This is a genomic window from Phaeovulum sp. W22_SRMD_FR3 (genome assembly GCF_052113705.1).
GTDB lineage: Bacteria > Pseudomonadota > Alphaproteobacteria > Rhodobacterales > Rhodobacteraceae > JBGQOG01.
The window spans coordinates 1-54573 of the sequence record NZ_JBGQOG010000020.1 but is presented as its reverse complement, the minus strand read 5'-3'; the positions used below and the strand labels follow the sequence as shown (position 1 = coordinate 54573).

The window sequence follows — 54573 nt, the reverse complement described above, 5'->3', positions numbered from 1 at the left end:
TGAACCCGATCCGGTCATCGCCTGGGTTGACCGCCTGGCCGCCGAAGGCATCTCGCTGCCGGTGCATATCGGCATCGCGGGGCCGGCCAAATTGCAGACCATGCTGAAATTCGCGATTGCCTGCGGCGTCGGCCCCTCCTTGCGGGTGTTGCAACGCCGGGCCAAAGATGTGACGAAACTGCTGTTGCCGTTTGAGCCTGATGAGATGATCGCCGCTTTGGCCGCGCATAAAGCCGCCAACCCCGGCTTTGGCATTGAGGCTGTGCATTTCTTCCCGCTCGGCGGGATCAAGACCAACGCCGCCTGGGTGGCGCAGAAGAGCAAAGGTTGAACGATGGCCCGCACCGTACTGGAATCCAAAACAAAAACCGTCGTCATCGGCTTTGACGAACCCTTTTGCGTGATCGGCGAGCGGATCAACCCGACGGGCCGCAAGAAACTCGCGGCCGAGCTGGAGGCAGGCAATTTCTCCACCGTCGAGATGGATGCGCTTGAGCAGGTGGCCTGCGGCGCGATGGTGCTCGATGTGAATGCGGGGGTGGTCTACAACTCCAACCCCAACCCGAACGAGACCGAACCGCCGCTGATGACCTCGATGATTCAGCTGGTGCAGGGGCTGGTGGATGTGCCGCTCTGCATTGACAGCTCGGTCCCCGCCGCGCTTGAGGCAGGCCTTGCCGCCTGCGAGGGGCGTCCGCTCCTGAATTCGGTGACGGGCGAGGAAGACCGGCTGGAACTGGTGCTGCCGCTGGTCAAGAAATACAACGTGCCGGTGGTGGCCATCTCCAACGACGACACCGGGATTTCGATGGACCCAGATGTCCGCTTTGCCGTGGCGAAAAAGATCGTCGAGCGCGCCGCCGATTTCGGCATTCCCGCGCATGACATCGTGGTCGATCCCTTGGTGATGCCGGTGGGCGCCCTCTCGAGCGCGGGACAGCAGGTCTTTGCGCTGGTCCGGCGGCTGCGCGATGAGCTGGGGGTGAACACCACCTGCGGCGCCTCCAACATCTCCTTTGGTCTGCCGAACCGGCATGGGGTGAATGCCGCCTTCCTGCCGATGGCGATTGGCGCGGGCATGACCTCGGCCATCATGAACCCCGTCCGCTCGGTCGAGATGGAGGCGATCCGCGCCGCCAATATGCTGATGGACCATGACGCCAATGGCGGCGCCTGGATCGGCTTTTCCCGCATTCTGGATGCGGTCAAAGAGGGCGCCAGCTTCGCCGAAGCCTCCAAGGCCGCGATGGCCGCCGGGGCGGGCCGCGGCGGGCGCCGGGGCGGGCGCGGCCGCGCCTGACACCGATTCTCTTTTTGACAGAAATGAAGGTGAAACCCGGACGCCCCCGCGCCCGGGTTTTTTGCATCTGCCGCATTCGGGTCGCTAAAATCAAAGCAATTCCGGCAGATATGGGCGCGATTATGGCCAGATCTCCGGCAGCAGGGCCAATTGTGGCGCCGAAAGGGCCCTGATGCGCCCTGCGGCAGGCACCAGATCACTATCGCCCTGAAAATATCTTGATTGAGTCACAACAAACCTCTGGTGGCAGGGCAGGCTACACCTTAACGTGAAGACTTAACCGGGGGTTACGCACTGCCATGCGTTACGAAATTCTGCCGACCCGGGCAGCGGCCACCAATCCGGTGGATGCGCCCACGCATGTGTGCCTGCCAGCACGCCTGCATCAAAAAACCGCGCTGACGGTCTCGGCCCTTGTGGCCGCGCTGTTTCTGGGTGCCTGCACCCCGGGCCCGCAGCAAGAAACCATCACCCGCGCCTCAACCTCGGCGCTGGAATTGCCGGGCATGGTCGCTTCCTCCGGCGGGCTGACCCAGCCGCAGCCGCAGGCCCGCCGTCGCGTGGCCTCGAATGCCGAGATCGCCCGCGATTTCGTCGAGCTGAGCTTCAATCTCGAAAGCGGCCGCCCGATCCCCCGCCTCTCGCGCTTCGAGGGGCCGGTGACCATCCGCACCACCGGGGCCGTACCCGCCTCTGCTCCGGCGGAACTGGCGCGCCTGGTCTCGCGTCTGCGGGCCGAGGCGAACATCGACATCACCGCCAGCCAATCCCCCGATGCCTCGATCACGGTGGAATTTGTGCCGCGCCGCACCATGTCGGCGGCCGTGCCGAATGCCGCCTGTTTCGTGGTGCCGAATGTCACCTCCTGGGAGCAGTACAAACGTGCCCGCGGCACGGCGGTGACCGATTGGGCACAGGTGCCGGTGCGCACCCATGCCACGGTTTTCGTGCCCTCCGACACCGCCCCGCAAGAGGTGCGCGACTGTCTGCATGAGGAAGTGGCCCAAGGCCTCGGGCCGCTGAACGACCTTTACCGGCTGCCGGATTCGATCTTCAACGATGACAACTTCAACACCACACTGACCGCGCATGATATGGCGGTGCTCAAGGTGTATTATGCCCGCGAATTGCATTCGGGCATGACGCCGCCGCAGGTGCAGGCGCTCTTGCCGCAGGTGCTGGCCCGGGTGAACCCGGCAGGCGGCCCGACCTCGGGCGCCGGCAAACCCAGCCCGACGCCGCAGATCTTTGTGGCGACGCTGGAAAAGGCGATGGGGCCGCGCGCCTCGAACCGCGCCCGGCAGGATTTCGCCCGTCAGGCCGTGGCGATGGCCGCCGCGCAGGGCTGGCATGACACCCGCGCCGGGTTCGCCTGGTTCGCTCTGGGCCGTCTGACCATGCAGGACGCGCCGCAGACCGCGCTGACCGCCTTCCTCAACGCCGGTGCCATCTACCGCGCCACGCCGGGGGCAGGCATTCAGGCCGCCCATGTCGACATGCAGCTGGCGAAAGTGGCGCTGGCCAATGGCCGGGCACAGGAGGCGATCCAGCTGGTCAACCGCTCGACCGGCGCCGCGCTGGAAAATGAGAATCCGGCGCTGATGGCGACGCTTCTGCTGATCCGCGCCGAGGCCTATGAGATGCTGGGCAACGACCAGTTGTCGCGGCAGGCAAGGCTCGACTCGGCTTCCTGGGCACGCTATGGCTTCGGCTCTGATGCGGCGGTGCGGCAACGCTCTGCGGAAGTCGCGGCGCTGGCCAATACGGGCTCGCGGCGCAACTGAGGCCCGCCATCCCGACGGGCGCGTTCTGAGCAGGGCGCGTCCCCTGCCCCTAGCGCGCCCCGGAGGCCCCATGATCGTTATCGCTGCTCTCATCTTCGGTGCCCTTCTGGGCTATCGCCGCGCGGCAACGCGCGGCGGCAATGGTTTTGACCGCACGCAATATGCGGTGGTGCATGCCATCGCCCTGGGTCTGGTCGGCCTCATCATCACCCTCGTCATCGACCGTATGGTCTGAGCCAGGGGGGGGCGGCGATGTTCCTGCCCTTTTTCCAGATGCTGCGGCGCGAGGGGGTTCCGGTCTCGCTGCGCGAATATCTCGGCTTTCTCGAAGGGCTGCGCGCCGGTCTCTGCACCTATGACATTGACGCGTTTTACTATTTCGCGCGGCTGTCGATGGTGAAGGATGAGCGCCACCTCGACCGCTTCGACCGCGCCTTTGCCGCCAGCTTTTCCGGCCTCGACGCCATTCCCGCCGAAGCAGTGCTGGAGGCGATTGATCTGCCCGCCTCCTGGCTGGAGAAACTGGCCGAAAAGACCCTCAGCCCGGAGGAGCGCGCCGAGATCGAGGCCCTGGGCGGTTTTGACAAGCTGATGGAGACCCTGAGTCAGCGGCTGGCCGAGCAGGACGGGCGGCATCAGGGTGGCAACAAATGGGTGGGCACGGCGGGCACCTCGCCCTTTGGTGCCTATGGCTACAACCCCGAAGGCGTGCGGATCGGTCAGGACAAATCCCGCCATCAGCGCGCGGTCAAGGTCTGGGACAAGCGCGAATTCCGCGATTTCGACGATACTGTCGAGCTGGGCACCCGCAACATCAAGGTCGCGCTGAAACGGCTGCGGAACTGGGCGCGCAAGGGGGCCGAGGAAGAGCTGGACCTGCCCGCCACCATCCGCGCCAGCGCCGAGGCCGGGCATATTGATGTGGTGATGCGCCCGGAGCGGCACAATGCGGTGAAGCTGGTCCTCTTCCTCGACATCGGCGGCTCGATGGATGCGCATGTCAAGACGGTGGAGGAACTGTTCTCGGCCGCCCGCGCCGAGTTCAAGCATCTGGAGCATTACTACTTCCACAACTGCCTTTATGAGGGGGTCTGGCGCGACAACCGCCGCCGCTGGGATGAAAAGATCGCGACGATGGACCTGATGCACCGCTTCGGGCCTGACTGGAAATGCCTCTTTGTCGGCGATGCCTCGATGAGCCCCTATGAGCTGACCCATGCGGGCGGGGCCAATGAACATTGGAACCCGGAACCCGGCGCGCTCTGGCTGCAGCGCAGTTGCGAGACATGGCGGCACCATGTCTGGCTGAACCCGGTGCCCGAGCGCTATTGGCCCAGCACACCGACGATTGCAGCCATCCGCGATATTTTCGGCGGAAACATGTACCCTCTGACGTTGGAAGGGATCACGGCGGCGATGAAGGCTCTGGGGTGACCGCAAAACTGCGAAGGCGGGCCCGGCCAAAGTCCCGCCCGGAAGAATGCCGAGAACTGAACGCCCGTGGCTCACCATACGCCTGTCTGACCACCCGCCTGTCTGACCAAACCTGACCTTTGCCCGCCTCTCAACCCTGCCCGCCCCTGAACACCCGCCGTCCCTGCCCGCCCAGCGTCCCGAACCGAACCGACCCCACCAAACCCAAACGCCCGAACAAAAACGCCCGACACCGATACGCCCCGCAGCAACCACCCCCTGCCCCGCCCGCTCTGCCCCGCTGCATCTGCCCCGAACACCCCGACGGAAAGCCGAGAATGACCCGCCTGAAGACCATCTGGAAACGCCAGCCCATCGCCACCATCGCCTTTGTCATCGCCGTGGTTCTGGCGGGGTTCTATGGCGTGCGGGTGATTGGCCGCGTGGTCTATTGGGCGAACCCCGCGCATCACGCGCAGGCGCCGGAGGGCTGGATGACCGTCGGCTATATCGCCAAAAGCTGGCGGTTGAAAAAGCCCGATGTCGGGGCCGCCCTTGATCTGCGGCCCGAGGACTACCGCAAACCGCTCGCGGCAATTGCGCGGGCGCGCGGCATCCCGCTGGCCGAGCTGATCTCGGAACTCGATCCGGTGCTGACCACCCATGACTGAGATTCTCCTGCAGCTTTTGCCCGTCTGGGGGCCCTGGCTGGTCGGGCTGACCACGCTCTTGTCCTGCATGATGGTGCCGGTGCCCGCCTCGATGGTGATGCTGGCGGCGGGCGCCTTTATCGGCACCGGCGATCTCGATCTGGTCACCACCGGCGGCGCGGCCCTGGCGGGGGCGCTCGCGGGCGATCAGGTGGGCTTTTGGGGCGGGCGTTTGCTGCGGCGGCTCTTGCCCGCGCCGGGGTCGGCCCGCGGGCGGCTGGTCAGCCGGGCACAGCGCGAGCTGGAAGAGCGCGGAGTGCTGGCGGTGTTCTTGTCGCGCTGGCTGTTTTCACCGCTCGGCCCCTGGGTCAATCTGGTGGCGGGTGCCACCGGCTTTGCGCTGACCCCCTTCCTCGCGGCGGGGATCGCCGGTGAGGTGGTCTGGGTCAGCCTCTACACGGGCCTTGGCATCACCTTTGGCAGCAACCTTGAGGCCGCCACCGAACTCGCCTCCTCCACCCTTGGCCTGCTGGCGGCACTCGCCGCCGCGCTGGCTTTGGGCCGCTGGATCTGGCGCCGTGCCACAACCCATGCCGAGCGTGAGACGGCAAGCCCGGCAGAGGACCCCGCGGCCTTCGACAGCCCCCTGCCCGGCGGCGCACAGGATGGGGCCTGACCCCTGCGACCCCTTGGGCGCTTGACCCCGGCGGCCACAGCATCATACTCGGGGGATGCTGCGCTTTCTCCCCTTCCTTCTGATCATCGGCTATGGCTTTGTGGTCTGGCATTTCTCGGCCCGCCGTCTGGCGCGCGAGCTGGATGAACGCTCGACCCCGCTCAATGATCCCGCCCTCACCCCCATGCTGCTGCAGCTGGCTCTGGCCCTCGGTCACAACCGGCTGCCGGTCTTCGTCTATGAGGTCGCCCCGATCAACGGTCTGGCCGCCCCCGATGGCCGGGTGTTCCTGACCCGCGGATTTCTCAATGCGTTCAAGGCAGGTGAGGTGAGCGCCGATGAGCTGGCCAGCGTGATCGCGCATGAGCTGGGCCATGTCAGCCTCGGCCATTCCCGGCGGCGGATGATTGATTTCAACGGCCAGAACGCGCTGCGGGTGATCCTCAGCGGTATTCTGGGGCGGATCCTGCCGGGCATCGGCGTCTGGCTGGCGCAGGTGCTGACCTCGGCGCTGGCCGCCCGGCTGTCGCGGCGGGACGAGTTCGAGGCAGATGAATTTGCCACGGCGCTGATGATCAAGGCGGGCTTTGGCACTGCGCCGCAGGTCCGGCTGTTTGAAAAGCTGCCCGCGCTGACCGGCGGCACGGGATCGGTGCCCGCCTGGCTGATGTCGCATCCCGAGACCGGGGCGCGCATCGCCGCCATCCGCAAGAATGAGGCCCGCTGGAGCGCTGCGGAGGATTGAGGGCTGCGCCCCGACGCCAGAGGGCCGACATCAGAGGGCCCGGATATGAGGGTTGAGGGCGGAAGGGCAGCCCCCCGACGGCACCCAGTTCTCCCCGCCTGCAAGCCCTTACTTTTGCCTGATTTCGGCGCTAGCCTGCGCAAAACCGATGAGGCGCAATGTCCGATCCCGCATCCATAGCCAGCCCGGCCGCGTTGCAGCCCGCCGGAGCTGAACCGCGCAAGGGCAGCCGCGCTGAGGCCGGTGCGGCCCCGGGCGTTGCGGAACAGACCGTGCGCCGACGGCGGGTGTTCTACATCCCGGGCTATGACCCGATCCCCCCGCGCCGCTACCGCGAGCTCTACCGCAGTGAAAGCGCGGCGCAGGCGAAGATCTCGGGCTATGAGATCACGCTCAGCCCCAAGGCGACGCGGGCGGGCCGCTACGGCTGGCATGTCGCGGCGACGATCGGGGGGGCCAGCTGCTCGGCGGATGTCGAGGTGCTGCTCTGGTCCGATATCGTGCGCGGCTCGATGGGCCAGTCGATCCCGGCGACCTATGCGCAACTTCTGCGCACCGCCTGGGCCTATATCGGCTCGGGCGCGCTCTTCCGGCTGATGCGGCTGCGCAAGGGGCCGATGATTGCAGCGCTCTACCCGATCGTACTATTGATCCTGCAAGCGGTTCTCGGGGCGGGCCTTGGCTGGGGCGTGGCGGCACTGGCGCTTTGGGCTTTGCCCGATTTTCCGGGCGCCGGGCTGCTGGGGCTGGTCCTCGCGCTCGCGGTGCTGGCACTGGTGCTGGAGCGGTTCCGCCGCTGGGACCACCGGCTCTATGCCTATTACCTCATGCATGACTACGCCTATTCGGCGCAGGCAGGCGGGGCCAATCCCCCGGCGCTGGAGGCGCGGATGGCGGAATTTGCCGATGCCATCGCCCATGCCCTGACCGAGGATTGGGACGAGGTGCTGGTGGTGGGCCATTCGTCGGGGGCGCATCTCGGCGTCTCGATTCTGGCCGATCTCTTGCGCGCGGACCGAGTGCCCGCGGGCGCGACCCTGGGATTTCTGAGCCTTGGTCAGGTGGTGCCGATGGTCTCGTTTCTGCCCAAGGCGCAGCGGCTGCGCGCCGATCTGCGCCATCTCGCGGCGCAGGACCGCATCGCCTGGGTCGATGTCACCGCGCCGGGCGATGGCTGCGCCTTTGCGCTCTGCGATCCGGTGGCGGTCACCGGCGTGGCCCCCTCGGACAAACGCTGGCCGCTGGTGATCTCGGCCGCCTTTACGCAATCGCTGAGCCCGGAACGCTGGGCCGAGCTGCGCTGGCGGTTTTTCCGGCTGCATTTTCAATATCTTTGTGCCTTTGACCGCCCGGCGGATTACGATTATTTCCAGATCACCGCCGGGCCAGAGACGCTTGCTGCGCGCTATGCCGGACGCCCCGCCTCCAAAAGCCGGATCGAGCGGGCCGAGAACCGATACACGGATTATGCGCTATGAGCGGCTGCCCGCATCTGCCGGCCCAGAATCCGGCCCAGAACCCGACCCGGAATCCGCGCCAAGATCCGGCCCGACTTCCGCCAAAACCCGCGGCGCGGCCCGACAAGGTCAGCCTCTGGCGCTATCTGCGCCTGTTTCGCCGTGACATCCTCTCGGCGCAACCTGCCCGCCTCTACCGCGCCTGGATGGCCGAGTTCCGCACGCCGTTCTTCCGCAGCTATCTCTGCAATGACCCCGATCTGGTGGATCTGGTGCTGAAGGGCCGCCCGCAGGATTTCCCGAAATCCGACCGCGTGCGCGAAGGGCTGAAGCCGCTTCTCGGCCGCTCGGTCTTTGTGACCAATGGCGCCGAATGGGAGCGGCAGCGGCGCATCATCGACCCTGCCTTTGAAGGCGGCCGCCTGCGCGAGATCTATCCGGCGATCTGGGCGGCGGGACGGGCTGCCGTGGAACGCATGCGCGCGAACATTGGCCCGGAACCGATTGATATTGAGCCGGAAACCAGCCACGCGGCGGCGGATGTGATTTTTCGGACCCTGTTCTCGATCCCCATCGAACATGCCACGGCTTCGGCGGTATTCAGCGCCTTTCGCGCGCATCAGCAGGCGATGCCAATCCTCAACCTCGGGGCGCTTTTGCCGCTGCCGCGCTGGTTTCCGCGTTTCCATTCACGCGCGACCAAGCGCACGGCGCGGCAAATCCGGGCGCTGATCACCCGGCTGACGGCGGCGCGGATGCAGGAAATCACCGCGGGCACCGCGCCCGGGGATCTGGCGACCAAGATCATGACCACCGCCGATCCCTTGACCGGGGCGCGGTTCGACACCGACGAGATGGTCGATCAGGTGGCGATCTTCTTTCTGGCCGGGCATGAGACCTCTGCCTCGGCCCTCGCCTGGGCGCTCTATCTGCTCGCCACCCATCCCGACTGGCAGGACCGGCTGGCGGCGGAGGCGGACAGCGTCCTGAGCCACCATCAGGATTTCGCGGCTCTGGGGCAGTTGAAAACCGCGCGCGCGGTGTTCCGCGAGGCGATGCGGCTCTATCCGCCGGTGCCGATGATGGTGCGCGAGACGCGCTGTCCCGAGACCTTTCGGACCCGCGAGGTTGCCCCCGGCGCGCAGGTGGTGCTTTCGCCCTGGCATCTGCACCGGCATGAGCGGATCTGGGACAATCCGGACGCGTTCGACCCCGCACGGTTTGAGACCGAGAATGGCCGAGAGGGGCTGCGGCGGGCCTATATTCCGTTTTCGGCGGGCAGCCGTGTCTGTCCGGGGGCGGGATTTGCCATGGTGGAGGGGCCGCTCCTGCTGGCCATGCTCGCGCGGGAATTTCGCTTCGCGGCACTGGCGGACAGGGTGCCGGTGCCCGAAGCGCATCTGACGGTGCGCGGGCGCGACGGGATCTGGCTGCGGGTCAGCGCGCGGGAAGGAAGCTCGGGGGCGCCTGTTACGGCGGAGTAAGGGGGGGCGCTGCCCCCGGCCTGCGGCCTCCCCCGAGGTATTTTCGCCAAGAAGAAAGCGATCAGAGGCGGTAGATGCCGCGGAACTTCTCTTCCAGATAGTCGAGCAGCGGGCCTTCATGCGGGGCAAAGCCACAGGCGTTTTCGATCGTGCTGGCGGGCGCGTGCAGGCCGCCGTGCTGTTGCAGGTTTTGCCGCAGCCAGCGGGTGGCGGGGCTGGCGTCGCCCTGGGCCAGATGCGCGTCGAGTTCGGGGACCTGCGTTTGCAGGGTTTGCCAGAGGCAGCCGGCATAGACATTGCCGAGCGTATAGGTGGGGAAATAGCCGAACAGGCCCGCCGCCCAATGCACATCCTGCAGCACGCCATGCGCCGGACGGTCGACCGCAAAGCCGAAATCGGCAAGGAAGCGGGCGTTCCAGGCCTCTTCCAGATCGGCGACTTCGAGGCGGCCGGCGATCAGCTCACGCTCAAGATCAAAGCGCAGCATGACATGCAGGTTATATTGCAGCTCATCGGCTTCGGTGCGGATATAGCCCGCATTCACCCGGTTCACCGTGCCATGGAAAGCCTCGGCATCACGGACGGAGAGCGGGCCGAAGGCATCCGACATCCGCGCATGCAGCCAGCCGGTGAAGGCCTTGCCGCGGCCCATCTGGTTCTCATAGATCCGGCTTTGGCTTTCATGCACCCCCATCGATACGCCGCGCCCCAGCGGGGTCAGCGCATGGATGGGATCGATCCCCTGTTCGTAGCAGGCATGGCCCACCTCGTGGATGGTGGAGTAGAAGCAGTTGAACGGGTCGGTTTCGACCACGCGGGTGGTGATGCGCACATCCGCGCCGGAGCCTGAGGAGAAGGGATGCACCGCCATATCAAGGCGGCCGCGCGTCCAGTCATAGCCGAAAGCCGTGGCGCAGGCTTTGGAGATGCGCAGCTGCGCATTCTCGGGGAAGACCCCTTCGAGTTTCGGGGGTTGGTAGGCGGCGCCGAGCACCGCTTCGCGGAGCGCCACCAGACGCGGGCGCATGCGGCCAAACATCGCCGTCAGGCTGGCGCCCGTCGTGCCGGGCTCATAATCCTCAAGCAGCGCGTCGTAGAGGTCGCCCTCGGAGAGGGCCTCGGCATATTCGCGTTTCAGCGCCACGATCTGGTTCAGCGTCGGCAGGAAGGCCGCCGGATTGTCATTGGCCCGCGCCTCGGCCCAGATGCCATAAGAGAGGCTGGTGAGCCGCGCCAGTTCCGAAGCGAGACGCGCCGGGATGCGGGCGTTGCGGTTGTAGCTGCGCGCGATCAGATCGAGCGCACGGCCCCCGGCGGCATCCGTCGCCTCGGCGCGGGCCAGCCAATCCTCGATCCGGGGATCGGTGCGGCGGGCATGCAACACCCCCTCCAGCGCGGCGGTCTCCTCGGCCCGCTGATCGGCGGCGCCGCGCGGCATCATCGCCTCCTGATCCCAGCCAAGACGTTCGGCCACCAGGCTCAGCGCTTCGGTCTCGCGCTGAAATGCCATCAACTGATTGAACGCGGTCATTTGGTCCTCCGGATGGATTGCACGAGGGGGTAGCGGGCGTTGAACCGCGCGCGGATGATCAGCACCCAAAGGGCGACGGCGCCCAGCTGATGAGTCAGGCCAAGATGCAGGGGCGCGGCATGAAGCACGGTGAAGATGCCCAGTGCGACCTGTGCCACCAGCATCACCGCCATCACCAGAAACGCCTGTTGCGTCAAGGGATGCGCCGAACGGCGGGCCTTGAGGAAGGCGGCGATGCCGAAGGCAAAGACCGCATAGCCCACCATGCGGTGGATGAACTGCACCAGCCCGGGGTTTTCAAAGAACGCGGCCCAGAGCGGGCGGCCCGGCACATAGAAGGCATCCGCCGGGAAGAACTGCCCGTTCATATCGGGCCAGGTCGGGAAAGCGCGGCCCGCATCAATGCCCGCCACCAGCGCGCCGAGCAGGATTTGCAGGAAAGCCAGATGCATCAGCCCGGTGGCCATGCCGAAAAGCCGGGGTTCGCCCGAGCGCCGCGCCTGCAGGAGATCCGCCTCACGCCGGCCCAATTGCAGCACATACCAGGTGATGGTGCCGAGGATGATGAAGGCAAGGCCCAGATGCACCGCCAGCCGGTAAGAGGCGACCGAGGTCATCTGTCCGGTCAGCCCCGAGGAGACCATCCACCAGCCAATCGCGCCTTGCAGCCCGCCAAGCGCGCCCAGAATCCACAACCGGCGGCTCCAGCCAACCGGCAATTTCCGCGCCAGTGCAAAGCCCGCGAAGCCCAAGGCCCAGACAAGTCCGATCACCCGGCCAAGCTGGCGATGCCCCCATTCCCACCAGAAAATCGCTTTGAATTCCGCCAGTTCCATCCCGTGGTTCAGAATCTGAAACTGCGGGCTGGCCTGATATTTGCTGAACTCAACCTCCCAATCGGCAGGGTTCAGCGGCGGGATCGCCCCGGTGACCGGCTTCCATTCGGTGATCGAGAGGCCGGAATCGGTCAGCCGCGTCAGCCCGCCCACGGCGATCATCGCCACCAGCAGCGCAAAGATCAGCCCCAGCCAGATCTGCATGGCGCGGCGCGCGCCTTGCGGGCGGGTGTCGATCATCCCGCCCTTGGGGGCAGGTTTCGCGGTTTCCGTCACATCTTCAAAAATGCTGCGCGCTTTGGCCATCTTGGGTCTCCATCTTCGCGCGGAGACTAGGGCGACGGGGCCCGGCCTTCAAGGGGACATGGGCCGAAGCCGCGCCCCTGCCCCTGCGGCAGATCGCGCAAAGCGCCGCGGTTATCCCCGGTTGCGCAGGAGTTGCCGCAGCATGCCGTGCAGCATCTGCACATCGGCGCGGGTCATCCCCATCCGGCTCCACATGTTGCGCAGGTTCAGCTTCATCCCCGCGGCCTTGGTCTCGGGGAAGAAGAACCCGGCCTCCTCCAGCCGCTCTTCATAATGATCGCCCAGCTTTTCGATCTCGATCCGGCTCGCGGGTTCGCCGCCCGCCAGCCCCGGCTGCACGGGTGTCACGGGTTCCGTCTGCCGGATCCATTCATACCCCGTCAGCAGCACCGCCTGCCCCAGATTGAGCGAGGGGAAATCCGGGTTTACCGGCACGGTGATGATCGCATTGGCGCGGCTGACGTCTTCATTCTCGAGGCCCGCGCGTTCGGGGCCAAACATCACCCCCACCCGCTCGCCCCGGGCAATCCGCAGGCGCGCCTCGGCCATCGCCTCTTCCGGCGAATAGATCGGCTTGGTCAGCTCGCGGCTGCGCGCGGTGGTGGCAAAGACGAAATCGAGATCGCCAATCGCCTCGGGCAGGGTCGGAAACACCGCCGCCCGGTCGAGCACCTGCCCCGCCGCGCCCGAGGCCATCGCCACCGCGCGCGGGTTGGGCCAGCCGTCGCGCGGATCGACCAGCCGCATCGTGTCGAGGCCAAAGTTCAGCATGGCGCGGGCGGCGGCCCCGATATTCTCGCCCATCTGCGGACGGACCAGAATGAAAACGGGTTTGGGCGCTGCGGACATGGGATCTCTCAAATTGGAACCTGTCCCCCTTAGCCCCGCGCGCCCCCTCTTTCAAGCCAGCCCCGCTTGCGCTATGGGGAATGAAACCGCTGAAGGACCAAGATCATGGCACAAGAAGACCGCCCCCAGCTTTATCTGCTGACCCCGCCCGCCTTCGATCTGGAGGTCTTTCCCAGCCAATTGGCAAAAGTGCTGGATGCGGTCGAAGTGGCCTGCATCCGCCTGACCATGGCGACCAAGGATGAGGACCAGATCGGCCGCGCCGCCGATGCCTGCCGCATGGTCTCGCATGAGCGTGACGTGGCGCTGGTGATCGAGACGCATCTGAAACTGGTCGAGCGTCACGGGCTTGACGGGGTGCATCTGACCGATGCCGCCCGCACCATCCGCTATGCGCGCAAGGAGCTTGGCGCCGATGCCATCGTCGGCACCTGGTGCGCCGACAGCCGCCATGACGGGATGAACGCCGCCGAAGCGGGCGCCGATTACGTCTGCTTCGGCCCGGTGGGCCAGACCGCGCTCGGCACCGGCACCCCGGCTGAACTCGATCTCTTCCAGTGGTGGAGCGAGATGATCGAAGTGCCGGTGGTGGCCGAAGGCGCGCTGACGCCCGAGCTGATCCGCACCCTGACGCCGATGACCGATTTCTTTGCCATCGGCGAAGAGATCTGGAACACCGAGGATCCGGCACAGGCGCTGCGCACCCTCGTCGCCGCGATGGGCTGACCCATGCCGCGCGCGCGCCTGCCCGACGGGTTGATTGACCGCATCCGCGCCCTGCCTGGCGCCCGCGTCATCGTCGCTCTCGCGGGCGCGCCCGCCTCGGGCAAATCCGCGCTGGCCGACGCGATCATCGAGGGGCTGCGGCAGGCGGGCGACAGCGCCGAGATCCTGCCGATGGACGGCTATCACCTCGACGATGCTGTCCTGATCCCCGCGGGTCTGCGACCGGTGAAGGGCGCGCCGCAAACCTTTGATGTCGATGGGTTTTACCATACGCTCCGCCGGTTGCGCCGTGCCGATGAAGCCGCCGTCGCGGTGCCGGTCTTTGACCGCGAGCAAGAGCTTTCCCGCGCCGCCGCCCGGCTGATCCCGGCCAGCACACGGGTGATCCTGACCGAAGGCAATTACCTCCTGATGGAGGCGGCCCCCTGGGACCGCCTCGCGCCGCTTTACGATCTGACCCTGCGCCTCGACGTGCCCGAGGAGGTCCTGCGCGAGCGGCTGATCAAACGCTGGCAGCGCTACGGCATTGACCCCGCCGAGATCACCCGCCGGGTCGAGGAAAACGACCTGCCCAATGGCCGCCGCGTCACGCAAGGCAGCCGCCAGCCGGATTTAATCCTCACCGCCGACTGACCGGGCCGCCGCGCAACCGCGGCCGCCCGTCTCCAAACGCTTCGCATTGCTTCGTTTAAAATATCCCTGCCGGAGGCATCCGCCGCGCCGGGCGCGCGACCGCCCTGAGAGATGGCTCAGAGCGGCTCGATATCCCCTTCCGCCCGCAAGGCATGAAACGCCTTCACGAAACCGGCCAACTGACCCGCACCAATTGCCGCGCGCAGTCCTGCCATCAGCTCCTGATAATAATGCAGGTTGTGCCAGGTCAGCAGCATCCCCGCGATCATCTCCTGTGACCGCACCACATGGTGCAGATAGGCGCGCGAGTAATTCCGGCAGCAGGGGCAGGTGCAAGCCTCGTCCAAGGGCCGCGGATCATCCTGATGCCGGGCGTTCTTGAGGTTCACCTGACCGCGCCGCGTCCAGCCCTGCGCCGTCCGCCCCGAACGTGAAGGCAAGACGCAATCCATCATGTCAATGCCGCGCTCCACGGCCCCCACGATGTCATCCGGTTTGCCCACGCCCATCAGATAGCGCGGCTTGTCCTCGGGCAGGAACCCCGGCGCGTAATCCAGCACGCCGAACATCGCCTCCTGCCCCTCGCCCACCGCCAGACCGCCGACGGCATAGCCATCAAAGCCGATCGCGCGCAGCTTTTCGGCGCTTTCCTCGCGCAATTCCCGCGTCACGCCGCCCTGCATGATGCCGAACAGCGCATGCCCCGGCCGGTCGCCAAAGGCATCGCGGCTCCGCTCGGCCCACCGCATCGACAGTTGCATCGAGGCCGCCACTTCCTTCTCGGTGGCGGGCAGCGCCGGGCATTCGTCAAAACACATAACGATATCCGAGCCGAGCAGCTTCTGGATCTCCATCGAGCGTTCCGGCGTCAGCATGTGTTTGGAGCCGTCAATATGGCTCGAGAACCGCACGCCTTCCTCGGTCAGCTTGCGCAGCGAGGCCAGCGACATCACCTGAAAGCCGCCGGAATCGGTCAGGATCGGCTTGTCCCAATTCATGAACCTGTGCAGCCCGCCCAATTTGGCGATCCGTTCGGCCGTGGGGCGCAGCATCAGATGATAGGTATTGCCCAACAGGATATCGGCCCCGGTGGCCGCCACGCTTTCCGGCATCATCGCCTTCACCGTCGCCGCCGTGCCCACCGGCATGAAGGCGGGGGTGCGGATCTCGCCGCGCGGGGTCGAGATCACCCCCAGCCGTGCCTTGCCATCGGTTGCCTTGACGTCAAATCCAACGCTCTGTGCCATCGCCTGTCCCATCCGAAATACCGCCCGCCTTCTAACGGCAATTCGCGCGAAAAGCCAAGCCTTGCGCAGCACTGCCCCAAGGCAATCCCGCCACCCGGCCCCCGGCGGCTTTCGCCTCATACCGCCCGGCTGTCACATCCCTGTTGAACTTTCCCGGCATCTGCTGTCTGAGCCGGCGCCCGGGCGGCCCCGGCGCGGCGCCGATTCCCGGCCCCGAGAAAGACAGGACCCCAGATGCGCGACCCTTTCCCGACTGCCGGGTCCCCCCCGCTCCCCCCTGCGCCCTTCCGGCTCGGCTGGGAGGAATGGCTGGCCCTGCCCGGCCTCGGCCTGCCCGCCCTCAAGGCGAAAGTGGACACCGGCGCGCGCACTTCGGCGCTGCATGCCTTTGACATCGAGCCCTTCGGCCCGGCCAACGCGCCCCGGGTCCGCTTTGCCGTGCATCCGATTCCCGGACGCGAGGATGTGGTCATCCCTTGCTCGGCCCGCATTCTGGACCGCCGCGAAGTGGTCAGCTCGAACGGCGAGATGGAATACCGCTACGTGATCGGCAGCGAACTGGCGATGGGCCCCCGCCGCTGGCCGGTCGAGATCACCCTGACCGACCGCGCGCAGATGGCCTACCGGATGCTGATCGGGCGGCAGGCCTTGGGCGATGACATGATCGTCAGCCCGCAGGAAAGCTTCTGCCAGCCGCTCCTCGACTACTCCGCCTATCACTCGGCGCAGCGGCTGATGGAGGCCGCCCCGCCGCGCAGCCTGCGCGTCGCCGTGCTCTCGCGCGAGGATGGCGCCTATTCGACGAAACGGCTGGTGGCCGAGGGCGAGGCGCGCGGCCATGTGGTCGAGGTGCTCGACACCACGCGGCTCTATATGGCCATCGATGCCCTCTCGCCGCAGGTCTATTATGACGGCGCGAAACTGCCGCGCTTTGATGCGGTGATCCCGCGCATCGGCGTCTCGGTCACCGCATACGGCGCGGCAATCCTGCGGCAGTTCGAGGCGATGGGCACGCTGACCCTGAACCCCGCCGAAGGGATCGTCGCCAGCCGCGACAAGCTGATGGCGCATCAGGTGCTGGCGCGCCACCGGCTGCCGATGCCGGTCACCGCCTTTGCCAATTCGCCGAAAGACACCGACAATCTCATCGAACTGACCGGCGGCGCGCCCCTGGTGGTGAAACTCCTCGAAAGCACGCAAGGCAAAGGTGTGGTGCTGGCCGAAACCCGCAAGGCCGCGCAATCGGTCATCTCCGCCTTCCGCGGCCTGCGCGCCAATTTCCTCGTGCAGGAGTTTGTGAAGGAAGCCGCGGGCGAAGACATCCGCGCTTTGGTCATCGGCGGCAAGGTGGTGGCCGCAATGCGCCGCCGCGCCGCCCCGGGTGAATTCCGCTCCAACCTGCATCTCGGCGGCTCGGCGCATACGGTCAAACTGAAAAAGGCCGAACGCGACCTTGCCCTCCGCGCCGCCCGCGCCTTCCGCCTCGGCCTTGCCGGGGTCGACATGCTGCGCGGCGATGACGGCCCGAAAATCCTGGAGGTCAACTCCTCCCCCGGCCTCGAAGGCATCGAAGAGGCCACCGGCAACAACCTCGCCGCGCTGGTCTTTGAAGAGATCGAGCACCGCGTGCGCCCGCATCCCGCCCGCCGCCGCAAGGAAAGCTGACAGCCCCCCAAACGCCCCTCGCCCCGCCGCATCCTCCACCACGGGTCCGCCACCCCCGTCCCCCTTCTTCTTGGCCAAAATACCTCGGGGGTGAGGCCCGCAGGGCCGAGGGGGCGGCGCCCCCTGCCTCGCCATCCCCGCGCAGCACCCCAACCAATGCCCCACCCGGCCTTGCCGCCGCGGGCCAAGTACCCTATATAATCAGTCGACATTTCATGCGAGACCGACATGACCCTTAATGCTCAGCCCGCTGCGGACAACACCCCGCTGGAAGGCACGCCCCTGATCCGCCCGTCCACCACCGAACACCCGCTCTATGACAGCGTGGTCGAGGCCTGCCGCACGGTGTTTGACCCGGAGATTCCGGTGAACATCTATGATCTTGGTCTGATCTACACGATTGAGATCAGCGATGAGAATGAGGTCGAGATTGTGATGACCCTGACCGCGCCGGGCTGCCCGGTGGCGGGTGAAATGCCGGGCTGGGTCTCGGATGCGGTCGAGCCTCTGGCCGGCGTCAAAATGGTCAATGTCCTCATGACCTTCGAGCCGCAATGGGGCATGGAGATGATGTCTGACGAAGCGCGTCTTGAACTTGGCTTCATGTAACCCCATCTGAACTCCACGGTTCAGAAATGAACCCGGCGTGATCGGGTGCGTTGGCTCCGGCGGACCCGATCCGCCGCTGATCACCGCCCGGTGACACCGCAGCCTTTTCTCCGACCCGAGGATTTTCAGATGACCGAACCCACATTGTTTTCGCCCGTGACCCTCGGCGCTCTGGCGCTGAAAAACCGCGTCGTGATGGCGCCGCTCACCCGCAACCGGGCCAAGCCCGAAGATGACACCCCCTATGCGCTTCATGCCGAATATTACGGCCAGCGCGCGGGCGCCGGGCTGATCATCTCGGAAGGCACGCAGATCTCGGCCGAGGGCAAGGGCTATGCCTGGACCCCGGGGATCTATTCGCCCGAACAGGTGGCGGGCTGGAAACTGACCACCAAGGCCGTGCATGACAAAGGCGGGCTGATCGTCGCGCAGATCTGGCACGTCGGCCGCATCTCGCACACATCCCTGCTGCCGGACGGTGGCGCGCCGGTGGCCCCTTCGGCGATTGGGGCGGAGAGCAAGACCTTTGACGGCACGGGATTTGTTACCACCTCGGTCCCGCGCGCGATGACCGCGGAAGACATCACCCGCACCCTCGCCGATTACCGCCATGCCGCCGAGGCCGCGAAAGACGCGGGCTTTGACGGGGTCGAGATCCACGCCGCCAATGGCTACCTGATCGACCAGTTCCTGCGCGACACCTCGAACAAACGCAGCGATGCCTATGGTGGCAGCGTCGAAAACCGTGTGCGCTTCCTGCGCGAAGTGCTCGAGGCCGTCACCGGCGTCTGGGGCGGCGACCGTGTCGGCATCCGCCTTTCGCCCTTCTCGAACGCCAATAACGTGGGCATCGATTCCGATACGCTCGGCACTTTTGGCGCGGCGATTGACGTCATCAACAGCTTTGATCTGGCCTTTGTGCATATGGTCGAAGGGCAGACCGGCGGCCCGCGCGACTGGCCCGACGGCGCGCTCGACACCCTGCGCGCCCGGATCACCGCCCCCTATATCGCCAACAACGGCTATACCCGCGACAGCGCGATCGAGGCGGTGGCGGCCGAGCAGGCCGATGCGGTGGCCTTTGGCCGCCTGTTCATCGCCAACCCGGATCTGGTAACGCGCCTGAAAGAGGACGCATCGCTGAACCCGCTTGACCCCGACACGCTCTATGGCGGCGGCGCCAAGGGCTATACCGACTACCCGACCCTGGCCGACGCCACGGCCTGACCCTGATGCCAGAGCCGGGTGCCGCAACGGCCCCGGCTTCGGCCCCCCTTGTCACCCCGACCCCGGCGGCCTATTTTAGAAGGGCAGCCACAGGAGTTCTGCCATGTTTTCGATGCCCGGCAAACAGGCCGTCACCCTCACCCCGCGCGCGGTCAGCCAGATCGCGCGGCTGATGGCGCGTGACAAGGCGGCGGGGCTGCGGCTCGGCATCAAGAAGGGCGGCTGCGCGGGCATGGAATATACCATGGAATTCGCCGCCGAGGCGGGCCCGATGGATGAGGTGGTCGAGCAGGACGGCGCCCGGGTGCTGATCGCGCCGATGGCGCAGATGTTCCTCTTCGGCACCGAGATCGATTATGAAACCGGCCTCTTGGAAAGCGGCTTCCGCTTCAACAACCCCAATGTCGCCGAAGCCTGCGGCTGCGGGGAATCGATCAAGTTCAAGGACATGCCCGCCTGAACGGCCCCACTAAGGGCCTGATGACAGGGTTCAGCCGACAGCAAACCGCCCCGCAAATCTGCCGGGCGGTTTTTGCATCTTTGCCCTTTGCGCCGGGCCGCCCCCTGCCGTAAGGTCGCGCGAAACCGGGTTTAGGAGGATCACATGCGGCGGAAACTGGCGGCAGGAAACTGGAAAATGAACGGCACGGCGGCAAGCCTGGCAGAGGTGACTGCGCTGATCGCCGCGCATCCCGCCCCGCGGTCCGAGATGCTGATCTGCCCGCCCGCCACGCTGATCGCCGCCATGGCACAGGCCGCTGCGGGCAGCGCGCTGCAGGTCGGCGGGCAGGATTGCCACGCCAACACCTCGGGCGCGCATACCGGCGACATCGCCGCCGTGCAGCTGAAGGACGCAGGCGCCAGCCATGTGATCCTCGGCCATTCCGAGCGCCGCGCAGACCACAATGAAACCGATGCCGAGGTGCGCGCCAAAACGCTCGCCGCGGTGGCGGCAGGCCTGACCGCCGTGGTCTGCATCGGCGAGACCGAGGCCGAGCGCGACGCGGGCGCCACGTTGAAAGTCATCGGCGATCAGCTGATGGGCTCGCTGCCCGACACCGCCTATGGCAAAGAGGTGGTGATCGCCTATGAGCCGGTCTGGGCCATCGGCACCGGCCGCACGCCGACGCTGGAGCAGATTGCCGAGGTGCATGATTTCCTGCGCGACGAGCTGGCGATCCGCTTTGGCACCGCCGCAGCCGAGGATTTCCGGCTGCTCTACGGCGGTTCGGTGAAACCCTCGAATGCCACCGAAATCTTTGCCATCGCCAATGTCGACGGCGCCCTGGTCGGCGGGGCCAGCCTGAAAGCGGCGGATTTCGGCGCGATTCTCAGCGCCCTCGACGCCAGCTGAAACCGGCGCGGGCCGACACTTTCTGTCAATTCTGTCAGCAGCTTACGCAATCCAAAGGCCTGCACCCTCACGGGTGTGGGCTTTTTCTTTGGCTCCCCGCCCCGGTCCAATGGCGCAATCCCGCGCAAAGGTGTGGGCGGACCGCAAAGGGCCTTGCCAGCCGGGAGGTCCTTTGCAACTTTGCCCGCATGACAGATTTTCTCAATCTCCTTGGCCGCATCCTGATCGCCGGATTGTTTCTGGGCGGTGCGGCGCAAAAAGCCCTCGATCCTGCGGCCGTTGAGGCGATGATCGGCTCCATCGGCCTGCCGCCGCTGCTGGTCTGGCCCGTCGCGCTCTTTGACCTGATCGCCGCCTATGGGCTGATCTTTGGCCCGGGCGTGCGCCGCTGGGCACTGGTGATGGCGGCCTATTGCATGTTCACCAGCTATTTCCACTGGCAGCTGCGCGCCGATCCCTGGCAGGTGACGATCTTCGTCAAGAACTGGGCGATTGCGGGGGGGCTCCTGATCCTCGCGGCACAGGGACCCGGACGTTTCGCCTATGGCGAAAAGGACCGCCGCCGCTGGTAAACCACTCCGGCGATTGAAAAAAGGCGGCCCGAAGGCCGCCTTTCAGGGAGGGGGCGCCACGACAGGGAGTCATGGCCCGTTGTGCCGGCCCCTTGCGCGGGGCCGGTCGCTTATTTGATGATCATCTCCGGGCCCATCATCTTGGTCGGCAACCAGGTCGACAGGATCGGCACATAGGTGATCAGGATCAGGAAGACGAAGAGCACGGCCAGGAACGGCAGCGCCGCGCGCACCACCCGCATGATCGGCATCCCCGCCACGCCCGAGGTGACAAAGAGGTTGAGGCCCACCGGCGGCGTGATCATCCCGATTTCCATGTTGACCACCATGATGATGCCCAGATGGATCGGGTCCACCCCGAGTTCGATCGCGATCGGGAACACCAGCGGTGCCACGATCAGGATCAGCCCCGACGGCTCCATGAACTGCCCGCCGATCAGCAGGATCACGTTGACCACGATCAGGAACATGATCTTGCTCATCCCCGCGCCCAGCATCGCATTGGCGATTTCCTGCGGGATCTGCTCATCGGTCAGCACATGTTTCAGGATCAGCGCATTGGCGATGATGAACATCAGGGTGATGGTCAGCTTGCCCGCCTCGAACAGGGTGGCCTTGGTGTCGGGGTGGAAAAAGGCGGTGATCATCGCCTGCGGGCGTTTCCACAGCGGCAGATGCCCCTCGGGCGCATCCAGCGGCCCCATGTCGCGGTAGACAAAGTTGGCGACAAAGAAGGCATAGATCGCGGCCACCGCAGCGGCTTCGGTCGGGGTGAAGATGCCCGAGGTGATGCCCGGCACGCCGTAAAGCCCGACCATGATGATCACGATCAGCATCAGCCCCCAGAAGGCATCCGCGAAGGAGGCCCAGACCTCGCCCCAGCCCTTCCACTCGCCTTTGGGCAGCTTTTTCCAGATGGCGATGCCGAGGATGGTGGCCATCAGCAAGACACCCGCCAGCAGGCCCGGGATCACGCCCGCCAGGAACATCCGCCCCACCGAGACATCGGTGGCGGAGGAATAGACCACCATCACGATGGACGGCGGGATCAGGATGCCCAAGGTCCCCGCGTTACAAATGACACCGGCGGCGAAATCCTTGGAATAGCCCACCTGCCGCATCGCCGCGATGACGATGGAGCCGATGGCGACCACGGTCGCGGGGCTCGAGCCCGAGAGGGCCGCGAACATCATGCAGGCCAGCACCCCGGCGATGGCCAGACCGCCCGGCAAATGGCCGACGCAGGCGATGGCAAAGCGGATGATGCGTTTGGCCACCCCGCCCGTCGACATGAAGCTGGAGGCGAGGATGAAGAACGGAATGGCGAGCAATGTCGAATGCCCCTCCATCGCCTGATAGAGCGTCTGCGCGATCGAGGCGAGCGAGGTGCCCGAATAGAGCAGCAGGAACAGGATCGACGACAGGCCAAGCGAGATGGCGATGGGCACGCCGATCAGCATAAAGCCGACAACCATCACGAAAAGAAAAGCGATGTCCATGGGTTATTCCCCGTCATTCAGGTGGCGGACATCGTCAATCGCGTCCTCGGCTTCGTGGGAGACGATCAGGCTGTCGCGGTTGCCCCGCACCACCTCAACCGAAGCCTGGATGACGCGGAACAACAAAAGCGCCGCGCCGATCGGCAGGATCGCATAGGGGATGAAGCGCGGCAGCTTGCCATAGGCCTCGCCCTGATTGAACATCGGCTCAAGGAAATGCAGGATCGCGGGCATCGGGATCTGCTCGGTTTCATACCAGGCCTGATCGCGGGTCTTGATGAAACCGGTGGGGAACCAGCGCCCGCCCGTCTGCTCAAACCCGGCGAAGGGCGCGAAATAATCCCAAGCGCCCTTCATCAGCAGCACCGCATACAAAAGGCAGGCCAGAGCCGAGATCAGCGCCATGATCCGGCGGCTGCGCTGCGGCACCATGGCGATCACCGCATCCACGCCCAGATGCGCCGTGACCTTCACCGCATAGGACATGCCAAAGAGCACGAGCCAGGCAAACAGCGCCTGTGTCGCCTCCGGCGCCCAGATGACGCTGGTGTTGAACACATAGCGCAGCACCACATTCATAAAGGTCATCACGGTCATCACGCCCAGGATCACCGCAATCGCGGATTCCTCGAACACATGAACGGCCCGCCCTAGGGCGGTTTTCGGCGCATATTTCGCGCTCATCGTCATCCCCCGGAAAAAAGAAAATGGGCGCGCGCCACGTTCAGCGCACGCCCGGGATCGCTCAGTGCTGGGCGTTGATCGCCTGCGCGGCGTCGATGTTTTCCTGACCCACGCCGTCGACGAATTTGCCCCAGACCGGCATCATCACATCCACCCAGGCCTGACGCTGTTCAGGCGTCAGTTCGCGAATGGTGCCGCCTGCGTCGATGATCGACTGCCGTGCGCCCATCTCGACTTCGCCCACCGCGGCGTTCCGCTCAACGGTGACTTCGTTCAGGATCGTGGCCAGCTCGCCCGAGATTGCCGGATCGAGGCTGTCCCACCAATCGGTCGAGACCACGACCAGATAGTCGAGCACACCGTGGTTGGTTTCGGTGATGCCGTCCTGCACTTCGTAGTATTTCTGGCCATAGCTGTTCGACCAGGTGTTTTCCTGCCCGTCGACAACGCCGGTTTGCAGCGCGCCGTACACCTCGGCAAAGGCCATCGGCTGCGGGCTGGCGCCCAAGGCTTCCATCTGTGCCACCAGCACATCCGAGGGCTGCACGCGGAATTTCAGGCCCTTGGCGTCGGTCGGCAGGATCAGCGGCTTGTTGGCCGAGAATTGCTTCATCCCCGAATGCCAGAATTCCAGCCCCTTGAGGCCGCGCCGTTCCATCGAGGCCTTCATCGCCTGCCCGGTTTCCGAGTTCTGGAACGCGTCGACCGCATCCATGTTCTTGAACATGAAGGGCAGATCGAAAATGTTGAAAACCTTGGTGAAGGCTTCGAATTTCGACAGCGACGGGGCGGCCATCTGCACGTCGCCCTGCAGCATCGCCTCCAGCACCTGATCGTCATCATAGAGGGTCGAGTTCGGGTAAACTTCAACGCAGACCTTGCCGTCCATTTCCGAATTCACACGCTCGGCGAACAGGCGTGCCGCGATGCCCTTGGGGTGTTTGTCCGCATTGGTCACATGCGCGAATTTGATCTTGATCTCGCCATCATCGCAGCCGTCAGAGGCCAGAGCGGCACCAGCCGAGGTCACCAGCGCAATCGCCGTCATGGCGGCGGTAAAGGTCTTCATCGTTAATCCTCCCATGGATTTTGGTCTCCCGCGCTGTTGCCAGCGCCCTCACCCAGAAAGCGCGCTCTGGGCAGGCCGATCAACACTTTCGTGATACTTAATTTTTAATGTTTATTGTCAGATATTTGCGGATATAAATTAAAGTTCCCGCCAGATGGATGTGCGGAAATCCGCACAAGGCAAGCCGCCGCCCGTGCGGATTTTCGCACAACTCCGCCGGTTGCCGGGCGCGGTGAATACCCCGTCCGGGGCCTCAGCGGAAATCTTCGGGGCGGATTCCATGCCGGGTCAGCTTGTCGTAAAACGTCTTGCGCGGCAGTTGCAGCGCGGTGGCGGCTTCGGTCGCATTGCCCTGCGCCCGCGCCAGCGCCTCTTGCAAAAAGCTGCGCTCGACCCGCGCCATGCGCTCGGCCAGCCCGAGGTTCGCCTCTTCCGGTGCCGCCCCCATCCCCATCGCAAAGCGCATCGCCTCCGACATCAGCGCGCGGGCATTCCCCGGCCAGTCGCGCGCCATCAGCGCCGCCGTCACCTCGGGTGTGATCTCGGGGATCGGCAGCGCCGATTGCTCGCAGGCGATCTGGACGTAATGGCGAAAGAGATGCGGGATATCCTCGGGCCGCTCGGCCAGGCTGGGGATGCGCACGCGCACCACGTCAAGCTTCCAGTAGAGGTCGGGGTTAAAGCGCCCGGCCTCCGCCTCGGCCGCCAGATCGCGGTAGGTGCCGGCGATCAGGCGGGTGGCGGGCTGGGTTTCCAACAGATCGAGCAGCGCGAATTGCGCGGCGGGCGGCAGATCGGCCACCTCGTCGAGGTAGAGCGTGCCGCCCTCGGCCCGCAGCACGCCTGCCTCCAGGCTTTCCGGCGTCTGCGCGGCGGCGGGCAGTTTGACAAAAGCGCGCATGGCGGCGGCGGACATCAGATGGATGGTCTCGGCCACTTTGGAATTGCCCGCCCCCGGCGCGCCGGTGATCAGCACCTCGGCGCCTGAGCGCGCGGCGGCCCGCGCCGCCTCCCGCAGGGCCTCGGCCACCGGCGATTGCCCGGCCAGCATCCGCGCCGCCGCATCGCCACGTTTCAGCTCGCGCTTCAGCGCCCGGTTCTCCAGCACCAGCGCGCGGGTCTTCATCGCGCGTTCGACCACGGCCAGAAGATCCTTTGGCGCGCAGGGCTTTTCCAGAAAGTCAAAGGCCCCCGCCGTCATCCCCCGCACCGCCATCGGCACATCGCCCTCGCCGGTCAGCAGGATCACCGGCAGTTCGGCATCAATGCTGCGCACATGGTCGAGCAGCGCAAAGCCATCCTTGCCCGGCATCCGGATGTCCGAAACGATGATGCCGGGAAAATCGGCGGTGATATGATCCTTGGCTTCGATATAGCTGCCCGCGAGGACCGGGATCAGATCGGCCAGATCCAGCGTCTGGCCCAGAGCCTCGCGCACCGCACGGTCATCATCGACCAGAAGTACCTTGCGTGTCATTCCCGCTCTCCGCCCGTTCTGTGCAACCTGTCGTCCCAGGCCGCGTCATGGCCATTTGCCCTGAGGTCCGGTCCCGCATCAAGGGCCGCACCGCGCGCCGGGGTTTTGTCGCCGTCGCTCACCCCCGCCGCCACAAGGTCGACGGTGAACACCGCCCCCGAGACGCCGGAACCCGGGTCGCTGGCCTCGATGTCGCTCTGCCCCATGACACTGGCGCCCATGACACTGGCGCCCGAAACGCCCGCCCCTGCCGTGCGGTTATGCCCGGTGATCGCACCGCCAAAACTCTGCACCAGGCCATAGCTGATCGAGAGGCCCAGCCCCATCCCCTCGCTGTGCCCCACCTCTTTCGTGGTGTAGAACGGATCAAAGATCCGCTCCGGCTCGGCAATCCCCGGCCCGGTATCGGCCAGCGTCAGCGTCACCCGCTCCGGCCCGCGGGTAATCTTGATCTCAAGCACGCGCAGATCGCGCCCCTCCATCGCATCGGCGGCATTCGAGACCAGATTGACCACCACCTGCTGCAGCCGCACCTCGCCGCCGCGCACCCAGACCGGGGTGTCGGGCGGGCTCCAGCGCAGCGTCACCCCGACCTGCGCCAGCTTGCCCGCCATCAGATCGAGCGAGGCCTCGACCACCGCCGCCAGATCCACGCGCGAAACCGGTTCGCTTTCCTGCCGCGCAAAGGCCCGCAGGTTCTTGATGATCCGGCCCATGCGGCGCGCGAGCTCATTGATCCGCTCAAGGTTCTGCCCCACCTCCGGCAGACGGCCGCGCGCAAGGTACAGCCCGGCGTTTTCCGCGAACGACCGGATCGCCATCAGCGGCTGGTTCAGCTCATGGCTGATCCCCGCCGACATCTGCCCCAAAGCCGAGAGTTTGCCCGCCTGCACCAGTTCCGCCTGCGCCCGGGTCAGCTGGTCATTCGCCGCGCGCAGCGCCTGCGTGCGGTCCGCCACCCGCGCCTCGAGCGCGGCATTGGCCTCTGCCTCGGTGGCGAGCTGTGTGGCCAGCGCCCGCCGCCGTGTGGCCAGCGCCATCAGCACCGCCCCAAAGCCCACCGCCAGCGCCGCCGCCGCCACCGCCTGCAACCCGGCATAGCGCAATGCGGGGCCCGCATCGACGAGGCCAGTGCCCGACATCTCGATCACCGGCAGATCGCGGGTCAGCATCAGGGCGCGCGCGGGCAGATAGGGACCGCCCTCGACGGTCCAGACCCGGTGCCCGGCCAGCGCCGTCCCCTGCATCTCGAGCGGTGGCAACGGAATGCCCGCCGGGTAATAGGCCCCCACATCCTTGCTTTCGGCGCCAAAACCGCGAAAGCGCATCTCATCGCGGTTGGAGACAAAGATCACCCCCAACTCATCGCTGAACCAGACGGGCATCGCATCGCCCCGCCCCGGCGCCTCCAGCTCCTCGACATCGAGACGCAGGATTAGCGCGCCCGCCACCGGCCCGTCCGGCGCAAAGATCGGGGCGGCAAAGGAAAAGATCCGTCGCCCCGACCGCAGATCGACCCGGTGCGAGAACCCCAGCGCGCCATGGCCCGCGCGCAGGAGGTCCGGCGTCATCGGCAACCAGGCCGCCGCCTCATGCGCGGCGGCCAGCACCTGTCCGTCGGGGGCAACCAGAACCAGATCGAGCGAGCCGGTGGTATCGGCCACCCGCGCCAACAGCGCCGAGGCCGCCGCCCGGTCGCCGCCCCGCCGCAGGGCCAGCGCCACCACCGCAGGATGATCGGCCATCAGCACCGCCGTCTGCCGGTATCCCTGCAGCTGCGCGGTCAGCCGGTCCCCCGCCAGCCGCAGATCGGCCTGACCCCGCTCGGCCAGCCGGTCCAGCGCCTCGCGCGCCGCGAAATGCCACACGCCCCCGGCAAAGCCGAGCGTGGCCATCAAGAATGCCAGCAACACCAGCAACCGGTGCGGTTTAACGGCTTGCATGCTTTCCTTTCAGCTTCCGAACACAGGCAGGGGGAAGCCCCCAAGGGACAATCCGCCACCGCGAACGCCCCCCAAAGAGACAAGGCGCAATGCGGGCCCCGACGTCAAGCCCGCGGCGGCGCACCTGCCCTCTTGCAGCCGCCCGCAACTCGGGGTTTTGTGCGCGCCGGAGGTACCCCATGCAACGCCTGAGCCAATTGCCAACCGACCCCGCCTTTGTGCAGGACCCTTACCCGTTCTACGACCGGCTGCGCGCCGCGGGGCCCTTTGTGCACTGGGACGACTATGCGATGCCGGTGACGGCGCGGGCGGCCGTGGTCAGCGCGGTGATGCGGGACCGCCGTTTTGGCCGCGAGGCGCCCGAAGGATTTGCCCCCCCCTATCCGCCGCATCTCGCGCCGTTCTATGCGGTCGAGAACCATTCGATGCTGGAACTCGACGGGGCGCGCCATGCCCGCCTGCGCGGCCTAACGCTGCGCGCCTTCACCTCGCGCCGGATCAAGGCGATGGCGCCGGAAATCGCGCAACTCTCGCATGATTTGATTGATGCGATGCCGGCAGAGGCCGATCTGATCCGCGATTTCGCACAAAAACTGCCGGTGATCCTGATCGCGCGGCTCCTCGGCGTGCCCGAGGCGCGGGCGGATGACCTTCTGCACTGGTCGAATGCGATGGTCGGCATGTATCAGGCGGGCCGCAGCGCCGAGACCGAAGCCCGGGCGATTGCCGCAACCGAGGATTTCGTGGCCTTCCTACGGGGCTATATCGCCGAACGCCGCGCCAGCCCGGCCGATGATCTGATCACCCATCTCATTGCCGCCGAAGAGGCGGGCGAACATCTGACCACGGACGAGCTGATCGCCACCTGCATCCTCTTGCTGAATGCCGGGCATGAGGCGACGGTGCACACGATCGGCAATGGCGTCAAAGCCCTGCTGGAAAACGGCTATGGCGCCGAAGCGCTGACGCCTGACCAAGTCTCGGGCACTGTTGAGGAAATCCTGCGTCAGGACCCGGCATTGCATCTCTTTACCCGCTGGGTGCTGGAAGATCTCGAGATGGCGGGAGAACATTTCCGGCGCGGTGACCGCATCGGCCTCCTGCTCGGCGGCGCCAACCGTGACCCGATGGTCTGGGAGGACCCCGCCGCCTTCCGCCCCACCCGCGCGGCCCAAACGCATTTCACCTTCGGCGCGGGCGCGCATTTCTGCATCGGCGCCCCCCTGGCGCGGCTGGAATTGCAAATCGCGCTGCCGATCCTCTTTCAGCGTCGCCCCAATCTGCGGCTGGCGGAAGCGCCAAGCTACGCGGATATCTACCATTTTCACGCGCTGAAACGGTTGCGCGTCGAAGGCTGATCCCCTGCCCGGCCGCGCACGCTGCCGAAAATGCGGGAGCCTCCGGCGGGGATATTTTGAACGAAGCAAGCGGCAATTTACTTTTTGTTAACCAAGCCGCGAGACGCTTGTCAGGCGGTACAGGCGGGGACGCCGATGACCGCACGACGCAAGCGCTCCGCCTTCCCGACTCGATGTGTCGCGCAGGGCGGAGCGTGAACTCAGATCGACAGATCTTGCGGAACCTTCCAGATTGCTTCGTCAAAAATATCCCGGGGGGAGCCGCAGGCGGGGGGCAGCGCCCCCCTCTGACCTCAGAGCGGAAGCAAGGTCGTGGATTTGATCTCTTCCATCGACAACAGCGCCGTGACGTTGTGGATCTTCACTTCGGAGATCAGCGCCTGATAGAACTGGTCATAGGCACGGGCATTCTTCACCCGCACCTTGAGGATGTAGTCGATATCCCCCGCCAGCCGATGCGCTTCGAGCACTTCGGGCCGCGCGCGCAGCGTCTTGAGAAACCGCTGCTGCCAGTCGCTTTCATGCTCCGACGTGCGGATCAGCACGAAGAAACAGGCCTCCAGCCCCAGCGCTTCGGCGTCGAGCAGAACCGTCTGGCGTCCGATCACGCCTTGCTCTTTCATCTTGCGGATACGGTTCCAGACCGGCGTCTTGGAACTGCCGACCTTGCGCGCGATATCGTCCAGCGACTGGCTCGCGTCCTCTTGCAGCTGCGCAAGAATTTTCCGATCCATCTCGTCCAGCCGGACAGTCATCCGCTTTTCCTTCCATTTCCGGGACAGGGGTTTTCCGCAGCAGAGCATAGAGAACGAAATTCCTTATCTGCAAGGGGATATAGCGCAGCAGGGGAAAAATTTCCTATATTGGGAGGGAAGAAAGGCAGGATTCCGTGCAAGCAATCCATCCCCATCTTGGTCATGTGACCCTGGCAGGCTCCGGCCCCGGCGACGCCGGGCAGCTGACGCTGGCCGTGGCGCGGGCTTTGGCCAATGCCGATATCGTGCTGCATGACCGTCTGGTCAGCGCAGAGGTTCTGGCGCTGGCGGGGCCGCAGGCGGCGCTGATCGAGACCGGCAAGAGCGGTTTTGGCCATGCGCTGCCGCAAGATGAGATCAATGCGATGATCATCGGTTTCGCCCGCGAGGGCCGCGATGTGCTGCGGCTGAAATCGGGTGACCCGTCGATTTTCGGCCGTCTGGGCGAAGAGCTGGACCAGCTCGACGCCGCGGGCATCGGTTACACGATCCTGCCGGGTGTTACCGCCGCGTCGGCCGCCGCCGCCGCGATTGGCCAAAGCCTGACCCGCCGCGGCCGCAATGCCGATCTGCGCATTCTGACCGGGCATGATGTGGCGGGCTTTGCCGAGCTGGACTGGCACAGCCTCGCCCAGCCCGGTGCGGTTGCCGCGATCTATATGGGCAAACGCGCCGCGCGCTTCCTGACCGGGCGCCTGATGATGCACAGCGCCCACCCGGAAACGCCGGTCACCCTGGTCGAGAACGCCTCGCGCGCCGAACAGCGGATCACCGGCACCACCCTCGCGCAATTGCCCGATGCGGTGGAGGGGCTTGACGGTCCCGCCGTGATCCTGTTTGGCCTCTCCCCGCGGGCGAGCGCTACCGCCCTGATCCATTCTCCCCTGCCGCCGCTAACCAAGGAGGCCACCCGATGAGCCGCCGTTTTACGCCCAAAGTCGTGACCGCCAATGACCTGCTGGAAGGCGATGTCATTTACCAGACCGCTGACAATCAGTGGAGCCGCCATCACCACGAGGCCGAGCTGATCGAGGATGAAGAGCTGGCCAATGCCCGCCTCGCCCATGCGGCCGCGCAAAAGAACCTGATCGTCGGCGCCTATCTCGCCGATGCGAAACCAGGTGCGCAGGGCCCCGAACCGATCCATTTCCGCGAAGCCTTCCGCACCCGCGGCCCTTCGAACTATCCGCACGGCAAGCAGGAGACTGCAGATGTATAAATACAGCGATTTCGACGAAGCCTTCGTGCGTGAGCGCGTGGCGCAATTCACCAGCCAGGTTGAGCGCCGCATCGACGGGAGCCTGACCGAGGATGAATTCCGCCCGCTGCGGCTGATGAACGGCCTCTATCTGCAGCTGCATGCCTATATGCTCCGCGTTGCCATTCCCTATGGCACGCTGTCGAGCGCGCAGATGCGGCAACTGGCGATGATCGCCGAGCGCTGGGACAAGGGCTATGGCCATTTCACCACCCGGCAGAACATCCAGTACAACTGGCCGAAACTGCGCGATGTTCCGGCGATCCTTTCGGCTTTGGCCGATGTGGGGATGCATGCGATCCAGACCTCGGGCAACACGATCCGCAACGTGACGGCGGACCATTTCGCCGGGGCCGCCGCCGATGAGATCGAAGATCCGCGCCCGGTGGCCGAGCTGATCCGCCAATGGTCCACCGACCATCCGGAATTCCAGTTCCTGCCGCGCAAATTCAAGATCGCCATCACCGGCAGCCCGAATGACCGCGCCGTTACCCGCGCGCATGACATCGGTCTGCGCATGGTCCGCAACGACGCGGGCGAGCCGGGGTTTGAGGTTCTGGTGGGCGGCGGCCTTGGCCGCACGCCGATGCTGGGTCAGGTCATCGCGCCCTTCCTGCCCAAGGCGGATCTCTTGCCGTATCTGGAGGCCATCGTCTCGGTCTATAACCTGATGGGCCGCCGCGATAACAAATACAAAGCGCGGATCAAGATCACCGTCTTTGAAAACGGCCTCGACACCTTCCGTGAGGCGGTGGACGCGGAATTCGCCCGCATCCGTCCGACCTTCCACGGCGTGGATCAGGTGCTGCTTGACGGGATCGTCGCGCAATTCCCGACGCCGGATTTCAAGGCGACCGATACGGCGGAATATGAGGCCGCACGTTCGGTGGATGCGCTCTTCCGCGCCTGGGCAGATCAGAACCTTGCCGCGCATAAACAGCAGGACCATGCGATCGTCACCATCAGCCTTAAGGCGCATGGCGAGACGCCGGGCGATGCCACCGCCGATCAGATGCGGCTGATGGCCGATCTGGCCGAGCGCTATGGCTATGGCGAGCTGCGCATCAGCCATGAGCAGAACGTGATCCTGCCGCATGTCGCGAAAGCCGACCTGCCGAAGGTGCATGCGGAACTGCTGCGCGCGGGTCTGGCCACGGCGAATGTGGGCCTCCTGTCGGATATCATCGCCTGCCCCGGCATGGATTATTGCGCGCTGGCCACCGCCCGCTCGATCCCGGTTGCGCAGGAACTGGCAACGCATTTCAAGGCCATCGGTCTGGAAGAAGAAATCGGCCAGCTGAAGATCAAGATCTCGGGCTGCATCAACGCCTGTGGTCACCACCATGTGGGCCATATCGGCATTCTCGGTCTCGACCGTGCCGGGGTGGAAAACTACCAGATCACGCTGGGCGGCGACGGCACCGAAACCGCCGCCATCGGCGAGCGCGCGGGCCCCGGCTTTGCCTATGACGAGGTGGTCCCGGCCATCGAGCGTTTGCTGCGTGGATATCTTGACCTGCGGGACAGCCCGTCGGAGAGCTTCATCGAAGCCTTCCGCCGTCTGGGGCCCGCCCCGTTCAAGGAGGCTCTCTATGACACTGCTGCCCGTGACGCCGCCTGAGGCGGATACCTCCGAGATCGACGCCCGTGTGGCCGAGCTGAACCAGAGCTACCGCCATCATGCGGCGGTGGCGGTGCTCGAGCGCGCGCTGAAAGACCCCGCCGTGGGCAATGTCTCGCTGGTCTCGTCCTTCGGGGCGGAATCGGTGGTGCTGTTGCACATGGTTTCGGTGATCGCGCCCGGCACGCCGGTCCTGTTCATCGACACGCAGATGCTGTTTCCGGAAACGCTGGAATATCAGCGCACGCTGGCCGACAAGCTGAAGCTGACCGACATCCGCAGCATCGTGGCGGCGGATGCGGCGCTGGCGCTCGACGATCCCGACGGCACCTTGCACCAGTTCAACACCGATGCCTGCTGCGCCCTGCGCAAGACGGTGCCGCTGGAAAACGCCCTGCGCGAGTTTGATGCCTGGATCACCGGGCGCAAACGCTATCAGGGCAGCACCCGCGCCGACATCAACTTCTTTGAGGTGGAAACCCCCACCCGGATCAAGATCAACCCGCTCGCCATGTGGGGCCGTGAGGATCTGGAAGAATATATGGTGGAAAACCGCCTGCCCCGGCACCCGCTGGTGGCCAAAGGCTATCCCTCCATCGGTTGCGCCCCCTGCACCAGCCCGGTAAAGCCCGGCGAAGACCCGCGGGCGGGCCGCTGGCGCGGTGCGGCAAAAACCGAATGCGGCATCCATTTCATCGGGGGCAAGGCCGTGCGCGGCCCGATCCCGACCGAGACAGACAAGGACCAAGTGGCATGAGCATTCTTGTGCGCGACGACGGCTTTCACGCCGATGATTACACCGGCGACACCGTGGTGATCGCCCCCGACACCAACCCCGATGAGCTGGCGCAGCTGGTCACTGGCGCGAGCCTGGTCTCGGTGGCGTTCCCGGCCTTTTCCGACGGGCGCGGCTTTACATTGGCGCGCCGCATCCGCGCGCTCGGCTATACCGGGCGGCTCAGGGCGGCGGGGCATCTGATCGCCGATCAATATGCGATGGCGCGCCGTTCCGGCATTGATGAGGTCGAGATCAGCGATGATCTGGCCGCGCGGCAACCGCAGGCGCAATGGCTGGCCCGCGCCAATTGGCAGGCCCATGACTATCGGTCGCGGATGCAGGGCTGAATTCAGTCTTCCCGAGACCGGCCTGACCCCTTAGAAGGGGCGCGCAAGCCCAAAGCCCGCGCCCCCTTTTCCGTTTTGACGAAAGTAAAGCCCGTGACCGAAGCAACCGCATCCGCCGCCACCATTCCCGCCCCGCGCCATCTGCCCGATGCGCAGACGGTGACTGCCGTCACCCATTGGACGGACAGCCTGTTCTCGTTCCGCGTCAGCCGTCCGCAGAGCCTGCGCTTCCGCTCGGGTGAGTTTGTGATGATCGGCCTGATGGGCGATAATGGCAAACCCTTGCTGCGCGCCTATTCCATCGCCTCGCCCAACTGGGACGAAGAGCTGGAGTTCTACTCGATCAAGGTACAGGACGGCCCGCTGACCTCGAAACTGCAGCACATCAAGGTGGGGGATGAGATCATCCTGCGCCCGAAACCGGTGGGCACCCTGGTGCATGACGCGCTCTTGCCCGGCAAACGCGTCTGGTTCCTGGCCACCGGCACCGGTCTCGCCCCTTTCGCCAGCCTGATGCGCGACCCGGAAACCTATGACAAGTTTGATGAAGTCATCATGATGCACACCTGCCGCACGGTGGGCGAGCTGGAATATGGCCGCAAACTGGTCGAGGGTCTGGCCGAAGATCCGCTGATCGGCGAGATGGTCGAGGGCAAGCTGAAATACTACCCCACCACCACCCGGGAAGAGTTTCACCACATGGGCCGGATCACCGACAACCTCGCCAATGGCAAGGTGTTCGCCGATCTGGGGCTGACCCCGATGAACCCGGAAACCGACCGCGCGATGGTCTGCGGCAGCCTGGCGTTCAACAAGGATGTCATGGCCGTGCTCGAAGGCTTTGGCCTGCGCGAGGGCGCCAATTCCGAACCGCGCGAATATGTGGTGGAAAAGGCATTCGTCGGCGAAGGCGTCTGAGCCGACCCCCGCAAGGCATTGAACCAAAAGAAAACGTAAACGCCGCCGGTCGCTTCCGGCGGCGTTTTACTTCGGGGGGAGCAGATGCACCGTCGCTTGATGCACCGTCTTTCGATGAAACGTCACTCGGCGCACAGTCTCTCGGTGCACAGTCGCTCGGTGCACAGTCGCTCGGTGCCATAAAAAACGCCGCCGGTCTGCACCGGCGGCGTTTTCTGTCTGGCGGTGGAAGGCGCTTACTTCAGCGCGGCTTTCACCTGCTCCAGTGCGGCCGCCAACAGCGCCGGGCTGTCCTTGGCGGCTTCCACCGTGGCCTTCAGCGCGGTTTTCGCGTCATCGGCCAGCGCCGACCCGTCGATCAGCTGGGTCACGGCGGTCATGTCAAACCCGTCAACCGACAGCGCCTTGTCCATCGCGGCAGCGGCATCGCCCGCCGCCTGACCGGCAGCCGCAGTGGCCTCAGCTGCAGCAGAACTGGCGGCAGCGGCGGCATCAGAGGCCGCAGCGGCCGCGTCATCGGCAGCCGCACCAACAGCGCCGGTGGCCGCATCGAGCGCTTCGGTGGCCGCGCCCTGCGCCGCAGCGGCGGCGGCGGCGGCATCGGCTTCGGCCTTGGCGGCCGCATCGGCGGCAGCCTGGGCCGCGGCGGCAGCTTCGGCTTCGGCGGCAGCCGCCGCCTCCGCTGCGGCTTTCTCGGCGGCGGCCTGATCGGCAGCGGCCTTTTCAGCGGCGGCTTTCGCGGCCGCATCAGCCTCGGCTGCCATCTGCGCCTTTTGCTGTGCGTCGTAATAGTAGAAACCGCCCGCGCCCAGGGCCAAGATCACCACGCCGATCAACAGATTCTTATTCATCATTCGCTCCCATTTCGCCGAAATGATTAAAGTTAATGCGCACTCTATTGCAGATAGCACCCCGTTTGAAAACCCAACCTGCCCCTGCGGCACCCCTCCTTGGCGGGGCTTTGCCGGTGCAATCGACAGCCCATTCGCCGCGCGGGGCCTTTTGCGGTTGAATCCCGGCGCGCAGAGTTCTATTTTGCCCGCCATCATTGAACCTCAGAAGGAACGCCACCATAGCCCGCAGACCGCACAACGCCCCGCCGCAACGCGACACCGGCCCCCGTATCAATGAGCGGATTCGTTCGCCCGAGATCCGGCTGATCGGCGCAGACGGCGAAAATGTCGGCGTCGTCACCCCCGCTCGCGCGATGGCCATGGCCGAAGAGGCCGGGCTGGATCTGGTGGAAATCTCGCCGACCGCCGTTCCGCCGGTCTGCAAGATCATGGATTTCGGCAAGTTCAAATACGAACAGCAAAAGCGCGAAGCAGAAGCGCGCAAGAAGCAAAAGATCATTGAGATCAAAGAGATCAAGTTCCGCCCAGGCACGGATACGCATGACTATGAAGTCAAGATGCGCTCGGTGCTCAAATTCCTGGACGAGGGAGACAAGGTCAAGGTGACCCTGCGCTTCCGCGGTCGGGAAATGGCGCACCAGCAGCTCGGCCTCGAACTTTTGAACCGCGTTGCCGCCGATGTGGGCGAAGCGGGCAAAGTGGAATCGATGCCCCGCCTGGAAGGCCGCCAGATGGTCATGATGATCGGGCCGAAATAAGCCAGAGCCTGCCGGAAGGAGAGACTCACCTCCCGCATCTGACATCAAACCCTCGGGCATCTGCTCCGGGGGTTTTGTTTTTCCGGGGGCATGCGGAGATCAGACCGCCGCTCTTACCGTCAGGTTCGACGGAGCGGGCTGTGCAAAGCACAAAGCGCCGCGGAGGGAGATCCGCGGCGCTCTGGCACCAGCGCAAGCACTGGCGCGCGGAACTGATGGGGGCGGGAAACCCGGCATCAGATGCACTGCCGGAGGGAGATCCGGCTCTGTGCAGGGCGACCGGAGGGAGATCCGGCGGGCACAACGGGAAGACAACAGGGAGACGTCGGGGCCCGCTGAGCCCGAACCCTGCCGCTTTTCTACGCGGGCTTGCGCCGCAGCACTTTGACCGAAATCAAATTCTTCGGGCGGGCGCGTTTCTTTGCGTGGGCTTTCGGGGTAAAAGCCGCCGTCCCCCCAGTGCCCACCCGGCAGGAGATCGCCATGACGCCGCCCTCTCACCCCCCGCATCTGCCCGAAGTGACGCCCGAAGACATGGGCGACGACAAGGCCGATCAGCCCGGCGTTTCGACCCCGCAACCCCTTGCTGCCAAGGACAGGCAGGCCGCACCGGCGGCCGCAGACGGGCCGGACGCCCCCCGGGGCGCTCCCCAGAGCATGCCCGACAGCGAGGTCCCGGCAAACCCCGCCCCGGCACCGGGTGAGTCGCCGATGCCGGACGGCACGGTCCCGACGGATCAGCCGCTCTCACCAACGGCAGATGCCCCGCCCGTCAACACGGCGTCAGGCATGGGGAGTGGGAGCGGGACTGAGACTGGTGGTTCCGCAGACGCAGGCATCAGCAACCGTGACGGCGCGGCGGGCGGCCCGCAGCAGGCCCCGGCCACCCCGGCGGCGGCGGAGACGGGCTTTTTTGCGCCGCAGATGCTGCGCGGGCGGGCGCTGACGCTGGCGGCGGCGGTGTGTGGCGCCGTGATCTTCGTCACCCTCGGGCTGCCGCTGCCGCTTTTGCTCGGGCCGATGATCGGCTGTCTGATCTTTGCGCTGGCGGGTGCGCCGTTGCGCGGCATGGGGGTGTTTGGCATCTTCATGCGCACCTTTCTGGGTGTGGCCATCGGCGCAACCGTGACGCCGGATCTGATCCGCGCCATGCCCGGCCACATCACCACCCTCGCGCTGGTGCCCCTGTTCATTCTGGTGATCGGCGGCATCGGCTATCCGTTCTTTCGCAAGGTCATGGGCTTTGACCATGCCACCGCTTTCTATTCGGCCATGCCGGGCGGGCTGCAGGACATGCTGATTTTTGGCGAGGAGGCGGGCGGCGATGTGCGTGCCATGAGTCTGGCGCATGCGACGCGGGTGCTTGTCATCGTCACCGCCGCGCCGATCCTGCTGCAGGTGTTTTATGGCGCCGATCTGACGCGCCCCCCCGGGGTGCATATCGGCGACGTGCCGCTGCACGAACTGGCGCTGATGTTGCTGGCCGGTCTGGGGGGCTGGCAACTGGCCGAGCGGGTGCATCTGTTCGGCGCCTCGATTCTCGGGCCGCTGATCGCCACCGCCTGCCTCAGCCTGGCCGGGCTGATCCATCAGCGCCCGCCTGCCGAGGTGATCTGGGCGGCGCAATTCTTCATCGGGATCGCGGTCGGGGCGAAATATGCGGGCATCACCCACCGCGAATTGCGGGTCTATGTCGGCGCTGGGGTGGCGTTTTCGCTGCTGCTCGCGGTGATCTCGGTCGGCTTTATCGAGGTGGCCATCCATCTTTCCTCGGCCCCGCCGCTGGATCTGATGCTGTCCTTCCTGCCGGGCGGCCAGGGCGAAATGGCGGTGATTGCCATCGTCACCGGCGCCGATGTGGCCTTTGTGGTGACCCACCATCTGACGCGGATCTTTCTGGTGATCATCATCGCGCCGATCATCGGCCGCTGGGCGCAAAGACGCGCCGCCCGCCGCACATTTTAGGCCGCCAGCCCCGCGAGATAGGCGCGCAACTGCGCCACCGCGGGCACCGGCGCGCTGCGCTCGGGCACGACCAGCACATAGGGCGTGCCGCTGGCCAGCCGCCGCCCGGAGGCCAGCCGCAATTGCCCCGCCGCCAGATCGCCCGCCACCAGAACTTCGGGCACCAGCGCCACGCCAAGCCCCGCCTTGGCCGCCGCCAGCACCATGGCAAATTGCTCAAACCGCGGCCCGCGCAGAATGGTGATCGGGTCGAGCCCCGCATGCAAAAACCAATCCAGCCAAAGGTTTGGCCGCGTGGATTGCTGCAAGAGCGGCAGCATTGCCAGATCGGCATCGGCCAGCGGCCCCGCCCCCACCAAAGCAGGCGCCGCCACCGCCACCAGCTGCTCTTCGCACAGCACATCCACCTGCAACCCCTGCCCGCTAACCGGCCCGCGCACCACCGCCACATCGCGGGCATCGCGGGCGAAATCCAGCGGGCTGAGCGTGGTGCTGACATCATAGGTCACCTGCGGGGCCGCCCGCGCAAAACCCGCCAGCCGCGGGATCAGCCAGGCCGCGCCGAAACTGGGCAGGCAGGCGATGCGCAGCACCTGATCATGGCCGCCAAAACTCATCACCGTCATCGCGGTGGCCTGCAGATCCGCGAGGATCCGCTCGGCATCGCCCAGCATCGCCCGCCCGGCATCCGACAGCACCAGACGTTGCCGCAGCCGCAGGAACAGCTGCACCCCCAGCCGCGCCTCCAGCGTGCCAAGCGCCCGGCTGACCGCGCTTTGCGTCAGCCCCAGCGCCGCCGCCGCCCCGGTGGCCGAACCGCTGCGCGCCGCCTGCACAAAGGCCTGCAGCTCGCTCAACGTGGGGGTATAGGCGTGGCGCATGAACCGGACTCCATGAGATTTCCTCATGAACTTGTAAACCCTATTCATTTGTACCCGGCAAGCCCCGGCGCTAGACTGTCCGCAACACTATGTCCCGGAGGATGCGATGAAACCGACGCTGAAAGCCAAAGACGCCCCCGACCTCGGCCGCTTCGACTGGGAGGATCCGTTCCGCCTGAACGACCAGCTGACCGAGGAAGAGCGGGCTTTGCGCGACGGGGCGCGGGCCTATGCGCAGGACAAATTGCAGCCGCGCGTCATCAAGGCCTTTGCCGAGGAAAGCACCGATCCGGCGATCTTCCGCGAAATGGGCGAGATGGGCCTGTTGGGCGCCACCCTGCCCGAACAATATGGCGGCCTTGGCGCCTCTTACGTCTCCTACGGGCTGATCGCGCGCGAGGTGGAGCGGGTCGACAGCGGCTATCGCAGCATGATGTCGGTGCAATCCTCTCTCGTGATCTATCCGATCTACGCCTATGGCTCGGAAGAGCAGCGGATGAAATATCTGCCGAAACTGGCCTCGGGCGAATGGATCGGCTGTTTCGGCCTGACCGAACCGGATGCGGGCTCTGACCCCGCCGGGATGAAAACCCGCGCCGAAAAGACCGCGACGGGGTATAAACTCACCGGGTCGAAGATGTGGATCTCGAATGCGCCGATCGCCGATGTCTTTGTGATCTGGGCGAAATCCGAGGCGCATGGCGGTAAAATCCGCGGTTTTGTGCTGGAAAAAGGCATGAAAGGTCTCTCGGCACCGAAGATCGGCGGCAAGCTCTCGCTCCGGGCCTCGATCACCGGCGAGATCGTGATGGACGGCGTCGAGGTGGGCGAAGACGCGCTCTTGCCGCATGTGGAGGGGCTGAAAGGGCCGTTTGGCTGCCTCAACCGCGCGCGGTACGGGATCAGCTGGGGCGTGCTGGGCGCGGCAGAGTTCTGCCTGCATGCCGCACGGCAATACGGGCTTGACCGCAAGCAGTTCAACAAGCCGATTGCGCAGACCCAGCTCTTCCAGCTGAAACTGGCGAATATGATGACCGAAATCAGCCTTGGCCTGCAGGCCAGCCTGCAGGTGGGCCGGTTGATGGACAGCGCCAATGCCGCGCCCGAGATGATCTCGATCGTCAAGCGCAACAATTGCGGCAAGGCGCTGGACATCGCCCGCTGGGCGCGCGACATGCATGGCGGCAACGGGATTTCCGAGGAATTCCAGGTCATTCGCCATATGGTCAACCTTGAGACGGTGAACACCTATGAGGGCACGCATGACGTTCATGCGCTGATCCTCGGCCGCGCCATCACCGGCTTGCAGGCGTTTTTCTGAAGATTGCGGCTCTCTGAAGGCGGGCCGCTTGGCCCGCCGCTTGCCCGGTGCTAAACAGGGGCAACGCACCGAAGGGGAGGCCGATGACTGCGGGACAAGCTGACCTCAAGCTCCGGTTTCTGGCCGTCACCGCCGTCAAGAATGAGGGGGCGTTTCTCCTCGACTGGATCGCGCATCACCTGGTGGTGGGGTTTGATCATTTCCTCATCTATTCAAACGATTGCGACGACGGAACGGGCGAGATCCTCGACCGGCTGGCGGCGCTTGGCCTTGTCACGCATGTGCCGCAAACCGGCCCCTACCCCAAGGGTCCGCAATGGGAGGCGCTGAAACAGGCCGACAAGCATCCGCTGGTCAAAGCCGCCCCATGGCTGATGTTTTTCGACGTCGATGAATATGTGAACATCCACGCGGGCGGCCACCGCCTGCCCGATCTTCTGGCCGCCCTGCCCGAGGCAACAGCGATCCCGATGACCTGGCGGCTGTTTGGCAATGATGGCGTGATCAGCTACCGCGATCTGCCGATGACGCAGCAGTTCCGCCGCGCGGCGCCTGCGGTGATGGGCTGGCCCTGGCGCGCGGCGATGTTCAAAACCCTGTTTCGCAACGATGGCTGCTACCGCAAGCTCGGCGTGCACCGCCCCCGCAACCCCGACCCCGCCCGCCTCAAGACGCAGCGCTGGTTCGACGGCTCGGGCCGCGAGATGCCCGCGCTGTTTCACAGCGGCCGGGTTTTCTCTGCCTTTGGCCGGGATAATTATCAAATTGTTCAGCTGAACCACTATGCGCTCGGCGCGATGGAAAGCTATGTGGTGAAATGTGACCGGGGGCGCGCCAACCGCGGCGCCGAGGGGTTTGACCTGTCCTATTGGGTGGAGCGGAACTTCTCCAGCGCCGAGGACAGCTCCATCTCCGCCCTGGAAGAGCCTGTGGCCGCCCAGCGGGCGACCTTTGCGGCGGATGCGGAATTGCAGCGCCTGCACGCGGCTGCCGTCGCCTGGAGGCACAATAAGTTTCAAGAGCTTATGCTGAATGACGCCGCCCGCGACATGTTTGGCCGCCTGATGATGACTCCGCCCAGCCAGCCGATCAGCGGCCCCCGCGCGCAGTATATGGCCGAACTGAATGCGCGGGCCTTTGCGCATCATCAGGCAACAATCCCGCCGGAGGCCGAGGATTGACCACGGGACTTGCCCCAATCGCAATCTTTCCCAATCCTGCCCTTATTCCGGGCGCAAAAAGGCCGTGTTACACCTGTCATATTGACACAACGCTTTTGAATGATGCGACCCCCAATGCCCTATGGCGGAGGCCCTGAATGACCCAGACACTGCCCGAGACCGACCTGACCCAACTCAGCGCCGCCGATTGGCTGGCGCGTCTGGAGGATATCGGTGAAGAGGCGGGGTATTTTGAGCCGCTCGGCGCGCGGCATTCTGCCTTTTTTGCCGATGAAGGCCCGGTGCTGCTGGTCACGTTCGAGACGATGAACAGCATCCGTGACAGCCAGGACGATCAGCTGCCGATGGGCTATGCGATCACCCGCAAACATGGCTGGTCGCATCTGTCGATCATTGCGCATGAGGACAGCTGGTACCGCGACCCCCGGGTTTTCGCCTATTTCGACCGGCTGGTGGATGACGCCTTCTTTGAAGATTTCGATCAGGTCGTGTTTTACGGCGCCGGCATGGCGGCCTATGCGGCGGCGGCCTTTTCCGTCACCGCCCCCGGCGCGACGGTGCTGCTGGTGCAGCCACAGGCCACGCTGGATCCGCGCGTTTCAGGTTGGGACAATCGCCACACCGACATGCGCCGCACCTCTTTCACCGACCGCTACGGCTATGCGCCCGACATGATCGAGGGCGCGGGCGAGGTCTTCGTGGTCTTCGATCCCGATCAGCCGCTGGATGCGATGCATGCCGCGCTCTTTACCAAGCCGTTCGTGACCAAGCTGCCCTGCCCCTACGCGGGCAGCGAGGTTGCGGATTTGCTCAGCAGTTTCAAAATCCTGCAGCCCCTTCTTGAAGCGGCCTGCGAGGGGAAATTCACCGCCTCGACTTTCTGGAAGCTCTACCGTGCCCGCCGCAACTCGCCGCGCTTCCTGCGGCAGATCTCGGGGCGGCTCTTGGAAGAGGGACGGCCCTTTCTCAACGCGCTCCTCTGCCGCAATGCCGCCACCCGGCTGAACGGCCCGCGTTTCCGCGCGCGTCAGGGACAACTTGAGGCAGAGCTGAAGGCGCAGGGCCGCTGCCTGCCGCCGGTACGCCGCCCCGAGCTTGCTGACTGACAGCCAAGGGCGGGCGGGCAGCGACGATCCGAGGGGCCTAAAACCCCCCGGCTTCCTCGATGAAGGCCACCACTTCCGGCACACCTTTGCCCGCCCGCAGGCTGGCCATCACATAGGGCCGCGCACCCCGCGCCGCCCTTGTGTCGCTTTCCAGCAGCACCGGATCCACGCCGACATAGGGCGCCAGATCGGTCTTGTTCACCACCAACAGATCCGAACGCGTCACCCCCGGCCCCTTTTTGCGCGGAATATCCTGCCCGGCGGCGGTGTCGATGACATAAAGCGTCAGATCTGCCAGTTCCGGGCTGAAGGTGGCCGCCAGATTGTCGCCGCCCGATTCAATTAGCACGATATCGAGATCCGGGAAGGCCTGCCGCAGATCAGCGATGGCGGCGAGGTTGATGCTGGCATCTTCGCGGATCGCCGTATGCGGACAGCCGCCGGTCTCCACGCCGCGGATCCGCTCCAGGGGCAGCACCTGTGCCTTCATCAGAAACTCGGCATCCTCGCGGGTGTAGATGTCATTGGTGACCACGGCGACCGAGTATTTCGCCGAGAGCGCGCGGCACAATGCGGCGGTCAGCGTGGTCTTTCCGGCACCGACCGGGCCGCCGATGCCGATGCGCAAGGGTCCGTTGGGGGATTTCATCGCGCGCCTCCTAAGGTGAGTTCAGTCGTGTAAGTCTTTATCATGTCTTGAAAATCCGCACTTCCAGATCTTCGTGCCGCATCGCGGCCATATCCGCGCCGAAGGCCGAGGAATGCAGATGCTGCGGTGCGGCCACCGCCGCCGCCGCCACGGTCTCGATGTCGGCGTGCAGCGCCTGCAGGATGCGCTGCCCCTCGGTCTGGCCCAAAGGCACAAAGCGGACCGCGCCCTGAATGAGGTTGGAAAAGAATGCGTGCAGATACATCGCCACCACCCGTTCGGGCGCGAGGGCCAGCCCCGCCGCCGCGCGGCCCACCGCCACCGGCAACGGCGCCGGGGGGTGATCTGCCGCCAGCAAGGCATTGGTGGCGCGGGTAAAGGCCCCGCCCTGCGCCTCGGTCTCCTCCGCCCGCTCGGCACTGGCGGCCAGCGCGCGGGCAAGATCGGTGAGCGCTGCGTGATCGGCCGCCGGATGCAGCGCCTGCGCCAGCAGGCAGGCGTCGAGATGACCGGAGCCGAAGCGCAGAATGTCGCGCAGCCAGCCCTCAATCTCTGCCCCCGTGCGCAGTTCGCCCGCGACGATCGCCGCCTCCAGCCCGTGGGAATAGGCATAGCCGCCCACCGGAAACGCCGGGGACAGCCATTGCATCAGGGTCAGCAGATCGCGGTCGCTCATGTGGTGCCGCGTGGGCCGGGCAGCGGCGCCATCAGCGGGGCATGGCTGTGGTCCGCGCTGTGCCCCGTGGGCCCGTGGCTGTGCCATTGGCCGTCGCCGTGATGGTGCAGACCGAAAGCCTCGGGGCTTTGCCCGGGCGTGGCAATGCTCGCCGTGCCATGCTCATGCCCCATGGTGCGGCCATGGCCATAGGCGCCACCTTCGGGCGTAAAGGGTTCGTTGGAATAGGAAATATCCGCGCCCAGCTGCCGCAGCATCGCCTCCAGCACATGATCGCGGGCGATCACCAGCCGGTCGGCTTCAATCTGACAGGGGGTGTGGCGGTTGCCGATATGCCAAGCCAGGCGCGGCATGTCACCGCGGACCGAGACCACGTCTTCGACATCGGCGGTCACTTCGATCAGGCGGCCATCTTCCAGGCTGAACGCATCGCCCTGATTGAGGCTGACGGTCTCGGCCAGATCGACCAGAAAGGCCATGCCGGCCACCGTGACCAGCCGTTTGCGGCGCAAGAGACGCTCGGCATAGCTCAGGCTGACGCGGTCGGCGGCGGGGCCCAGCGGCTGCCACTCATCGGCGCGCAGGTAAAGATGGGAATGCGGCAGGCTCATGCGCGCTCCTTTCCGGTCGGGTAACGGGGATTTCGGCGATACGACGGGGCCGCCCTCTGGACGACCCGGCTCAGTATCGCGGTCCCTGCCCCGCCCGGCAAGCTTGCCGGGCCGGTTGGAGCGGTCGCGCCCTGCGAGAGGCTCAGATGTAGAAGCGGTCGCGGAAGACGTATTGGGCGATGCGGTCGCGTTTCACGCCCAGTTTGGCGAGTTCGGCATCGGTCATCTCGTTCAGACGGGTGATTTCCGCCATACGTGCATGACGTTCCATGTAGGCGGCAAGGCCTTGGCCGAGACCCTCGAAGAATTGGGCAACGGATTTGCCAAAGCTTTTGTTGCGGGCGGCGGTGGCGTGGGCGGTGCTGGCGAAGGCCATCTGGTATCTCCTTAGGCTTGGGATCATGTCCCCCTTGCTCTTGAAGATAGGACAGACCCGCTGCCGTAACCACCGACAATGCGGCAAGCCTGCCATGCGGTTTCTGCATTGCAGCGTCAAAATTCTGCAATGCAGCTATGCACTTGCGGCAACCGTCTTCGCCAGCTGCCCAATTCAGCAGCGATAGGCCTGCGCCTTCAGCTCGTAGACCGGTGCGCCGGGCACCACGGGGTCGAAGACCGCATGCGTTGCCCCGGCTTTGCGGGCATCGTCGAGAATCTTGTTGCGCGCATAGCTGACGCCCTGTTGCGCCAGCACGCCATAGGTTGGCGGCGCCATGGTCACCGTGGCGAGAAAGGTGCAGCTGGCCACCGCCGGTGCCTCGACCACCTGCACGCCGGAGGCGCCGCGAAAGCCCGGATCGTTGCACCCCATCAGGGCCAGCGGCACGAGCAGCGGCAGGAGCATATGGCGGGATTTCAGCATGATGCGGCCTTTCAGCGGGGGATGTCAGCGGCCCGCATGCTGACGCCGCCCCGAGGCTGGCGCAAGGGGCGGCGGTTCGCAAATGCGTGAAAGGTGAGCGGTCCGGCAAGTCTTTGCTCAGTAGAGGAAATACCGTTGCGCCAGCGGCAGCTCTCCCGCCGGTTCGCAGGTGAGCAGCTCGCCATTGGCGCGGACCTCATAGGTTTCCGGGTTCACCTCAATCTGCGGCATCTCGGCATTGTGGATCATATCGGCCTTGCCGATGCCGCGGGTGTTTTGCACCGCGAGCATCTCCTTGGCCACGCCGAGCCGGTCGCGCAGCCCCTCGCCCAAGGCCGACGCCGAGGTGAAGACCACCGCCGAGCGTTCCACCGCCCGGCCATAGGCGCCAAACATCGGCCGCGTGTAGACCGGCTGCGGCGTCGGGATCGAGGCATTCGGATCGCCCATCTGCGCGCAGGCGATCATGCCGCCGATCAGGACCATATCGGGTTTCGCGCCAAAGAACGCCGGGGACCAGAGCACCAGATCGGCGCGTTTGCCCACCTCGATGCTGCCCACATGCTGCGAGAGGCCCTGCGCGATCGCCGGGTTGATGGTGTATTTCGCGATATAGCGCTTGGCGCGGACGTTATCATTCGCCCCGGTCTCTTCCGCCAGACGGCCGCGCTGCAGCTTCATCTTATGCGCGGTCTGCCAGGTGCGGGTGATCACCTCGCCCACCCGTCCCATCGCCTGACTGTCCGAGGACAGGATCGAGAAGGCACCGATGTCATGCAGAATGTCTTCCGCCGCAATCGTCTCGCGCCGGATCCGGCTTTCGGCGAAGGCCACGTCTTCCGGCACCTTTTTGTCGAGGTGGTGGCAAACCATCAGCATGTCGAGATGCTCTTCGATGGTGTTCTTGGTGTAGGGCATCGTCGGGTTGGTCGAAGACGGGATCACATTCGGGCTGCTGACCACTTTGATGATGTCGGGCGCATGGCCGCCGCCCGCACCTTCGGTGTGGAAGGCGTGGATGGTGCGGCCCTTGATCGCGGCCAGAGTGTTCTCGACAAAGCCGGATTCGTTCAGCGTGTCGGTGTGGATCATCACCTGCACGTCATAATCATCCGCGACGCCCAGGCAGCAATCAATCGCGCCGGGGGTCGTGCCCCAATCCTCATGCAGTTTCAGACAGGCCGCACCGCCGAGGATCTGCTCCTCCAGCGCGGCGGGCAGGCTGGCATTGCCCTTGCCCGCAAAAGCAAGGTTCATCGGAAAGGCATCCGCCGCCTGGATCATCCGCCCCAGATGCCAGGGGCCGGGGGTGCAGGTGGTGGCGAGCGTCCCATGCGCGGGGCCGGTGCCGCCGCCCATCATGGTGGTCAGGCCGGAATGCAAAGCGTCTTCAATCTGTTGCGGGCAGATGAAATGGATATGCGCGTCAATGCCGCCGGGGGTCAGGATGCGCCCCTCGCCCGCGATCACCTCGGTGCCAGGGCCGACGATGATGGTGACGCCGGGCTGCGTGTCGGGGTTGCCTGCCTTGCCGATGGCGGCGATCCGGCCGTCTTTCAGGCCCACATCCGCCTTCACGATCCCCCAATGATCAAGGATCAGCGCATTGGTGATGACGGTATCCACCGCCCCGCCCGCGCGGGTGACCTGAGACTGGCCCATACCGTCGCGGATCACCTTGCCGCCGCCGAATTTCACCTCTTCGCCATAGGTGGTGAAATCCTTCTCCACCTCGATGATGATCTCGGTATCGCCCAGACGCAGCCGGTCACCGGTGGTCGGGCCATACATATCGGCATAGGTGGCGCGGGAAATACGGGCGGGCATGGCGGTCCTTTCCGGGGAGGGGTCAGCAGGGACGGATCAGCAAAAGTCAGTCAGAGGGCCCCGAGACAGGGCGCTTGCAGGTCTTTCCGGGCGGCAGCTGAGCGCCGCCGCCCGGGGTTGATTTTCACGCCCCTGAGGGCAGTTGCGGGCCCAGCCGCGCGAGGCGGCGGGCGTTGGAGGCGGTTTTGCGGCCAATGGGTTTCAACCCGGCGCGCATCACATTGGTGGCGGATTCCCCCGCCATCGCCGCGCGTCCGACAGCCATCATCGACGCCGCCGCCGCGACCTGCTTTTCCCGCACCATCCGGTTGTTTTCGGCCGGGTTCGTGGCCCAAAGCCCCATCATCCCCGCCATGCGCATGGCGATGACGGCCTGCGCCTCAACGCCCATCCGGGTCATTTCAAACCCGAGTTTCCATGCATCGAAGGGATTAAACACCATCTCCATCATCGTGGTCTCAATTCTGCTCAAAGAGCGTTCGCAGCGCTTCCGTCCGCGCCCGTGTCACATCAGCCAAACAGCCGTATACCACGGTTTGTTCCATTGAGCCGCCGTGCATCATCCACCCCTCGGCGGCGCAGGTGGCGTCGCGGTAGGGCAACCAGGCGCGTTGGGCCACACGCAGCGCCTCTTCGGCGCCGCGATCCCCTTCGGGCTGATAGGAATCGATCTCCTTCATCGCCGCGACGGCCTGGGCATAGGTCTCGTTCAGATCGCCATCGGCGGATTTGAAATCCTCGGCGGCGCAGGCGGTGATATCGGCCTGCACCATCGCATTGTCGCAATCGATCTGTTGCGCGAAAGCGGCGGGGGCGGCCAGCAGGGCTGCGAGCAAGGGCAGGAGAGAGCGTTTGTTCATGGAAAAGACCTTTTCGGCTCGGGCATGGATGTCCCTTACAGCTTTCCCATAACCTGCTGATTGAAGCCATAGACCTCACGCGCGCCCGAGAGCGGCACCAGCGAGACTTCGCGCCTCTGCCCCGGCTCGAACCGCACGGCGGTGCCCGCGGCAATGTCCAGCCGCTGCCCCCGCGCGGCGGCGCGGTCAAAGCTCAGGCCCGGATTGGCCTCGGCGAAATGGTAATGGCTGCCCACCTGCACCGGACGGTCGCCGGTATTGGCCACCATCAGCACGGTGACCGGCGCCCCGGCGTTCAGCTCAATCTCGCCCTCGGCGGGGAAAATCTCACCCGGAATCATCGGCTCACCCCGCCACGGCAAGGGCCAGGCCCGCCGCCATCATCGACCCGCCCATCAGCCGCGGCGCGAGCGCGCCCAGCCGCGCCAGCCCGGCGCCCAGCACCAGCCCCGCGCCGTGCAACGCCGCGGTCGCCAGCGCAAATCCCGCCGCATATTCCGCAAGGCCCACGCCCAGCTCGGCCCCTTCGGCCCCATGCGCCACCCCATGCGCCGCACCAAACAGCGCGAGCATCGGCAGCATCAGCATCAGCGGCATCCGGGCCGCCAGCGCAACCGCCGCCCCCAGAAGGATGATCGAGGCGAGAATCATCGGCTCCACCCCGGCCAGCATCCCCTGACCCGCGCCAAAGGCTCCGCCCGCCAGCATCGCGCCCACAAAGGTCAGCGGCGCCGCCCAAAGCGCGCGCCCCCCCGCCACGGCGGCCAGCAGCCCCACGCCCAGCATCGCCAAGAGGTGATCAGTGCCCGTCAGCGGATGCAAAATGCCCGCGCCAAAGCCGAACACCTCATGCCCCGGATGCGCGAGCGCGGCCGTGGGGGTCAGGGCAGCAGCAGCAAGGATCAGTTTCTTCATCGCGGTCTCCTCAGCGGATCGGGTGGTGAACGGTGACAAGTTTGGTGCCATCGGGGAAGGTCGCCTCGACCTGCACCTCATGGATCATCTCGGCAATGCCGGGCATGCAATCGGCGGCAGCGACGACGCCCGCCCCCGCCTGCATCAGATCGGCAACGCTGCGGCCCGCCCGCGCGCCCTCGACCACGAAATCGGTGATCAGCGCGATGGCCTCCGGGTGGTTGAGCAGAACGCCGCGCTCCTTGCGGCCCCGGGCCACCATCGCAGCAAGGCTGATCAGCAATTTGTCTTTTTCACGCGGGGTCAGGTTCATGCCATTCCTCAGATCTGCCAGACACGCGGCAGGGGCGCGCCCTGCCGCAGAATTTTCAATATCGCCGCCAGCCCGCGTTTCAGCGGCAGGCCGTCGGCCGCATGGGCGCGCAGGATCAGCCGCCCGTCCCAGCCCGACACCGCAAAGCTGACATCCGGAAGGGTCAGGGCGCGCAAGGCCGCCACTGCCGCCTCGGCCCCCGGCACCACCAGCGCCAGCGTGGCGAAAGCCCGCGCCCCCTGCAAGAGCGCGGCACTGGGGCGCAAGGCGGGCGTGTCGAGCGCGAAAGGCTCCACCCAGACCGGCCGCCCCGCGCGCCAAACCTCACGCCGATCGGAAAACGCCAGATCCGTCACCGTCTCGCCCATCGCCGCGCGGCCCAGCACCACCATCTCGGCCATCAGCAGCCGCGCATCCGGTGCCAGATCCACCCGCGTCAGCCGCGCCAGACCCGAGCCCTGATAGAGGATCGTCTCCTGCGGCAACCAATCGAGCCTACCCCCGGCCCCCACCTGCATCATCACCCGCATCGCGGCCCGGCCACCGCCGCTGGCATAGGCCCGCTCGGCGGTCTGAGTGGTGGCGACAGCGCGCGCCCCCGCCCCCAGATCAAGGCGGAATTCCAGGTCATCACCGCCGGTCAAACCCCCGGAAGTGTTCAGAAAAACAACTTCCGGCACCGGCGCGTGAATGCTGGGCAAAAACGCCTTGGCCGAGCCCGCCTGCGCCAGATCGCGCAGGCCCAGACTGCCCCGGCCATCGGGGCCAAGGGCAACCAGCGCCCGTCCCCGGGCCCGCTGCATCATCATCTGAGGGTGCGCATCATACATACGCCATCTTTGCGGCAGCGCCCCGGCGGATGCCATGCCCGCCGCGCCCCGGCGCAGCCCACGCCCTCCTTCGCCGCGCGATACGCCGAAAATTGCATCATATAGATCAAAATATAAGCAGATGACGAAATCCAACCCCGATGGAAAATCATCACCGCCCACTGGAAAAACGCCCCCGCCCGGTGTAGGGCAAATCCATGACCCAGAGCCTCACGCTTCCGCGCCCCGACGACATGCACCTGCACCTGCGCGATGGCGCGATGCTGCAGGGGATCCTGCCTGAAACCGCCCGGGATTTTGCCCGCGCGATCATCATGCCGAACCTTGTGCCCCCGGTGGTGACCGCCGCCGATGCAATCGCCTACCGCGACCGCATCCTGGCGGCCCTGCCCGAAGGCATGGCGTTCGAGCCCCTGATGACGCTCTATCTGACCGAGGCAACGGACCCTGCCGATGTGGCCGCCGCCCATGCCTCGGGCCTCGTGAAAGCGGTCAAGCTCTACCCCGCGGGCGCCACCACCAATTCGCATTCCGGCGTGTCGAATTTCGACAAGGTGCGCGGTGTGCTGGAAAAAATGGCCGAGATCGGCCTGCCGCTTTGCATGCATGGCGAAGTAACCACACCCTCGGTGGACATCTTCGACCGCGAGGCGGTGTTCATCGACACGGTGCTCGACCCGATCCGTCGCGCAACCCCGGGCCTGCGGGTGGTGATGGAGCACATCACCACCAAACAGGGCGTCGATTACGCCCGCGCAGGCGGCGATGACCTTGCGGCCACGATCACCACGCATCACCTGATCATCAACCGCAACCACATCCTCGTGGGCGGGATCAAGCCGCATTACTATTGCTTGCCGGTGGCGAAACGCGAAGAGCACCGCCTCGCGTTGCGCGCGGCCGCCACCTCGGGCGAGGCACGGTTCTTCCTCGGCACCGATTCCGCCCCGCATATCGACGCGCTGAAGGAACATGCCTGCGGCTGCGCGGGCTGCTTCACCGCCACCAATACCATGCCGCTCTTGGCGCATGTGTTCGAGGAAGACGGCGCGCTGGAGAAACTCGAAGCCTTCGCCAGCCGCAATGGCGCCGCCTTCTACCGCCTGCCGGTGAACGACGCGCAGCTGACGCTGGTCAAATCCGCAACCCCCACTGAATGGCCCGAAAAAATCGAAACCGGCGCCGGGCCGGTGACCGTCTTTGATCCGGGCTACCCGGTCTTCTGGCGCGTGCAAGACTGACAATTCTCCTGGCGCAAATACCTCCGCCGGAGGCGTCTGCCCCGGCCGGGGCCGCTCCGCGGGAGGTATTTGGACCAAGAAGAAACACAACGATAGGACCCCCGAGATGATCCCCTCCAGCTTCCCCCCGAAAGAAGAAATCGCCCGCCTCACCGCGCGGATGCTTCTGGAAATCAAAGCCGTGCATTTCAACGCGGCCGAGCCCTTCACTTTGGCCTCGGGCCTGCCCTCGCCGACCTATATCGATTGCCGCAAGCTGATCTCCTATCCGCGCATCCGCTCAACCTTGATGGATTTTCTGGCCGTCACCGTGATGCGCGACGCGGGCTTTGAGGCCTTCGACAACATCGCGGGCGGCGAGACGGCGGGGATTCCCTTCGCCGCTTTCGTGGCCGAGCGTCTGGCGCTGCCGATGACCTATGTGCGCAAAAAGCCGAAAGGCTATGGCCGCAACGCCCGCATCGAAGGCGCGATGAGCGAAGGCCAGCGGGTGCTTCTGGTCGAAGACCTGACCACCGATGGCGGCTCAAAACTCTCCTTTGTGGATGCGATCCGCGAGACGGGGGCCAGCTGCGCCCACACCGCCGTGATCTTTTACTACGGGATTTTCGAGGGGACCGAGGCGCGTTTGGGCGACCATGGCGTGCAGCTGCATTACCTCTGCACCTGGTGGGACGTGCTGGCCGAGGCGCGGGCGCAAGGCGCTTTTGACGCGGCAACGCTGGACGAGGTCGAGGCCTTCCTGAAAGCGCCGCGCGCCTGGCAAGAGGCCCGCAAACCGGCCTGAGCCAGAGGTCCCCGCGGCACCCCTGCAACGGTGGCGGAGAAGATCCGCCGCCGCTTCGCCTTTTCTGGGGATAAGCCTGTGGGCAATGCGGGGGTAAACTGCGCCATTGAGCCCGTTATGGCCGATTCCCCCCGCAACCTCGACGGAGCCCCCCCTGATGTGGTAAGCTGCCCGCCATGGCACCCCAGATCTGGACCTCCGCGCGCAGAACCCACAGGTTTATCCCCAGGGTTATCCTTTTTGCCATTTCGCGCCGGTGCCGGTATGGCGGGCGCTTGGTCCCGAAACGCCCCGACAGGCCGCACCACATGACGGCCTGCGAGAGACAAGTTGAGGCATAGATGAACGAGATCGCGATCCTTCCGAATGGCGGCATGCCCGCAACCTATGGCACCGATGCGACGCCCGAGGCCCTGCCGCATAACGTCGAGGCCGAGCAGCAATTGCTGGGCGCGATCCTGACCAACAACGACATTTACGACCGGATCGCCGCTTTGCTGAAGGCCGAGCATTTCTATGAGCCGGTCCACCAGCGCATCTTTGAAGTGGCGGTGGCGCGGATCCAGAAAAACGCCCTCGCCTCGCCGGTCACGCTGAAAGGCTATCTTGAGGATGACGACGGGCTGAAGGAACTCGGCGGCCCTGCCTATCTGGCGCGGCTCGCCGGGGCGGCGATTTCGGCCTATGCGGCGCGGGACTACGCGCAGATGATCTATGACCTCGCCGTGCGGCGTGAGCTGATCCGGCTGGGCCAGGATATTTCCGCCCGTGCCAGCCAGATCGCCGTGCATGATGACCCGCGCGAACAGATCGTGGCGGCAGAGCAACATCTTTATAAGCTCGGCGAACAGGGCCATGCGGAAAAGGGCTTCGTCTCTTTCCTGAAAGCGGTGACCGAGGCGGTGAATTCGGCCAATGCCGCCTATCAGCGCGACGGCGGGCTGGCGGGCGTTTCCACCGGGTTGCGCGATCTCGACAAAAAGCTCGGCGGTCTGCACCCTTCCGACCTTCTGATCCTCGCCGGGCGCCCCTCGATGGGGAAAACCTCGCTGGCCACCAACATCGCCTATAACATCGCCAAAGCCTATAAAAAGGGCCGCACGCATGATGGCCATGAAGGCGCCATCGAAGGTGGCGTGGTGGGGTTCTTCAGCCTCGAGATGTCCTCTGAACAGCTCGCCGCCCGGATTCTCTCCGAGGCGGCCGAGGTCCCCTCGGAACAGATCCGCCGCGGCGATATGACCGAAGCCGAATTCCGTCGCTTTGTCGAAGCCGCCAAGATGCTGGAAAGCTGCCCGCTCTTCATCGACGACACGCCCGCGCTGCCGATCAGCCAGGTTGCCGCCCGCGCCCGCCGCCTGAAGCGGACGCATGGGCTCGATGTGCTGATGGTCGACTATCTGCAGCTCCTCAAAGGCACCGGCGGCGGCAAGGACAACCGCGTGCAGGAGGTCTCGGAGATCACCCAGGGCCTGAAGGCCATCGCGAAAGAGCTTAACATCCCGGTCATCGCCCTCTCGCAGCTGAGCCGGACGGTGGAAAGCCGCGAGGACAAACGCCCGCAGCTCTCCGACCTGCGCGAATCCGGCTCGATCGAGCAGGATGCCGATGTGGTGATGTTCGTCTACCGCGATGAATATTATAAGGAACGCGAGAAGCCGGGCGATCATGAGCTGGAGAAAATGGCCGCCTGGCAACAGCTGATGGAGCAGGTGCACGGCAAGGCCGAGGTGATCATCGGCAAGCAGCGCCACGGCCCCATCGGCCATGTCGAGCTGGCCTTCGAGGGGCAGTTCACCCGCTTCAGCGATCTGGCCCGCAACTGGCAGGGCGACAGCCACGATTCCTACTGAAAGTGCCACGGGCGGCCTGCGCCTCCGGCGGGGATATTTGAGATCAGGCAAAGCACCGGGCGCGCGCGCCCCATCCCTCCGCCTGCGCCCCGGCCCTCTCCCCCAAGGCCTGCACCTGCCCGGCGCCCAAACCCGCGCCGCATTTCTTCTTGGCGAAAATACCTCGGGGGGGAGGCCGCAGGCCTGGGGGGGAGGGCCCCCCCCCTTCCCCCCCCCTCCGCCGCTCGCACCACCTTCCTCCTTCCCCTGCCGCCCGGCCTGTCCAAAACACGCTCCTGCCCCCGGAAACCCGCACCCTGATCTTGACACCAT

General features: G+C 65.6%; 57 protein-coding genes (1 of these 57 only partly in view). 33 read left to right on the top strand and 24 right to left on the bottom strand.

The annotated features are described in order from the left end of the window. From ACEN2S_RS19410 to ACEN2S_RS19365, 10 genes are all read left to right on the top strand, one after another. Positions 1–331 carry the 3' portion of a methylenetetrahydrofolate reductase gene (locus tag ACEN2S_RS19410; RefSeq protein ID WP_441869413.1) on the top strand. Its footprint begins 569 nt before the window's first position, so only the last 331 of its 900 coding nucleotides appear in the window; its start codon lies beyond the left edge, outside the window; it ends in the stop codon at positions 329–331. Between the two features lie 3 nt (positions 332–334). After that, complete coding sequence (locus ACEN2S_RS19405) at positions 335–1300, top strand: methyltetrahydrofolate cobalamin methyltransferase (RefSeq protein ID WP_441869410.1); 966 nt, start codon at positions 335–337, stop codon at positions 1298–1300. A gap of 299 nt (positions 1301–1599) precedes the next feature. Beyond that, complete coding sequence (locus ACEN2S_RS19400; protein WP_441869407.1) at positions 1600–3084, top strand: DUF2927 domain-containing protein; 1485 nt, start codon at positions 1600–1602, stop codon at positions 3082–3084. A 70-nt stretch (positions 3085–3154) separates the two neighbouring features. Continuing rightward, entirely contained in the window at positions 3155–3319 is a 165-nt protein-coding gene (locus ACEN2S_RS19395; RefSeq protein ID WP_441869404.1) for a hypothetical protein, read from the top strand. 17 nt (positions 3320–3336) lie between these two features. Continuing rightward, on the top strand, positions 3337–4518 hold the full coding sequence (locus ACEN2S_RS19390; RefSeq protein WP_441869401.1) for a vWA domain-containing protein: 1182 nt from the start codon (positions 3337–3339) through the stop codon (positions 4516–4518). 317 nt (positions 4519–4835) lie between these two features. Then, a complete protein-coding gene (locus tag ACEN2S_RS19385; protein WP_441869398.1) occupies positions 4836–5168 on the top strand; it encodes a hypothetical protein in 333 nt (110 codons plus the stop codon). After that, positions 5161–5823, top strand: a complete 663-nt coding sequence (locus ACEN2S_RS19380) for a DedA family protein (RefSeq protein WP_441869395.1) — start codon at positions 5161–5163, stop codon at positions 5821–5823. Before ACEN2S_RS19385 ends, ACEN2S_RS19380 begins: the two co-directional genes overlap by 8 nt. 55 nt (positions 5824–5878) lie before the next feature. After that, positions 5879–6568 carry a M48 family metallopeptidase gene (locus ACEN2S_RS19375; protein ID WP_441869392.1) on the top strand — a complete coding sequence of 230 codons (690 nt, stop codon included), beginning with the start codon at positions 5879–5881 and terminating at the stop codon, positions 6566–6568. A 158-nt stretch (positions 6569–6726) separates the two neighbouring features. Continuing rightward, positions 6727–8046 (top strand): hypothetical protein, encoded by a 1320-nt coding sequence (locus ACEN2S_RS19370; protein ID WP_441869389.1) that lies wholly within the window; start codon positions 6727–6729, stop codon positions 8044–8046. Beyond that, complete coding sequence (locus ACEN2S_RS19365; RefSeq protein ID WP_441869386.1) at positions 8043–9509, top strand: cytochrome P450; 1467 nt, start codon at positions 8043–8045, stop codon at positions 9507–9509. The genes ACEN2S_RS19370 and ACEN2S_RS19365 overlap by 4 nt, the downstream gene beginning before the upstream one ends. Positions 9510–9570: 61 nt before the next feature. On the opposite strand, the gene ACEN2S_RS19360 is transcribed toward ACEN2S_RS19365, so the two are convergent. The 3 genes from ACEN2S_RS19360 to ACEN2S_RS19350 form a co-directional block, all read right to left on the bottom strand. Next, on the bottom strand, positions 9571–11040 hold the full coding sequence (locus tag ACEN2S_RS19360; RefSeq protein WP_441869383.1) for a carboxypeptidase M32: 1470 nt from the start codon (positions 11038–11040) through the stop codon (positions 9571–9573). Further along, positions 11037–12182 (bottom strand): heme A synthase, encoded by a 1146-nt coding sequence (gene ctaA / locus ACEN2S_RS19355; protein ID WP_441869380.1) that lies wholly within the window; start codon positions 12180–12182, stop codon positions 11037–11039. Before ctaA ends, ACEN2S_RS19360 begins: the two co-directional genes overlap by 4 nt. 111 nt (positions 12183–12293) lie before the next feature. Continuing rightward, positions 12294–13031, bottom strand: coding sequence for an RNA methyltransferase (locus tag ACEN2S_RS19350; protein WP_441869377.1), 738 nt, complete (start codon positions 13029–13031; stop codon positions 12294–12296). A gap of 105 nt (positions 13032–13136) precedes the next feature. On the opposite strand from ACEN2S_RS19350, the gene ACEN2S_RS19345 reads away from it, so the two are divergent. Beyond that, positions 13137–13757, top strand: coding sequence for a thiamine phosphate synthase (locus ACEN2S_RS19345; RefSeq protein ID WP_441869374.1), 621 nt, complete (start codon positions 13137–13139; stop codon positions 13755–13757). A gap of 3 nt (positions 13758–13760) precedes the next feature. After that, complete coding sequence (locus ACEN2S_RS19340; protein WP_441869371.1) at positions 13761–14390, top strand: nucleoside/nucleotide kinase family protein; 630 nt, start codon at positions 13761–13763, stop codon at positions 14388–14390. A gap of 116 nt (positions 14391–14506) precedes the next feature. On the opposite strand, the gene tgt is transcribed toward ACEN2S_RS19340, so the two are convergent. After that, on the bottom strand, positions 14507–15637 hold the full coding sequence (tgt, locus tag ACEN2S_RS19335; RefSeq protein ID WP_441869368.1) for a tRNA guanosine(34) transglycosylase Tgt: 1131 nt from the start codon (positions 15635–15637) through the stop codon (positions 14507–14509). Between the two features lie 234 nt (positions 15638–15871). Between tgt and rimK the strand changes: the two genes are divergently transcribed. The 6 genes from rimK (at position 15872) to ACEN2S_RS19305 (ending at position 21064) form a co-directional block, all read left to right on the top strand. Next, the gene (rimK, locus tag ACEN2S_RS19330) at positions 15872–17302 is read left to right on the top strand and encodes a 30S ribosomal protein S6--L-glutamate ligase (protein ID WP_441869365.1); all 1431 of its coding nucleotides are present in this window, start codon (positions 15872–15874) and stop codon (positions 17300–17302) included. Between the two features lie 228 nt (positions 17303–17530). Beyond that, positions 17531–17911, top strand: a complete 381-nt coding sequence (locus ACEN2S_RS19325; RefSeq protein ID WP_441869362.1) for an SUF system Fe-S cluster assembly protein — start codon at positions 17531–17533, stop codon at positions 17909–17911. 129 nt (positions 17912–18040) lie between these two features. Next, on the top strand, positions 18041–19138 hold the full coding sequence (locus ACEN2S_RS19320; protein WP_441869359.1) for an alkene reductase: 1098 nt from the start codon (positions 18041–18043) through the stop codon (positions 19136–19138). 103 nt (positions 19139–19241) lie between these two features. Then, positions 19242–19598, top strand: coding sequence for a HesB/IscA family protein (locus tag ACEN2S_RS19315; RefSeq protein WP_441869356.1), 357 nt, complete (start codon positions 19242–19244; stop codon positions 19596–19598). A gap of 144 nt (positions 19599–19742) precedes the next feature. Beyond that, entirely contained in the window at positions 19743–20492 is a 750-nt protein-coding gene (gene tpiA / locus ACEN2S_RS19310; protein ID WP_441869353.1) for a triose-phosphate isomerase, read from the top strand. Between the two features lie 188 nt (positions 20493–20680). Beyond that, positions 20681–21064, top strand: coding sequence for a DoxX family protein (locus tag ACEN2S_RS19305; RefSeq protein ID WP_441869350.1), 384 nt, complete (start codon positions 20681–20683; stop codon positions 21062–21064). Positions 21065–21174: 110 nt separating this feature from the next. Here the strand turns inward: ACEN2S_RS19305 and ACEN2S_RS19300 are convergent, their stop codons facing one another. The 5 genes from ACEN2S_RS19300 to ACEN2S_RS19280 form a co-directional block, all read right to left on the bottom strand. Next, positions 21175–22563 carry a TRAP transporter large permease gene (locus ACEN2S_RS19300; protein ID WP_441869347.1) on the bottom strand — a complete coding sequence of 463 codons (1389 nt, stop codon included), beginning with the start codon at positions 22561–22563 and terminating at the stop codon, positions 21175–21177. 3 nt (positions 22564–22566) lie between these two features. Beyond that, a complete protein-coding gene (locus ACEN2S_RS19295) occupies positions 22567–23247 on the bottom strand; it encodes a TRAP transporter small permease (RefSeq protein ID WP_441869344.1) in 681 nt (226 codons plus the stop codon). A gap of 61 nt (positions 23248–23308) precedes the next feature. Further along, positions 23309–24316, bottom strand: a complete 1008-nt coding sequence (locus ACEN2S_RS19290; RefSeq protein WP_441869341.1) for a TRAP transporter substrate-binding protein — start codon at positions 24314–24316, stop codon at positions 23309–23311. A 253-nt stretch (positions 24317–24569) separates the two neighbouring features. Continuing rightward, entirely contained in the window at positions 24570–25793 is a 1224-nt protein-coding gene (locus ACEN2S_RS19285) for a sigma-54-dependent transcriptional regulator (RefSeq protein ID WP_441869338.1), read from the bottom strand. Beyond that, positions 25790–27736 (bottom strand): sensor histidine kinase, encoded by a 1947-nt coding sequence (locus ACEN2S_RS19280; protein ID WP_441869335.1) that lies wholly within the window; start codon positions 27734–27736, stop codon positions 25790–25792. Before ACEN2S_RS19280 ends, ACEN2S_RS19285 begins: the two co-directional genes overlap by 4 nt. 179 nt (positions 27737–27915) lie before the next feature. Here ACEN2S_RS19280 and ACEN2S_RS19275 point away from each other — a divergent pair, with 179 nt between their 5' ends. Next, positions 27916–29094, top strand: coding sequence for a cytochrome P450 (locus ACEN2S_RS19275; RefSeq protein ID WP_441869332.1), 1179 nt, complete (start codon positions 27916–27918; stop codon positions 29092–29094). 293 nt (positions 29095–29387) lie between these two features. On the opposite strand, the gene ACEN2S_RS19270 is transcribed toward ACEN2S_RS19275, so the two are convergent. Beyond that, positions 29388–29849: an Lrp/AsnC family transcriptional regulator gene (locus ACEN2S_RS19270; RefSeq protein WP_441869329.1), complete on the bottom strand. Its 462-nt coding sequence runs from the start codon at positions 29847–29849 to the stop codon at positions 29388–29390. A gap of 134 nt (positions 29850–29983) precedes the next feature. Here ACEN2S_RS19270 and cobA point away from each other — a divergent pair, with 134 nt between their 5' ends. The 6 genes from cobA to ACEN2S_RS19240 all read left to right on the top strand — a co-directional run bounded on the left by cobA (position 29984) and on the right by ACEN2S_RS19240 (position 34771). Then, positions 29984–30766: a uroporphyrinogen-III C-methyltransferase gene (gene cobA, locus ACEN2S_RS19265; RefSeq protein ID WP_441869326.1), complete on the top strand. Its 783-nt coding sequence runs from the start codon at positions 29984–29986 to the stop codon at positions 30764–30766. After that, entirely contained in the window at positions 30763–31068 is a 306-nt protein-coding gene (locus tag ACEN2S_RS19260; protein ID WP_441869323.1) for a DUF2849 domain-containing protein, read from the top strand. The genes cobA and ACEN2S_RS19260 overlap by 4 nt, the downstream gene beginning before the upstream one ends. Next, positions 31061–32728 (top strand): nitrite/sulfite reductase, encoded by a 1668-nt coding sequence (locus tag ACEN2S_RS19255; protein WP_441869320.1) that lies wholly within the window; start codon positions 31061–31063, stop codon positions 32726–32728. The genes ACEN2S_RS19260 and ACEN2S_RS19255 overlap by 8 nt, the downstream gene beginning before the upstream one ends. Next, positions 32700–33485: a phosphoadenylyl-sulfate reductase gene (locus ACEN2S_RS19250; RefSeq protein WP_441869317.1), complete on the top strand. Its 786-nt coding sequence runs from the start codon at positions 32700–32702 to the stop codon at positions 33483–33485. The genes ACEN2S_RS19255 and ACEN2S_RS19250 overlap by 29 nt, the downstream gene beginning before the upstream one ends. After that, the gene (locus ACEN2S_RS19245) at positions 33482–33853 is read left to right on the top strand and encodes a DUF934 domain-containing protein (RefSeq protein ID WP_441869314.1); all 372 of its coding nucleotides are present in this window, start codon (positions 33482–33484) and stop codon (positions 33851–33853) included. Before ACEN2S_RS19250 ends, ACEN2S_RS19245 begins: the two co-directional genes overlap by 4 nt. A gap of 93 nt (positions 33854–33946) precedes the next feature. After that, the gene (locus ACEN2S_RS19240; protein WP_441869311.1) at positions 33947–34771 is read left to right on the top strand and encodes a ferredoxin--NADP reductase; all 825 of its coding nucleotides are present in this window, start codon (positions 33947–33949) and stop codon (positions 34769–34771) included. Positions 34772–35007: 236 nt separating this feature from the next. On the opposite strand, the gene ACEN2S_RS19235 is transcribed toward ACEN2S_RS19240, so the two are convergent. Then, positions 35008–35622: a hypothetical protein gene (locus ACEN2S_RS19235; protein WP_441869308.1), complete on the bottom strand. Its 615-nt coding sequence runs from the start codon at positions 35620–35622 to the stop codon at positions 35008–35010. A gap of 197 nt (positions 35623–35819) precedes the next feature. Between ACEN2S_RS19235 and infC the strand changes: the two genes are divergently transcribed. Continuing rightward, positions 35820–36383 carry a translation initiation factor IF-3 gene (gene infC, locus ACEN2S_RS19230; protein ID WP_441869305.1) on the top strand — a complete coding sequence of 188 codons (564 nt, stop codon included), beginning with the start codon at positions 35820–35822 and terminating at the stop codon, positions 36381–36383. Between the two features lie 483 nt (positions 36384–36866). After that, positions 36867–38348 carry an AbrB family transcriptional regulator gene (locus ACEN2S_RS19225; protein ID WP_441869302.1) on the top strand — a complete coding sequence of 494 codons (1482 nt, stop codon included), beginning with the start codon at positions 36867–36869 and terminating at the stop codon, positions 38346–38348. Here ACEN2S_RS19225 and ACEN2S_RS19220 read toward each other — a convergent pair. After that, positions 38345–39229, bottom strand: a complete 885-nt coding sequence (locus ACEN2S_RS19220; protein WP_441869299.1) for a LysR substrate-binding domain-containing protein — start codon at positions 39227–39229, stop codon at positions 38345–38347. The genes ACEN2S_RS19225 and ACEN2S_RS19220 overlap by 4 nt on opposite strands. A gap of 106 nt (positions 39230–39335) precedes the next feature. On the opposite strand from ACEN2S_RS19220, the gene ACEN2S_RS19215 reads away from it, so the two are divergent. The 3 genes from ACEN2S_RS19215 (at position 39336) to ACEN2S_RS19205 (ending at position 42837) form a co-directional block, all read left to right on the top strand. Continuing rightward, positions 39336–40550, top strand: coding sequence for an acyl-CoA dehydrogenase (locus ACEN2S_RS19215; RefSeq protein WP_441869296.1), 1215 nt, complete (start codon positions 39336–39338; stop codon positions 40548–40550). 83 nt (positions 40551–40633) lie between these two features. Beyond that, positions 40634–41731: a glycosyltransferase family 2 protein gene (locus ACEN2S_RS19210; RefSeq protein ID WP_441869293.1), complete on the top strand. Its 1098-nt coding sequence runs from the start codon at positions 40634–40636 to the stop codon at positions 41729–41731. A gap of 137 nt (positions 41732–41868) precedes the next feature. Further along, positions 41869–42837 carry a phosphoadenosine phosphosulfate reductase gene (locus ACEN2S_RS19205; protein WP_441869290.1) on the top strand — a complete coding sequence of 323 codons (969 nt, stop codon included), beginning with the start codon at positions 41869–41871 and terminating at the stop codon, positions 42835–42837. A gap of 37 nt (positions 42838–42874) precedes the next feature. Here the strand turns inward: ACEN2S_RS19205 and ureG are convergent, their stop codons facing one another. The 12 genes from ureG to ACEN2S_RS19145 all read right to left on the bottom strand — a co-directional run bounded on the left by ureG (position 42875) and on the right by ACEN2S_RS19145 (position 50380). Further along, a complete protein-coding gene (gene ureG, locus ACEN2S_RS19200; RefSeq protein ID WP_441869287.1) occupies positions 42875–43486 on the bottom strand; it encodes an urease accessory protein UreG in 612 nt (203 codons plus the stop codon). Positions 43487–43526: 40 nt separating this feature from the next. Next, positions 43527–44162 carry an urease accessory protein UreF gene (locus ACEN2S_RS19195; protein WP_441869284.1) on the bottom strand — a complete coding sequence of 212 codons (636 nt, stop codon included), beginning with the start codon at positions 44160–44162 and terminating at the stop codon, positions 43527–43529. After that, positions 44159–44773: an urease accessory protein UreE gene (locus ACEN2S_RS19190; protein ID WP_441869281.1), complete on the bottom strand. Its 615-nt coding sequence runs from the start codon at positions 44771–44773 to the stop codon at positions 44159–44161. Before ACEN2S_RS19190 ends, ACEN2S_RS19195 begins: the two co-directional genes overlap by 4 nt. A gap of 142 nt (positions 44774–44915) precedes the next feature. Next, positions 44916–45149, bottom strand: coding sequence for a hypothetical protein (locus ACEN2S_RS19185; RefSeq protein ID WP_441869278.1), 234 nt, complete (start codon positions 45147–45149; stop codon positions 44916–44918). Between the two features lie 174 nt (positions 45150–45323). Then, positions 45324–45635: a hypothetical protein gene (locus ACEN2S_RS19180; RefSeq protein WP_441869275.1), complete on the bottom strand. Its 312-nt coding sequence runs from the start codon at positions 45633–45635 to the stop codon at positions 45324–45326. Positions 45636–45752: 117 nt separating this feature from the next. After that, positions 45753–47462, bottom strand: coding sequence for an urease subunit alpha (gene ureC, locus ACEN2S_RS19175; protein ID WP_441869272.1), 1710 nt, complete (start codon positions 47460–47462; stop codon positions 45753–45755). Between the two features lie 124 nt (positions 47463–47586). Beyond that, positions 47587–47913, bottom strand: a complete 327-nt coding sequence (locus ACEN2S_RS19170) for a hypothetical protein (RefSeq protein ID WP_441869269.1) — start codon at positions 47911–47913, stop codon at positions 47587–47589. Between the two features lie 7 nt (positions 47914–47920). Next, complete coding sequence (locus tag ACEN2S_RS19165) at positions 47921–48322, bottom strand: lysozyme inhibitor LprI family protein (RefSeq protein WP_441869266.1); 402 nt, start codon at positions 48320–48322, stop codon at positions 47921–47923. A 35-nt stretch (positions 48323–48357) separates the two neighbouring features. After that, positions 48358–48663, bottom strand: coding sequence for an urease subunit beta (locus tag ACEN2S_RS19160; RefSeq protein WP_441869263.1), 306 nt, complete (start codon positions 48661–48663; stop codon positions 48358–48360). Positions 48664–48667: 4 nt separating this feature from the next. Then, a complete protein-coding gene (locus ACEN2S_RS19155) occupies positions 48668–49237 on the bottom strand; it encodes a HupE/UreJ family protein (protein WP_441869261.1) in 570 nt (189 codons plus the stop codon). Between the two features lie 10 nt (positions 49238–49247). Continuing rightward, positions 49248–49550, bottom strand: coding sequence for an urease subunit gamma (locus ACEN2S_RS19150; RefSeq protein WP_441869258.1), 303 nt, complete (start codon positions 49548–49550; stop codon positions 49248–49250). Positions 49551–49558: 8 nt separating this feature from the next. After that, on the bottom strand, positions 49559–50380 hold the full coding sequence (locus tag ACEN2S_RS19145) for an urease accessory protein UreD (RefSeq protein ID WP_441869255.1): 822 nt from the start codon (positions 50378–50380) through the stop codon (positions 49559–49561). A 197-nt stretch (positions 50381–50577) separates the two neighbouring features. On the opposite strand from ACEN2S_RS19145, the gene pyrC reads away from it, so the two are divergent. The 3 genes from pyrC (at position 50578) to ACEN2S_RS19130 (ending at position 54261) form a co-directional block, all read left to right on the top strand. Beyond that, the gene (pyrC, locus tag ACEN2S_RS19140) at positions 50578–51621 is read left to right on the top strand and encodes a dihydroorotase (RefSeq protein ID WP_441869252.1); all 1044 of its coding nucleotides are present in this window, start codon (positions 50578–50580) and stop codon (positions 51619–51621) included. 106 nt (positions 51622–51727) lie between these two features. Further along, the gene (locus ACEN2S_RS19135) at positions 51728–52408 is read left to right on the top strand and encodes an orotate phosphoribosyltransferase (protein WP_441869249.1); all 681 of its coding nucleotides are present in this window, start codon (positions 51728–51730) and stop codon (positions 52406–52408) included. Positions 52409–52749: 341 nt separating this feature from the next. Continuing rightward, positions 52750–54261, top strand: a complete 1512-nt coding sequence (locus ACEN2S_RS19130; protein ID WP_441869246.1) for a replicative DNA helicase — start codon at positions 52750–52752, stop codon at positions 54259–54261. The last annotated feature ends 312 nt before the right edge of the window (positions 54262–54573 follow it).

What these genes read in the sequence shown, in the direction of transcription:
- ACEN2S_RS19405 (WP_441869410.1), top strand. Translation starts at nt 335, where the DNA reads ATGGCCCGCACCGTACTGGAATCCAAAACAAAAACCGTCGTCATCGGC.
- ACEN2S_RS19400 (WP_441869407.1), top strand. Translation starts at nt 1,600, where the DNA reads ATGCGTTACGAAATTCTGCCGACCCGGGCAGCGGCCACCAATCCGGTG.
- ACEN2S_RS19395 (WP_441869404.1), top strand. Translation starts at nt 3,155, where the DNA reads ATGATCGTTATCGCTGCTCTCATCTTCGGTGCCCTTCTGGGCTATCGC.
- ACEN2S_RS19390 (WP_441869401.1), top strand. Translation starts at nt 3,337, where the DNA reads ATGTTCCTGCCCTTTTTCCAGATGCTGCGGCGCGAGGGGGTTCCGGTC.
- ACEN2S_RS19385 (WP_441869398.1), top strand. Translation starts at nt 4,836, where the DNA reads ATGACCCGCCTGAAGACCATCTGGAAACGCCAGCCCATCGCCACCATC.
- ACEN2S_RS19380 (WP_441869395.1), top strand. Translation starts at nt 5,161, where the DNA reads ATGACTGAGATTCTCCTGCAGCTTTTGCCCGTCTGGGGGCCCTGGCTG.
- ACEN2S_RS19375 (WP_441869392.1), top strand. Translation starts at nt 5,879, where the DNA reads ATGCTGCGCTTTCTCCCCTTCCTTCTGATCATCGGCTATGGCTTTGTG.
- ACEN2S_RS19370 (WP_441869389.1), top strand. Translation starts at nt 6,727, where the DNA reads ATGTCCGATCCCGCATCCATAGCCAGCCCGGCCGCGTTGCAGCCCGCC.
- ACEN2S_RS19365 (WP_441869386.1), top strand. Translation starts at nt 8,043, where the DNA reads ATGAGCGGCTGCCCGCATCTGCCGGCCCAGAATCCGGCCCAGAACCCG.
- ACEN2S_RS19360 (WP_441869383.1), bottom strand. Translation starts at nt 11,040, where the DNA reads ATGACCGCGTTCAATCAGTTGATGGCATTTCAGCGCGAGACCGAAGCG.
- ctaA (WP_441869380.1), bottom strand. Translation starts at nt 12,182, where the DNA reads ATGGCCAAAGCGCGCAGCATTTTTGAAGATGTGACGGAAACCGCGAAA.
- ACEN2S_RS19350 (WP_441869377.1), bottom strand. Translation starts at nt 13,031, where the DNA reads ATGTCCGCAGCGCCCAAACCCGTTTTCATTCTGGTCCGTCCGCAGATG.
- ACEN2S_RS19345 (WP_441869374.1), top strand. Translation starts at nt 13,137, where the DNA reads ATGGCACAAGAAGACCGCCCCCAGCTTTATCTGCTGACCCCGCCCGCC.
- ACEN2S_RS19340 (WP_441869371.1), top strand. Translation starts at nt 13,761, where the DNA reads ATGCCGCGCGCGCGCCTGCCCGACGGGTTGATTGACCGCATCCGCGCC.
- tgt (WP_441869368.1), bottom strand. Translation starts at nt 15,637, where the DNA reads ATGGCACAGAGCGTTGGATTTGACGTCAAGGCAACCGATGGCAAGGCA.
- rimK (WP_441869365.1), top strand. Translation starts at nt 15,872, where the DNA reads ATGCGCGACCCTTTCCCGACTGCCGGGTCCCCCCCGCTCCCCCCTGCG.
- ACEN2S_RS19325 (WP_441869362.1), top strand. Translation starts at nt 17,531, where the DNA reads ATGACCCTTAATGCTCAGCCCGCTGCGGACAACACCCCGCTGGAAGGC.
- ACEN2S_RS19320 (WP_441869359.1), top strand. Translation starts at nt 18,041, where the DNA reads ATGACCGAACCCACATTGTTTTCGCCCGTGACCCTCGGCGCTCTGGCG.
- ACEN2S_RS19315 (WP_441869356.1), top strand. Translation starts at nt 19,242, where the DNA reads ATGTTTTCGATGCCCGGCAAACAGGCCGTCACCCTCACCCCGCGCGCG.
- tpiA (WP_441869353.1), top strand. Translation starts at nt 19,743, where the DNA reads ATGCGGCGGAAACTGGCGGCAGGAAACTGGAAAATGAACGGCACGGCG.
- ACEN2S_RS19305 (WP_441869350.1), top strand. Translation starts at nt 20,681, where the DNA reads ATGACAGATTTTCTCAATCTCCTTGGCCGCATCCTGATCGCCGGATTG.
- ACEN2S_RS19300 (WP_441869347.1), bottom strand. Translation starts at nt 22,563, where the DNA reads ATGGACATCGCTTTTCTTTTCGTGATGGTTGTCGGCTTTATGCTGATC.
- ACEN2S_RS19295 (WP_441869344.1), bottom strand. Translation starts at nt 23,247, where the DNA reads ATGAGCGCGAAATATGCGCCGAAAACCGCCCTAGGGCGGGCCGTTCAT.
- ACEN2S_RS19290 (WP_441869341.1), bottom strand. Translation starts at nt 24,316, where the DNA reads ATGAAGACCTTTACCGCCGCCATGACGGCGATTGCGCTGGTGACCTCG.
- ACEN2S_RS19285 (WP_441869338.1), bottom strand. Translation starts at nt 25,793, where the DNA reads ATGACACGCAAGGTACTTCTGGTCGATGATGACCGTGCGGTGCGCGAG.
- ACEN2S_RS19280 (WP_441869335.1), bottom strand. Translation starts at nt 27,736, where the DNA reads ATGCAAGCCGTTAAACCGCACCGGTTGCTGGTGTTGCTGGCATTCTTG.
- ACEN2S_RS19275 (WP_441869332.1), top strand. Translation starts at nt 27,916, where the DNA reads ATGCAACGCCTGAGCCAATTGCCAACCGACCCCGCCTTTGTGCAGGAC.
- ACEN2S_RS19270 (WP_441869329.1), bottom strand. Translation starts at nt 29,849, where the DNA reads ATGACTGTCCGGCTGGACGAGATGGATCGGAAAATTCTTGCGCAGCTG.
- ACEN2S_RS19260 (WP_441869323.1), top strand. Translation starts at nt 30,763, where the DNA reads ATGAGCCGCCGTTTTACGCCCAAAGTCGTGACCGCCAATGACCTGCTG.
- ACEN2S_RS19255 (WP_441869320.1), top strand. Translation starts at nt 31,061, where the DNA reads ATGTATAAATACAGCGATTTCGACGAAGCCTTCGTGCGTGAGCGCGTG.
- ACEN2S_RS19250 (WP_441869317.1), top strand. Translation starts at nt 32,700, where the DNA reads ATGACACTGCTGCCCGTGACGCCGCCTGAGGCGGATACCTCCGAGATC.
- ACEN2S_RS19245 (WP_441869314.1), top strand. Translation starts at nt 33,482, where the DNA reads ATGAGCATTCTTGTGCGCGACGACGGCTTTCACGCCGATGATTACACC.
- ACEN2S_RS19235 (WP_441869308.1), bottom strand. Translation starts at nt 35,622, where the DNA reads ATGAATAAGAATCTGTTGATCGGCGTGGTGATCTTGGCCCTGGGCGCG.
- ACEN2S_RS19225 (WP_441869302.1), top strand. Translation starts at nt 36,867, where the DNA reads ATGACGCCGCCCTCTCACCCCCCGCATCTGCCCGAAGTGACGCCCGAA.
- ACEN2S_RS19220 (WP_441869299.1), bottom strand. Translation starts at nt 39,229, where the DNA reads ATGCGCCACGCCTATACCCCCACGTTGAGCGAGCTGCAGGCCTTTGTG.
- ACEN2S_RS19215 (WP_441869296.1), top strand. Translation starts at nt 39,336, where the DNA reads ATGAAACCGACGCTGAAAGCCAAAGACGCCCCCGACCTCGGCCGCTTC.
- ACEN2S_RS19210 (WP_441869293.1), top strand. Translation starts at nt 40,634, where the DNA reads ATGACTGCGGGACAAGCTGACCTCAAGCTCCGGTTTCTGGCCGTCACC.
- ACEN2S_RS19205 (WP_441869290.1), top strand. Translation starts at nt 41,869, where the DNA reads ATGACCCAGACACTGCCCGAGACCGACCTGACCCAACTCAGCGCCGCC.
- ureG (WP_441869287.1), bottom strand. Translation starts at nt 43,486, where the DNA reads ATGAAATCCCCCAACGGACCCTTGCGCATCGGCATCGGCGGCCCGGTC.
- ACEN2S_RS19195 (WP_441869284.1), bottom strand. Translation starts at nt 44,162, where the DNA reads ATGAGCGACCGCGATCTGCTGACCCTGATGCAATGGCTGTCCCCGGCG.
- ACEN2S_RS19190 (WP_441869281.1), bottom strand. Translation starts at nt 44,773, where the DNA reads ATGAGCCTGCCGCATTCCCATCTTTACCTGCGCGCCGATGAGTGGCAG.
- ACEN2S_RS19185 (WP_441869278.1), bottom strand. Translation starts at nt 45,149, where the DNA reads ATGGCCTTCGCCAGCACCGCCCACGCCACCGCCGCCCGCAACAAAAGC.
- ACEN2S_RS19180 (WP_441869275.1), bottom strand. Translation starts at nt 45,635, where the DNA reads ATGCTGAAATCCCGCCATATGCTCCTGCCGCTGCTCGTGCCGCTGGCC.
- ureC (WP_441869272.1), bottom strand. Translation starts at nt 47,462, where the DNA reads ATGCCCGCCCGTATTTCCCGCGCCACCTATGCCGATATGTATGGCCCG.
- ACEN2S_RS19170 (WP_441869269.1), bottom strand. Translation starts at nt 47,913, where the DNA reads ATGATGGAGATGGTGTTTAATCCCTTCGATGCATGGAAACTCGGGTTT.
- ACEN2S_RS19165 (WP_441869266.1), bottom strand. Translation starts at nt 48,322, where the DNA reads ATGAACAAACGCTCTCTCCTGCCCTTGCTCGCAGCCCTGCTGGCCGCC.
- ACEN2S_RS19160 (WP_441869263.1), bottom strand. Translation starts at nt 48,663, where the DNA reads ATGATTCCGGGTGAGATTTTCCCCGCCGAGGGCGAGATTGAGCTGAAC.
- ACEN2S_RS19155 (WP_441869261.1), bottom strand. Translation starts at nt 49,237, where the DNA reads ATGAAGAAACTGATCCTTGCTGCTGCTGCCCTGACCCCCACGGCCGCG.
- ACEN2S_RS19150 (WP_441869258.1), bottom strand. Translation starts at nt 49,550, where the DNA reads ATGAACCTGACCCCGCGTGAAAAAGACAAATTGCTGATCAGCCTTGCT.
- ACEN2S_RS19145 (WP_441869255.1), bottom strand. Translation starts at nt 50,380, where the DNA reads ATGTATGATGCGCACCCTCAGATGATGATGCAGCGGGCCCGGGGACGG.
- pyrC (WP_441869252.1), top strand. Translation starts at nt 50,578, where the DNA reads ATGACCCAGAGCCTCACGCTTCCGCGCCCCGACGACATGCACCTGCAC.
- ACEN2S_RS19135 (WP_441869249.1), top strand. Translation starts at nt 51,728, where the DNA reads ATGATCCCCTCCAGCTTCCCCCCGAAAGAAGAAATCGCCCGCCTCACC.
- ACEN2S_RS19130 (WP_441869246.1), top strand. Translation starts at nt 52,750, where the DNA reads ATGAACGAGATCGCGATCCTTCCGAATGGCGGCATGCCCGCAACCTAT.